This is a genomic window from Phycobacter sedimenti, assembly GCF_038148855.1.
Taxonomy (GTDB): Bacteria; Pseudomonadota; Alphaproteobacteria; order Rhodobacterales; family Rhodobacteraceae; genus Phycobacter; species Phycobacter sedimenti.
Map to the genome: position 1 here is coordinate 115344 of NZ_JBBVGR010000007.1, position 56359 is coordinate 171702.

At 63.9% G+C, this 56359-nt stretch carries 54 protein-coding genes (2 of these 54 only partly in view); 29 read left to right on the forward strand and 25 right to left on the reverse strand.

The window, feature by feature from the left end:
* The 3 genes from AADA15_RS13515 to AADA15_RS13525 all read left to right on the forward strand — a co-directional run.
* On the forward strand, window positions 1-517 hold the 3' portion of the coding sequence (locus tag AADA15_RS13515; RefSeq protein ID WP_341642081.1) for a biotin/lipoate--protein ligase family protein. Its footprint begins 200 nt before the window's first position; the window shows 517 of its 717 coding nt (coding positions 201-717); its start codon lies beyond the left edge, outside the window; the stop codon is at window positions 515-517.
* Complete coding sequence (locus AADA15_RS13520; protein ID WP_341642082.1) at window positions 517-996, forward strand: DUF6505 family protein; 480 nt, start codon at window positions 517-519, stop codon at window positions 994-996. Before AADA15_RS13515 ends, AADA15_RS13520 begins: the two co-directional genes overlap by 1 nt.
* A gap of 282 nt (window positions 997-1278) precedes the next feature.
* Entirely contained in the window at window positions 1279-1827 is a 549-nt protein-coding gene (locus AADA15_RS13525; RefSeq protein ID WP_341642083.1) for a hypothetical protein, read from the forward strand.
* Between the two features lie 174 nt (window positions 1828-2001).
* Here the strand turns inward: AADA15_RS13525 and AADA15_RS13530 are convergent, their stop codons facing one another.
* The 5 genes from AADA15_RS13530 to phnC form a co-directional block, all read right to left on the reverse strand.
* The gene (locus AADA15_RS13530) at window positions 2002-2616 is read right to left on the reverse strand and encodes an LbetaH domain-containing protein (protein ID WP_341642084.1); all 615 of its coding nucleotides are present in this window, start codon (window positions 2614-2616) and stop codon (window positions 2002-2004) included.
* A gap of 32 nt (window positions 2617-2648) precedes the next feature.
* Window positions 2649-4058, reverse strand: a complete 1410-nt coding sequence (phnE, locus tag AADA15_RS13535) for a phosphonate ABC transporter, permease protein PhnE (RefSeq protein ID WP_341642085.1) — start codon at window positions 4056-4058, stop codon at window positions 2649-2651.
* Window positions 4055-4936, reverse strand: a complete 882-nt coding sequence (gene phnE / locus AADA15_RS13540) for a phosphonate ABC transporter, permease protein PhnE (protein ID WP_341642086.1) — start codon at window positions 4934-4936, stop codon at window positions 4055-4057. The genes phnE (AADA15_RS13535) and phnE (AADA15_RS13540) overlap by 4 nt, the downstream gene beginning before the upstream one ends.
* Before the next feature lie 122 nt (window positions 4937-5058).
* Window positions 5059-5961 carry a phosphonate ABC transporter substrate-binding protein gene (phnD, locus tag AADA15_RS13545; RefSeq protein ID WP_341642087.1) on the reverse strand — a complete coding sequence of 301 codons (903 nt, stop codon included), beginning with the start codon at window positions 5959-5961 and terminating at the stop codon, window positions 5059-5061.
* A gap of 65 nt (window positions 5962-6026) precedes the next feature.
* Window positions 6027-6851 (reverse strand): phosphonate ABC transporter ATP-binding protein, encoded by an 825-nt coding sequence (phnC, locus tag AADA15_RS13550; protein WP_341642088.1) that lies wholly within the window; start codon window positions 6849-6851, stop codon window positions 6027-6029.
* A 249-nt stretch (window positions 6852-7100) separates the two neighbouring features.
* Here phnC and rpe point away from each other — a divergent pair, with 249 nt between their 5' ends.
* Entirely contained in the window at window positions 7101-7790 is a 690-nt protein-coding gene (rpe, locus tag AADA15_RS13555; RefSeq protein ID WP_341642089.1) for a ribulose-phosphate 3-epimerase, read from the forward strand.
* Window positions 7791-8092: 302 nt separating this feature from the next.
* Here rpe and AADA15_RS13560 read toward each other — a convergent pair whose 3' ends face one another.
* The 12 genes from AADA15_RS13560 to AADA15_RS13615 all read right to left on the reverse strand — a co-directional run bounded on the left by AADA15_RS13560 (window position 8093) and on the right by AADA15_RS13615 (window position 22712).
* Window positions 8093-9586 (reverse strand): class I adenylate-forming enzyme family protein, encoded by a 1494-nt coding sequence (locus AADA15_RS13560; protein WP_341642090.1) that lies wholly within the window; start codon window positions 9584-9586, stop codon window positions 8093-8095.
* Window positions 9587-9632: 46 nt separating this feature from the next.
* On the reverse strand, window positions 9633-10412 hold the full coding sequence (locus AADA15_RS13565) for an oxepin-CoA hydrolase, alternative type (protein WP_341642091.1): 780 nt from the start codon (window positions 10410-10412) through the stop codon (window positions 9633-9635).
* Window positions 10409-10831 (reverse strand): PaaI family thioesterase, encoded by a 423-nt coding sequence (locus AADA15_RS13570; protein WP_437343197.1) that lies wholly within the window; start codon window positions 10829-10831, stop codon window positions 10409-10411. Before AADA15_RS13570 ends, AADA15_RS13565 begins: the two co-directional genes overlap by 4 nt.
* Window positions 10812-11945, reverse strand: a complete 1134-nt coding sequence (locus AADA15_RS13575) for an acyl-CoA dehydrogenase family protein (RefSeq protein ID WP_341642092.1) — start codon at window positions 11943-11945, stop codon at window positions 10812-10814. Before AADA15_RS13575 ends, AADA15_RS13570 begins: the two co-directional genes overlap by 20 nt.
* Window positions 11942-13141 (reverse strand): acyl-CoA dehydrogenase family protein, encoded by a 1200-nt coding sequence (locus tag AADA15_RS13580; protein WP_341642093.1) that lies wholly within the window; start codon window positions 13139-13141, stop codon window positions 11942-11944. The genes AADA15_RS13575 and AADA15_RS13580 overlap by 4 nt, the downstream gene beginning before the upstream one ends.
* Window positions 13142-13260: 119 nt before the next feature.
* The gene (locus AADA15_RS13585) at window positions 13261-14436 is read right to left on the reverse strand and encodes an acetyl-CoA C-acyltransferase (RefSeq protein ID WP_341642094.1); all 1176 of its coding nucleotides are present in this window, start codon (window positions 14434-14436) and stop codon (window positions 13261-13263) included.
* A 1-nt stretch (window position 14437) separates the two neighbouring features.
* Complete coding sequence (locus tag AADA15_RS13590; protein ID WP_341642095.1) at window positions 14438-16531, reverse strand: 3-hydroxyacyl-CoA dehydrogenase NAD-binding domain-containing protein; 2094 nt, start codon at window positions 16529-16531, stop codon at window positions 14438-14440.
* A 389-nt stretch (window positions 16532-16920) separates the two neighbouring features.
* Window positions 16921-18153 carry a Tm-1-like ATP-binding domain-containing protein gene (locus AADA15_RS13595; protein ID WP_341642096.1) on the reverse strand — a complete coding sequence of 411 codons (1233 nt, stop codon included), beginning with the start codon at window positions 18151-18153 and terminating at the stop codon, window positions 16921-16923.
* Between the two features lie 14 nt (window positions 18154-18167).
* The gene (locus tag AADA15_RS13600; RefSeq protein WP_341642285.1) at window positions 18168-19610 is read right to left on the reverse strand and encodes an aldehyde dehydrogenase family protein; all 1443 of its coding nucleotides are present in this window, start codon (window positions 19608-19610) and stop codon (window positions 18168-18170) included.
* Window positions 19517-21136, reverse strand: a complete 1620-nt coding sequence (locus tag AADA15_RS13605; protein ID WP_341642097.1) for a tripartite tricarboxylate transporter permease — start codon at window positions 21134-21136, stop codon at window positions 19517-19519. The genes AADA15_RS13600 and AADA15_RS13605 overlap by 94 nt, the downstream gene beginning before the upstream one ends.
* Window positions 21137-21160: 24 nt before the next feature.
* The gene (locus AADA15_RS13610; protein WP_341642098.1) at window positions 21161-21691 is read right to left on the reverse strand and encodes a tripartite tricarboxylate transporter TctB family protein; all 531 of its coding nucleotides are present in this window, start codon (window positions 21689-21691) and stop codon (window positions 21161-21163) included.
* 76 nt (window positions 21692-21767) lie between these two features.
* Window positions 21768-22712, reverse strand: a complete 945-nt coding sequence (locus AADA15_RS13615; protein WP_341642099.1) for a tripartite tricarboxylate transporter substrate binding protein — start codon at window positions 22710-22712, stop codon at window positions 21768-21770.
* A gap of 178 nt (window positions 22713-22890) precedes the next feature.
* Here AADA15_RS13615 and AADA15_RS13620 point away from each other — a divergent pair, with 178 nt between their 5' ends.
* Window positions 22891-23670 carry an IclR family transcriptional regulator gene (locus AADA15_RS13620; RefSeq protein ID WP_341642100.1) on the forward strand — a complete coding sequence of 260 codons (780 nt, stop codon included), beginning with the start codon at window positions 22891-22893 and terminating at the stop codon, window positions 23668-23670.
* Window positions 23671-23749: 79 nt separating this feature from the next.
* Complete coding sequence (locus tag AADA15_RS13625) at window positions 23750-25105, forward strand: aspartate aminotransferase family protein (protein ID WP_341642101.1); 1356 nt, start codon at window positions 23750-23752, stop codon at window positions 25103-25105.
* Window positions 25106-25339: 234 nt separating this feature from the next.
* Here the strand turns inward: AADA15_RS13625 and AADA15_RS13630 are convergent, their stop codons facing one another.
* A complete protein-coding gene (locus AADA15_RS13630; protein ID WP_341642102.1) occupies window positions 25340-26629 on the reverse strand; it encodes a type I glutamate--ammonia ligase in 1290 nt (429 codons plus the stop codon).
* 188 nt (window positions 26630-26817) lie between these two features.
* Window positions 26818-28077: a cytochrome P450 gene (locus AADA15_RS13635; RefSeq protein WP_341642103.1), complete on the reverse strand. Its 1260-nt coding sequence runs from the start codon at window positions 28075-28077 to the stop codon at window positions 26818-26820.
* A 97-nt stretch (window positions 28078-28174) separates the two neighbouring features.
* Here AADA15_RS13635 and AADA15_RS13640 point away from each other — a divergent pair, with 97 nt between their 5' ends.
* Window positions 28175-28864: a type 1 glutamine amidotransferase gene (locus AADA15_RS13640; protein WP_341642104.1), complete on the forward strand. Its 690-nt coding sequence runs from the start codon at window positions 28175-28177 to the stop codon at window positions 28862-28864.
* A gap of 3 nt (window positions 28865-28867) precedes the next feature.
* Here AADA15_RS13640 and AADA15_RS13645 read toward each other — a convergent pair whose 3' ends face one another.
* Window positions 28868-29518: a GntR family transcriptional regulator gene (locus AADA15_RS13645; RefSeq protein WP_341642105.1), complete on the reverse strand. Its 651-nt coding sequence runs from the start codon at window positions 29516-29518 to the stop codon at window positions 28868-28870.
* Between the two features lie 384 nt (window positions 29519-29902).
* Here AADA15_RS13645 and AADA15_RS13650 point away from each other — a divergent pair, with 384 nt between their 5' ends.
* Entirely contained in the window at window positions 29903-30472 is a 570-nt protein-coding gene (locus tag AADA15_RS13650) for a GNAT family N-acetyltransferase (RefSeq protein WP_341642106.1), read from the forward strand.
* Here the strand turns inward: AADA15_RS13650 and AADA15_RS13655 are convergent.
* From AADA15_RS13655 to AADA15_RS13670, 4 genes are all read right to left on the reverse strand, one after another.
* Window positions 30451-31593, reverse strand: coding sequence for a nitronate monooxygenase (locus tag AADA15_RS13655; protein WP_341642107.1), 1143 nt, complete (start codon window positions 31591-31593; stop codon window positions 30451-30453). The genes AADA15_RS13650 and AADA15_RS13655 overlap by 22 nt on opposite strands.
* A complete protein-coding gene (locus tag AADA15_RS13660) occupies window positions 31590-33560 on the reverse strand; it encodes an acetyl/propionyl/methylcrotonyl-CoA carboxylase subunit alpha (RefSeq protein WP_341642108.1) in 1971 nt (656 codons plus the stop codon). Before AADA15_RS13660 ends, AADA15_RS13655 begins: the two co-directional genes overlap by 4 nt.
* Before the next feature lie 15 nt (window positions 33561-33575).
* Window positions 33576-35192, reverse strand: a complete 1617-nt coding sequence (locus tag AADA15_RS13665; protein ID WP_341642109.1) for an acyl-CoA carboxylase subunit beta — start codon at window positions 35190-35192, stop codon at window positions 33576-33578.
* A gap of 77 nt (window positions 35193-35269) precedes the next feature.
* The gene (locus AADA15_RS13670) at window positions 35270-37060 is read right to left on the reverse strand and encodes an acyclic terpene utilization AtuA family protein (RefSeq protein WP_341642110.1); all 1791 of its coding nucleotides are present in this window, start codon (window positions 37058-37060) and stop codon (window positions 35270-35272) included.
* Between the two features lie 272 nt (window positions 37061-37332).
* Between AADA15_RS13670 and pcaF the strand changes: the two genes are divergently transcribed.
* The 21 genes from pcaF (at window position 37333) to AADA15_RS13775 (ending at window position 55804) form a co-directional block, all read left to right on the forward strand.
* A complete protein-coding gene (gene pcaF, locus AADA15_RS13675; protein ID WP_341642111.1) occupies window positions 37333-38535 on the forward strand; it encodes a 3-oxoadipyl-CoA thiolase in 1203 nt (400 codons plus the stop codon).
* Window positions 38536-38550: 15 nt separating this feature from the next.
* On the forward strand, window positions 38551-39528 hold the full coding sequence (gene paaA, locus AADA15_RS13680) for a 1,2-phenylacetyl-CoA epoxidase subunit PaaA (protein ID WP_341642112.1): 978 nt from the start codon (window positions 38551-38553) through the stop codon (window positions 39526-39528).
* Between the two features lie 82 nt (window positions 39529-39610).
* Window positions 39611-39895: a 1,2-phenylacetyl-CoA epoxidase subunit PaaB gene (gene paaB, locus AADA15_RS13685; protein WP_341642113.1), complete on the forward strand. Its 285-nt coding sequence runs from the start codon at window positions 39611-39613 to the stop codon at window positions 39893-39895.
* The gene (gene paaC, locus AADA15_RS13690) at window positions 39895-40656 is read left to right on the forward strand and encodes a 1,2-phenylacetyl-CoA epoxidase subunit PaaC (RefSeq protein ID WP_341642114.1); all 762 of its coding nucleotides are present in this window, start codon (window positions 39895-39897) and stop codon (window positions 40654-40656) included. The genes paaB and paaC overlap by 1 nt, the downstream gene beginning before the upstream one ends.
* Window positions 40657-40781: 125 nt before the next feature.
* On the forward strand, window positions 40782-41255 hold the full coding sequence (gene paaD, locus AADA15_RS13695; RefSeq protein ID WP_341642115.1) for a 1,2-phenylacetyl-CoA epoxidase subunit PaaD: 474 nt from the start codon (window positions 40782-40784) through the stop codon (window positions 41253-41255).
* 10 nt (window positions 41256-41265) lie between these two features.
* The gene (gene paaE / locus AADA15_RS13700; protein WP_341642116.1) at window positions 41266-42339 is read left to right on the forward strand and encodes a 1,2-phenylacetyl-CoA epoxidase subunit PaaE; all 1074 of its coding nucleotides are present in this window, start codon (window positions 41266-41268) and stop codon (window positions 42337-42339) included.
* A gap of 83 nt (window positions 42340-42422) precedes the next feature.
* Window positions 42423-43184 (forward strand): Phenylacetic acid catabolic protein, encoded by a 762-nt coding sequence (locus AADA15_RS13705; protein ID WP_341642117.1) that lies wholly within the window; start codon window positions 42423-42425, stop codon window positions 43182-43184.
* Window positions 43185-43480: 296 nt separating this feature from the next.
* A complete protein-coding gene (locus tag AADA15_RS13710; RefSeq protein ID WP_341642118.1) occupies window positions 43481-44344 on the forward strand; it encodes a branched-chain amino acid aminotransferase in 864 nt (287 codons plus the stop codon).
* The gene (locus AADA15_RS13715; protein WP_341642119.1) at window positions 44337-45407 is read left to right on the forward strand and encodes an AbrB family transcriptional regulator; all 1071 of its coding nucleotides are present in this window, start codon (window positions 44337-44339) and stop codon (window positions 45405-45407) included. Before AADA15_RS13710 ends, AADA15_RS13715 begins: the two co-directional genes overlap by 8 nt.
* A 21-nt stretch (window positions 45408-45428) precedes the next feature.
* The gene (locus AADA15_RS13720) at window positions 45429-45884 is read left to right on the forward strand and encodes a universal stress protein (RefSeq protein ID WP_341642120.1); all 456 of its coding nucleotides are present in this window, start codon (window positions 45429-45431) and stop codon (window positions 45882-45884) included.
* Between the two features lie 144 nt (window positions 45885-46028).
* Window positions 46029-46592 carry a NifU family protein gene (locus AADA15_RS13725; protein ID WP_341642121.1) on the forward strand — a complete coding sequence of 188 codons (564 nt, stop codon included), beginning with the start codon at window positions 46029-46031 and terminating at the stop codon, window positions 46590-46592.
* A gap of 20 nt (window positions 46593-46612) precedes the next feature.
* Entirely contained in the window at window positions 46613-47209 is a 597-nt protein-coding gene (gene tsaB, locus AADA15_RS13730) for a tRNA (adenosine(37)-N6)-threonylcarbamoyltransferase complex dimerization subunit type 1 TsaB (protein WP_341642122.1), read from the forward strand.
* A complete protein-coding gene (locus AADA15_RS13735; RefSeq protein ID WP_341642123.1) occupies window positions 47202-47627 on the forward strand; it encodes a GNAT family N-acetyltransferase in 426 nt (141 codons plus the stop codon). The genes tsaB and AADA15_RS13735 overlap by 8 nt, the downstream gene beginning before the upstream one ends.
* A gap of 159 nt (window positions 47628-47786) precedes the next feature.
* On the forward strand, window positions 47787-48782 hold the full coding sequence (locus tag AADA15_RS13740) for a BMP family lipoprotein (protein WP_341642124.1): 996 nt from the start codon (window positions 47787-47789) through the stop codon (window positions 48780-48782).
* Between the two features lie 174 nt (window positions 48783-48956).
* On the forward strand, window positions 48957-50486 hold the full coding sequence (locus AADA15_RS13745; RefSeq protein WP_341642125.1) for an ABC transporter ATP-binding protein: 1530 nt from the start codon (window positions 48957-48959) through the stop codon (window positions 50484-50486).
* Window positions 50487-51581, forward strand: coding sequence for an ABC transporter permease (locus AADA15_RS13750; RefSeq protein WP_341642126.1), 1095 nt, complete (start codon window positions 50487-50489; stop codon window positions 51579-51581).
* Window positions 51581-52588, forward strand: coding sequence for an ABC transporter permease (locus AADA15_RS13755; protein WP_341642127.1), 1008 nt, complete (start codon window positions 51581-51583; stop codon window positions 52586-52588). Before AADA15_RS13750 ends, AADA15_RS13755 begins: the two co-directional genes overlap by 1 nt.
* Window positions 52589-52845: 257 nt before the next feature.
* Window positions 52846-53766, forward strand: a complete 921-nt coding sequence (locus AADA15_RS13760; RefSeq protein WP_341642128.1) for a sulfite exporter TauE/SafE family protein — start codon at window positions 52846-52848, stop codon at window positions 53764-53766.
* On the forward strand, window positions 53766-54545 hold the full coding sequence (locus tag AADA15_RS13765; protein ID WP_341642129.1) for a TIGR02186 family protein: 780 nt from the start codon (window positions 53766-53768) through the stop codon (window positions 54543-54545). Before AADA15_RS13760 ends, AADA15_RS13765 begins: the two co-directional genes overlap by 1 nt.
* A 96-nt stretch (window positions 54546-54641) precedes the next feature.
* Window positions 54642-55058, forward strand: coding sequence for a VOC family protein (locus AADA15_RS13770; RefSeq protein WP_341642130.1), 417 nt, complete (start codon window positions 54642-54644; stop codon window positions 55056-55058).
* A gap of 122 nt (window positions 55059-55180) precedes the next feature.
* Window positions 55181-55804, forward strand: a complete 624-nt coding sequence (locus tag AADA15_RS13775; protein ID WP_341642131.1) for an RNA ligase family protein — start codon at window positions 55181-55183, stop codon at window positions 55802-55804.
* 145 nt (window positions 55805-55949) lie between these two features.
* On the opposite strand, the gene AADA15_RS13780 is transcribed toward AADA15_RS13775, so the two are convergent.
* A protein-coding gene (locus AADA15_RS13780) for an SDR family oxidoreductase (RefSeq protein ID WP_341642132.1) crosses the window boundary here: on the reverse strand, window positions 55950-56359 show its 3' portion. The gene runs 331 nt beyond the window's last position; only the last 410 of its 741 coding nucleotides appear in the window; its start codon lies beyond the right edge, outside the window — the gene reads right to left on this strand; its stop codon occupies window positions 55950-55952.

Here is a 56359-nt window from a genome sequence, read left to right on the forward strand (position 1 = left end):
GGCGATGTTGCCGACCTGCGGCGTGGGCTTCCAGAACGCCCTCGGCGCCCTCGCCCCGCCCGAGGTGGCCGTGCACCTGGAATGGGGCGGCGCGATCCGCATCAACGGCGCCCGCTGCGGCACCCTGCGCGCCGCCGCCAGCACGTCGGATCCCGCCGAGGTGCCGGACTGGCTGGTAATCGGGCTTGAGCTGCCGCTCTGGCCCGCGGACGGGGATGGCGGCGAAACCCCCGATCAGACCGCGCTTTATGCCGAAGGCTGCGCCGATGTGGAGGCCCCTGCCCTGATTGAGAGCTGGGCGCGTCATTGCCTGCACTGGATCAACCGCTGGGAGGACGAAGGCGCCAAGCATCTGCATGCGGACTGGCGCGAGCTGGCCCATGGCATTGGCGAGCCGGTGCAGCAGGGCGGGTTCAGCGGCACCTTCCTTGGCATCGACGAAGCCTTCGGCATGCTTTTGCGCGATGACGAAACCACCCACCTTATCCCCCTGACAGAGCTTCTGGAGACCCCGTGATGCACCTGGCCCGCGCCATCCATTTCGACGAGAGCGATCAAAACGTCTTTGCCAGCCCCGCGCGCACCGGGGAGTGGTGCATCTCGGGGGGCTTTGAGTTCTCGAACTGGGGTGAGGCGGATCTCACGGGCAAGCAGCGACAGGCCTTTGCCAATGGCTGGATGGGGCTGGAGACCGGCGGGCGGGTGACCTTTGTCGCGGTGACCAAGATCGAGGAGGCGGAGCTTGAGACGCTGACGGACCTTCTGGCACACCATTTTGTCAGCTACTACGGCGCGCCCGATGTGGCCGCCGCCCGGCCCGTCGCGGCCGAGGAGATCGCCCATATGGCCGAGCTCTGCGCCGATCACGCGCCCAACACGCTGCTGACGGTGATGCGGGAACTCACCGAGGCAGGCGTGCGCGAAAGCTACCGGATGATCGAGGCGCAATCGGCGGGACTGGAGCAATTCGCCATCCACGGCGACATCGAGGGCTGAGGCGGGGTTCTCCCGCCCGTCGCCGGATCATGGGCATGATCCGCTCCCGCTGGGCCCGGCGCCGCTGACGCGGCGCGGGGGCGTTTCAAGCCGTCCGGCCATTCTGGTAGAGTTGATTCTCTGCAGAAACCTCGCTGTGCGGTTTGCCAACCGAAACACCAAGAAAACGAAACCCCGCATTGATTGCCAGGACACCACAGTCGGAATTGCGGAATTGATGCAAGACGGGCCATCAGCATTCAGGACTAGCGCCGCCGACCCCCTTCACCCTATGGTTGCTGCATGACCGAGTATTGCCGACTTATCGAACAGCATGAAACAGAGGTGAACAGGCTCCATGCTGCAGTCCGAGAAACTTACCTACTGAGGAAAAAGTCGCAGCATGCCTGGCGCGATTGGAAGAGAGCAGCAAAATGCTTCCGAGAGTACAGATCCGAGGTCGATGATCTCATTGAGCAATGTATCGTCGAAGGCATCGACAACAACCACGCCTTGCGCACATTCGCTTTCGGCTATCTCAAATCCGATCCCTACTTTTTTCGTTCTGGATATGCCTTGGAACGTTTGCTGCAGCACATCAAAAAGCTGGACCTCACGGCATCCGAAAAGGTTCAGATCCAGGACCTGATCCTGCAACGGATAGACACGAAGGCTTTGAGAAATTTTCGCCACATCTGTCGCCTTGTTCCACTTGTTGACACAGACGACTTCATAAGCAGGATCGAAACGCGCCTGCGGTCAGATGATCCCAATGTCCGCCGTCGCGCGGAATTCGCGACCGCGTATTTTCCGGTTCGTGGTACGGCTCAGGGCGGTTTCCAATTGGCCTAGAGGAGCATCCAAAGCGTCACTTCAGCCTTCAAACCGCCGCCTTTAACTAAGCCTCATCTGTTCACCCGGCCGGATATGTTCCCCCGCGCCGCGCCAGCGGCGCCAAGCCCAACCGGGGCGGCCCTTCTTACAGAAGGGCCAGACACGGGCGGGAGCAGCCCCGCCCTTTCGCACTCAGGCGTATTTCTCGATGAACTCTTCGGCACGCAGCGCACGAAAATCTGGCAGAGCGGCGCGCAATATCGCGTTGTCCCAGTCCCACCAGGCGAGCGCCATCATCGCCTCACTCACCGCCTCCGGGTAGCGGCGGCGGATCGGCTGGGCCGTGTTGCCACCGACGATGGTATAGGGGGCGACGTCCTTGGTCACGACGCTCCCCGACGCCACCACCGCGCCGTGGCCGATGGTGACCTCCGGCTTGATCATCGCGCCGTGGCCGATCCAGGTGTCATGGCCGATATAGGCGGTGCGGCTGGCGCGATGAGCGAACCAGTCGGCGTCTGCCTCCGTATCATCCCAATAGTCGGCTGAGCGGTAGAGGAAATGGTGCAGGGAGGCCTTCTCCATCGGGTGATCGGTCGCCCCGATGCGGGTGAAGCTGGCGATATTGGCAAACTTCCCCACCTCGGCATTGGCGATGTCACAGGTGCGGTCGCAATAGCTGTAGTCGCCAAAGCGGCTGTTCGCGATGCGGCTGCCTGCGCCGATCTCCACATAGGCGCCGAAATGGCTGCCGGTGATCTGGCAATCGGGGTGGATGAAGGGCTGATCTGCCTGAAGGCGGGCCATGGTCTGTCTTCCTGTTCCGGTGTGATACGCGCTCAGGGCAGCACGAAGGGCATGTTCATTTTCCCGGCCTTCTTAGCCTTGCCACGGCGTGGCGTGCCGGGGTCGCCCTGGATCAGGCGGCGGCGCAGCATCCCCGATAACCAGTCCATCAGCATCACCATCACGATGATCAGCACGATGTAATAGGCGACTTCCTCCCAGTCCTTTTGGGTGATGATCGCCTGCGTCAACAACAGGCCGATACCGCCACCGGTGATCGCACCAATGATGGTGGCGCTTCGGGTGTTGGATTCAAGGAAATAGAGAAGCTGCGACAACAGAACCGGGGTCACCTGCGGGATCACCCCGAAACGGTAGCGCTGGATCGGTTTGGCGCCGGTGGAGGTAATGCCCTCGATCTGTTTCTCGTCCACGTTTTCGAGTGCCTCGGAGAACATTTTGCCGAAGGTGCCGGTGTCCGTCACCAGGATCGCCAGCGCGCCGGTCAGCGGACCGGGGCCAAAGGCGCGCGCCAGAACCACGGTCCAGATCAGGCTGTCCACCCCGCGCACAAAGTCGAACAGGCGGCGGGTGGCGAACCTCAGCGTGCGGATCGGCATGAAGTTGCGGGTCGCGAGGAAGGCCAGCGGCAGCGCCACGAGCCCTGCCCCGATGGTGCCGAGGAAGGCCATCAGTAGCGTTTCCCCGATGGCCCAGGCCACGTCCTGATGGCGCCACATCTTGTTGGTCCAGAAATCGTTCAGGATCGCGCCCGCCTCGCCGCGGAAGGCTTTTTCCAAGAGGGCAACCGGACCAAGCCCGTGATAGGGGCTGTCGAGGGTGAAGAAGAACAGCTCCCAGCCCATGAAATAGCGGAACACCTCGGCGCGGTTGCGTGTCACGGTCAGACGGCCTGCCTCGGTCTTGATCGCCAGACGGTTCTTGGATGCGCTGATCCAGTCCGGCACATCGCCCGCGGGCAGTTCGACCTGCACACCGGCGCTGCGCGACGGAGTGGCCCGCACGGTGCCATAGCCGGGGATGTCGTATTCCACCGTCTCGGGGCCAAAGCGCACGATGTGACCGTTCTCCAGATCGATCACGGTGGTGTCTGCGGGGGTCTCACCCAAGGATACCCATTCGGGTGCCTCGCCTTCGGGGTAGCTGCCCTTGCGTTCCCCTTCGATGGCGACCGAGACCGAGGCATCGCGATTGTCGCGGGTCACATGGGTCTTGTAGCTGTAGCTGTCGCTGACCAGGGTGCGCGCATTGTCCAGGCTGGCGCGGTCGTAAAGGCCCGCGACATCAAAGGCAAAGAAGACGTAGACCATATAGGCCAGCACGATGAGCGGCGCGGCGAAGGCCATCAGCTTTTTCGCGCGGAACAGTTTGGCCATATCCTGCTTCAGCGCGGCGGCGTCACGGGGCATGCCTGCGGAGGGGTTCACATCAAGGGTCGTCATTGTTTCGCTCCGTTGATCAGCCGGTCACGCAGCTTGCCAGAGATCTGGTCGACCACGACGATTGTGACAAAAAGCAGGATGAAGATGGCGGCGGCCTCGTCATAGCGGCCCTTGCCCCAGGACATTGCGTTCTTCAGCTCGTAACCGATGCCGCCCGCGCCCACGAAGCCAAGGATGGCGGAGGCGCGAATGTTGATTTCAAACCGCAGCAGCGCGTAGCTGACGTAGTTCGGCCCCACCTGCGGGATCACCCCCAGCCACATGCGCTGCGCCCAGGTCGCCCCCACGGATGACAGCCCTTCGATCGGTTTCAGAGAGGCATTCTCGTTCACCTCGGAAAACAGCTTGCCCAGGGCGCCCGCCGTATGGATTGCAATGGCGATCATCGCGGGCACCGGCCCGCCCCCCAGAAGGAAGATCAGCACCAGGGCGATCACGATTTCCGGGATGGCCCGGCAGATATCCATCACCCGGCGGAAGACCGGGATCAGCGACGGCCACAGCGCCATGCCCCGCGTCGCCAGAAGAGAGAAAAGCGTGCCGAAGATCGCTCCGATCAGGGTCGAGGCGGCCGCGATATTCAGCGTCTCGACCAAGGCCGGAAAGAAATGCACCACATGGCCGGGCAGCTGCGCGGCCTTCTCGACCGCTTCGCTCAGCACCTCGGCCGGGTAGTCGAAAATCCGCGTGAACCCGTCCGCGAAGGATCCCGCGTTCCGGTCATCGGCAGTCCGGAACCCCGCCACCATCATGGCGACGAAGACAATCAGAAGGATCGATCCGTAAAGGCGCTTGCGACGGGTAAGCTCTACATATTCGGCGCGGATCGCCTCGGTCGGAGAGGCGCCGGAAGGCGGGGCCGCTGTCAGATCTGCCATGGGGATGTCCTGATGTTCGGATGGGGCTTTGACGGTTCGGGCGAAACGGCACAACGCCTGCCTGCGTCAGAGGAAAACGGGGCCCGGCACGATGACCGGACCCCGCCGTTTTGGTTCTGAAATCAGTTGGACTTCAATTTGCGTGCTTCGATGATCACTTCGTAGGCGTCGTGGGTGATCGGCATGAAGCCTTTGGCATCGCCCTGCAGCACACCATAGGCGCAGTCTTCGTCCATGGATTTCAGCGAGGCCAGCAGACCGGTCATCTTGATCTTGACGTCAGCCGGCAGGGATTTGCGCAGAACCATCGGGCCTTCCGGGATCGGCTTGGAGCGCCAGATCTGCACCAAGTCGTTCATGTCGACGAGGCCGGCATCAACCGCCTTGCGCAGCGCGCCGGAGTTGTAGCCGTCTTCCCAGTTGCCCAGACCGTCGGCCCAGGTCACACCGGCGTCGATGTCGCCGTTTGCAACCGCGACGATGGTCTGCTCGTGACCGCCGGTGAACTTGACCTCGCCAAAGTAGGCACCGGACTCCATGGTCGAGCCGGTCGTCTGCGGGATCTCGATCGAGGGGATCAGGTAGCCGGAGGTGGAGTTCGGATCGCCAAAGCCGAAGACCTTGCCCTTGACGTCTTCGAGCGCGGCGATGCCGCTGTCCTTGCGCGCAAAGCCGATCGAATAGTAGCCATAGCCGCCATCGGTGTTCACCTTGACCAGAACCGGCTCGACCGCTTCGGGGTCGGACAGATAGGTCTTGGCATAGCCGGAGGCGCCCAGCCAGGCCATGTCGATGGTGCCGCCCAGAAGGCCCTGGATCACGCCGTTATAGTCGGCGGGGGCGAACAGCTTGGTTTCGACGCCCAGCAGCTCTTCGGTCTTGGCACGCAGGCATTCGTTCGAGTTCAGACGGTCCTGGGCGTTTTCGCCGCCAAGGATGCCAATGCGGAATTCCTGAATGTCCTCGGCCATGACCGGGGTGGTCAGGGCTGTTGTCATCAGGGCGGCAGCAATCAGTTTTTTCATCTCTAGGTCACTCCGGTTTGGTTGGCCCAAAGCGTCGTGCTTTGGGGGGATGAAAAGGGTAAAATTCACAGCGCGGCGGCTTCGGCCTCGCGGAGCGGTGTTTGGGTGCGCTCCAGCGTCTCGATCTCGGTTGAGGTGGCCGCTTCGGAGAAATCGGCGCCCGCGCCATAGATCTCGCGGGCAACGCCGGTGGTCAGCTGCTCGGGCAGCCCGTCAAAGACGATGCGTCCGTCGCGCATGCCCACCACCCGGTCGCAATAGCGGCGCGCGGTGTCGAGCGTGTGCAGGTTGGCAATGACGGTGCGCCCGTCTTCCTCGTGGATGCGGCGCAGGGCCTCCATCACGGTCTGCGCGTTCATCGGGTCGAGCGAGGCAATGGGTTCGTCCGCCAGGATGATCTTGGGGTCCTGCATCAGGGCGCGGGCGATGGCCACACGCTGCTGTTGACCGCCCGACAGGGCCTCGGCCCGCTTGGCGGCATGTTCCGCAATGCCCAGACGGTCGAGGATATCGATCGCCCGGTGGATATCCTCCATCGGGTAGAGGTTGAACATGGTCGCCAGCGCCGAACGGCGGTTGAGCGTGCCATGCAGCACGTTCGACACCACATCCATGCGCGGCACCAGGTTGAACTGCTGGAAGATCATCGCGCAATCGGACTGCCAGGCGCGCTTCTCGCGCCCTTTGAGCTTTGTCACATCGCGCCCTTCGAACAGGATCCGGCCTTCGCTGGCATCGCCCAGCCGGTTGATCATGCGCAGCAGCGTCGACTTGCCCGCCCCCGAGCGGCCGATGATGCCGATCATGCAGGGCTTGTCGATGTCCAGCGTGGCGGTATCGACCGCGATTTTGTCGCCAAAGCGTTTGGTGAGTTTGTCTATGCGCAGCACAATCGGCCCCCGTTCGTTTCCGGGACTGCCTAATGACCATGATCAAACCATTTGTGTAAGAGTCGTGAATTATTTGTAACGCAAGGCAGGCCAGCCGCTCATGTCCGTCACAATCCGGTCATGCTGAGGTGGCCAGGATTTGCGCGCATCCGTTCTGCGTGAAAACCGCCAAGAGACAATCTGCCCCTGTGCAGAAGGATAAAGCCGGTTTATACGGCCCTCAAACCCCTATCCTGAAGGAAGCCACCGATGTCCTTTGACCGCAGCGTGAAGATCGCGCCCTCCATCCTCTCTGCCGATTTCGCCAACTTCGGCGCCGAAATCCGGGCCATCGAGGCCGAAGGCGCAGACTGGGTGCATGTGGATGTGATGGACGGCCACTTCGTCCCCAACCTCACCTTCGGTCCGATGGCGGTGAAGGCCTTCCGTCCGCATGTGAAGACGGTGATGGACGTGCACCTGATGATCGCGCCGGTGGATCCTTACATCGAGGCCTACGCCGATGCGGGCGCCGATGTGCTGACCGCCCATATCGAGGCAGGCCCGCATATTCACCGCACCCTGCAGGCCATTCGTGGCGCAGGCATGAAGGCGGGCGTGGCCTTGAACCCCGGCACCCCGGCCGAGGCTGTGGCGCATCTTCTGGATCTGACCGACCTCATCTGCGTGATGACGGTGAACCCCGGTTTCGGCGGGCAGAAGTTCATCGACATGACGGGCAAGATCGCGGCCCTGCGCCAGATGATCGGCGACCGCCCCGTGCATATCGAGATTGACGGCGGCGTCGATCCCACAACCGCGCCCAAGGTGCGCGCGGCGGGCGCCGATGTGCTGGTGGCGGGATCGGCGGTCTTCAAGGGCGGTTCGGTCGACAATCCGGGCGTCTACGGCACCAATATCCGCGCCATCCGCGAGGCAGCTGAAGGCAGCTGGACCTAAGCCAACCAAGGCCTCCCTCCCGTTGGGCCGCGCAGCGCGCCAATGGCGCGCTGCTACATCTCAAGTACCGCAACCCTGTTTTGGGGAGATTCGGGTCAAGGGCCGCACAGCGGCCGCGCCAAAGGCGCGGTTTACCCTTGAGGCGACTCTCCCCTTTTTAAAACTTGCAAACGCGCTTTCAGGGCAGACCTGCCCCTGAAACGCTTCTCAGCAAACCCTTCGCGCCGCGCAGCGGCGCAACGCCCAACGCCGAACAAGGCCTGCGCTGCAGGCCGCCATTCGGCGGCGGGAGATCCCCGCCGTCAGTCCAGTCGATCCGCGAAGGTGCTCAGCAGCTTGTTTTTCAAAATTTTACCCGTCGGCGCTGCAGGCAGTGACTCTACCGCGATGATCCGGGCCGGGCATTTGTATCCCGCAAGCTGGCCGCGCACGAAATCCCCCAGTTCCGCCAGATCCGGCGTATCGCCTGGGGCCACCTGAACAAAGGCCAGCACCTCTTCGTCGCCGCTGACCCGGCGCCCCACCACAGCAGACTGAACCACCTGCGGATGGGCATTGAGCGCGGCCTCAACCTCCGGCGGGAAGACATTGAACCCCCCGTGGATGATCAGCTCCTTCGAGCGCCCTTCGATATGCAGGAACCCGCGCGCATCCAGGCGCCCCATATCGCCTGTATGCATCCAGCCCTCGGCGTCCAGCACCTTGGCGGTCTCTTCGGGATTGCGATAGTAACCCAGCATGATGTTCGGCCCGCGTGCCAGAACTTCACCCAGCCCATCGCCGCCCCCTGGCACGGTCTCATCGATGCGCACCTCAACCTCCGGCAGTGCCGGACCGGTGGATGTATCGGGATCGCCAAGCTGGCTGTTCTTGGTGGCGCAGACGCCAGCCGTCGTCTCGGTCATGCCATAGCCGTTCTGCAGCGCCACGCCATAGAAAGCTTCAGCCTTGCGCTTCCACTCGGGATCCAGCGGCGCCGCGCCAGAGGAAACATATTGCAACACCTCGCTGCCGAGGCGGTCGAGCCCCTGCTCCTTGGCATATTGCATCACCAGCGCGTGCATCTGCGGCACGGCCGACAGGCGCGTCACCCCGGCCCGCAGCGCCTCATAGAGTTTCGCCGCCGAGAACCGCGCCTCAAGGCGCACGGCTGCCCCGGCAAAAAGCGCCGCGGTCATCACCGAGGCCAGACCAAAAACATGGGTCAAGGGCAGAACGCCGTAGATGATATCCCCCGGCCCCATATCGCGCAGCTCTGCCGAAGACTTGCCACCAAACAGCACATTGCCATGGGTCAGCATCACGCCCTTGGGATCGCCGGTTGTGCCGGTGGTATAAAGAAGCACCGCAACCTCTTCCGGTGCATCCGGGTCAGACGGATAGGGCGCTGCGATGTGCATGCGGCCAAAGGCGCCGGTGATCTCTTCCGCCTCCATGCGCGCGGCATGCGCGTCCGCCTCGGGGGAGATTGCAGAGGTGAACAGCGCCGCCGCCGGGCGGGCGTGGGACAGGATGCGGTCCACCTCGCCCGCGCTCATGCGGGCATTGACGGGCACGGCAATGGCGCCAAGGATCGAGGCCCCAAGCATGGCCGCGACTGCAGCGCAGCAGTTTTCCGAGAGAACCATGACCCGGTCGCGCGACTGCACGCCGGATGCCTTCAGATGCCTGGCCACGTCCTCCACCGCCATGGACAGATCGGCAAAGCTCCAGTCTGCACCGCCGCTATCGGAAAAGGCCGGAGCGCCCGGTCGCAGCCTGACCTGTTCGGCCAGTAAATCGTGCCAGTAGTCCATCGCCTTCTCCTCCCAAATCCGGCGCGCCTATGTCATGTGGGCCGCATCAGTCGCTGAACTGGGGCGCCCGTTTTTCGAGGAAGGCCGCAATCCCCTCGCCTGCCTCGCGTCCGCCCGCGGCGCGGGCCATGGCGGCGCATTCATCGTCAAGCTGCGCCGCTTCGCTAGCGTCATAGGCATTGGAGACCAGGTGGCGGATCGTGCCTTGTGCCTCGCGCGGGCCCTGCGCCAGCGCATCTGCCAGAACATGAGCCGTGCTCAGGACCCGCTGCGGGGCCACCACCTGATTGACCGCGCCCAATGCCGCCAGACGCCCCGCCGTGACCGGACGCCCCAAAAGGCACATTTCCATCGCCAGCGGGCGCGGCAGCATCCGCGCGAGCGAGGCGGTCAGCCCGCCATCGGGCACCAGTCCCGCCTTCACATAGGCCGCCGTGAACTTTGCCCCGTAAGAAGCCACGATGAGATCCGCGGCCAGCGCCAGGGAGACACCCGCCCCCGCCGCGCCGCCCTCGACCGCGGCGATCACTGGCACCGGGCAATCGCGGATGCCACGGATCAGATCATGCAGGTTGTTGACCTTGGCGCGGCGTTCTTCCTCGCTCAGGGAACGCCGGTCAATGATCACGTTGAGATCCCCGCCCGCGCAGAAAAAACCACCCTCCGAGGTCAGCAGCACGGCACGAATGCGCGACTGTTTTGCCAGCTCAAGCGCAGCTCCGATGGCGTCATAGAGATCCTGCGACAGGGCGCCCCGGCGCGTCGGGTTCATGTTCACGACCACCGCGCGGTCGCCCAGATCGTCCATCCGTGCAAGTTGGCTCATTTGCGTATCCTCTTGAAAATCCCGTTGGCCGTGGCCAGAAGCCGACCTTCGTCATCAAACAATTCGCCCTGGATATAGGCGATGGATTTGCCGCCCCCCGTGGGCCGCGCGCGGGCCGTGATCGTTCCGCCCCCCACTGCTGCCACATAGGACAGGTTCAAAGACACGGTCACCAGATCGGCGTGGTTTTCAGGATCAAAGAACTGCGACGCCGTATTGCCGCAAACCACATCCAAAACCGTGGCCACCATCCCGCCATGAAGAATGCCATGGCGGTTGAGGTGTTTTGGCTCCAGCTCCAGGGTCACGGTGCAGGAGCCATCCGCCCGGTCGATCTCGGTCCGGTAGCCAACCATCTGCTGGCAACCGGGATCTTCGATCAGGCGGATCTCGCCGGTATCACGCGGCGCTGAGGTCAAGGAAACGCTCCAGCTGGGTGTCCGCATCCCCAAAGCGGTGCTCGGCCATGACGATCCGCTTGGCGATATGGGCCAGTTCGTATTCCTGCGTCATGGCAATGCCGCCATGCATCTGGATCGAATCCTCGGCCACAAGACGCCCTGCCCGGCCAATGAGGTTGCGCGCCGCCGCGATGTTGAGATCGCGCAGGCGGGCGTCGCCCTCAAGATGGCCCGCCGCGTTGATCACAGCAGAGCGCGCCTGCTCAATCTCGATCAGCAGATCCGCCATCCGGTGCTGAAGCGCCTGGAAAGTCCCGATCGGGCGGCCGAACTGGCTGCGGGTCAGCAGGTACTGGCGAGTGAGTTCGGTCGCGGTTTCCATCGCGCCCAGGGTTTCGGCGGCCAAAGCCACTTCGGAGCGGGCGATGACACCGGCGATCGCATCCCAGGCGGTTCCGGCGGCGCCCAGCCGCGCAGCGGCAGGCAGGCGTACCCCGTCCAGATCCACCTCGGCAGCGCGACCACCCGCCAAGAGCGCATAGCCGCGCAGCGACAGCCCCGCCGCATCGCGCGGCACCAGGAAGAGCGAGATGCCATCGGTGGCGTCCACAGCGCCGCTTTCGCGGGCCGACACGAGCAGATGATCTGCCGCTTCGGCATTGACCACGACCGCCTTGCGGCCTCTCAGCACGATGTCCCCGCCGTCCACGCTCGCGGTGGTTTCGACGCGGGTGAGATCATAACGGCTGGCCGGCTCGCCATGGGCGAAGGCCAGTTGCACGCCGCCGCCGATCACCTCTTCCACCAGGGCCTTTTGGTCGCCATTTCCAAGGGCCGCGATCAGACCGCCACCCAGCAGCGCCGTGTCCAGAAGCGGCTCGACCACGCCCGCGCGGCCCAGTTCCTCGAAGACGGTGGAGATATCGAACCCCGCGCCGCCAAATCCGCCGTCCTCTTCGGAGAACAGCGCGCCCACGACGCCCAGTTCGGCCAGCTGGCCCCAGATGTCAGCGGAAAAGCCGGTGTCGCTTTCCAGAATGTCGTTGCGCACGGATGTCGTGTAGCGGTCAGACAGGAAGCGGCGCAGGCTGTCCTGCAGCATCTGCCGCTCTTCGGTCAGGTCGAAATTCATGCCCGGCCTCCCATTTTCACTTTTGCGATGATGTTCTTCTGGATCTCATTCGAGCCGCCAAAGATCGACAGCTTGCGATTGTTGAAATACTGCGCGGCAACCGGCCCGGTGCCTTCTGGGCCGACGGGCGGCTCGTTGCCACCCTCGACCGCTTCGGAGGCAAAGGGCATCGCGTAAACGCCAGCCGCACGGCGGGCCAGATCGTTGATCTCCTGACGGATCTCGGTGCCTTTCACCTTCAGCATCGAGCTTTCGACACCCGGCGCCTGCCCCGAGGCCGCGGCCGAGATGATGCGCAGGTTGGTGGTGGACATGGCCATCAGATCGATTTCCGCCTGCGCCACGCGGGCGGCGAAATGGGGGTTTTCGATCAGCGGGCGCCCCTTGTGCATCTGGCTGCGCGCAAGGCGTTTCACGGTCTCAAGCCCCGCCTGGCTGAAGCCGACACCAGCGATGTTGGTGCGCTCATGGGTCAAGAGGTACTTGGCGTAGGTCCAGCCCTTGTTTTCCTCACCCACCAGGTTTTCGACCGGTACCTTGACGTCGGTGAACCAGACCTCGTTCACCTCGTGGGTGCCGTCCAGCAGGATGATCGGGCGCACTTCGATACCCGGCGTGTCCATGTCGATCAGAAGGAAAGAGATGCCCTCCTGCTGCTTGGCCTCCGGGTCGGTGCGCACCAGGCAGAAGATCCAGTTGGCGTATTGGCCAAGGGTGGTCCAGGTCTTCTGACCGTTGACGATATAGTGATCGCCGTCGCGCACGGCCTTGGTCTTGAGGCTGGCCAGGTCAGAGCCCGCGCCCGGCTCGGAATAGCCCTGGCACCACCAGTGCTCGCCGTTCAGGATCTTCGGCAGATAATAGTCCTGCTGCTCTTTGGAGCCGAACTTCTGCAGAACCGGGGCCAGCATCGAGAGGCCAAAGGGAACGATGCGCGGCGCGTGGGCGCGGCAACATTCTTCCTCAAAGATGTGGCGCTGGACGGCATTCCAGCCGCAGCCGCCAAATTCCTGCGGCCAGTTCGGGGCCAGCCAGCCCTGGTCGTTCAGGATGGCATGCCAGCGGTCATGCCCTTCCTTACCAAGGCCACGCCCCTCGCGCACGGCATCGGACATTTCTTTTGGCAGTTTTTCATCCAGAAAGCTGCGGACCTCCTGGCGAAAGGCCTGCTCTTCTGCGGTGTAGCTCAGATCCATTTCTCTCTCCTCGCGGCCCATCTGCAGGGGGCCCTTGTGTACGGCCCCCCTTGGGGCCGGACAGCGTCCGGTGGTCCCTCGATGGGGCCGCCGGGCGCCGCCTGTTTTCAGGTTGCGGTTCAGTAGATCTCGAAGAGACCCGCCGCGCCCATGCCGCCACCGACGCACATGGTCACAACGCCCAGCTTGGCGCCGCGGCGCTTGCCTTCGCGCAGGATGTGGCCGGTCATGCGGGCGCCGGTCATGCCAAAGGGATGACCGATGGCGATCGAGCCACCGTTGACGTTGCATTTCTCGTCATCGATGCCGAGGCGATCGCGACAATAGAGAGCCTGGCTGGCAAAAGCCTCGTTCAGCTCCCACAGGTCGATGTCATCAACCGTCAACCCGTGACGCTCCAGAAGACGCGGCACCGCAAAGACCGGGCCGATGCCCATCTCGTCGGGCTCGCAGCCGGCAACGCAGAAGCCCTTGAAGGCGCCCATGGCCTCAAGACCGCGCTTTTCGGCCTCCTTGGCCTCCATCAGCACCACGGCGGCAGCGCCATCGGACAGCTGGCTGGCGTTGCCTGCGGTGATGTAGTTGCCATCGCCGCGCACCGGTGCAAGGCTCGCCAGACCATCCAGCGTGGTGGAGGGGCGGTTGCATTCGTCCCGGTCGACGACGACCTCTTTCATCGAAATCTCGCCGCTCTCCTTGTCCTTCACCGCCATGGTGGTGGTGACGGGGATGATCTCATCCGCGAACAGACCGGCTTCCTGCGCGGCGGCGATACGCTGCTGGCTGCGCAGACCGTAGGCGTCCTGATCCTCGCGGCTGATGCCATAGCGTTCGGCCACGATATCGGCGGTTTCGATCATGGTCATGTAGACGGCAGGCTTGTGCTCTTTCAGCCAGGCCTCATGCGCGGGGCGCACCTTGGGCTGCACCATCGAGATGCTTTCGACACCGCCCGCGACCATCGGACCGGCCCCTTCGCAGATGATCTGCTGCGCGGCCAGCGCGATGGTCTGCAAACCGGACGAGCAGAACCGGTTCACGGTCATGCCCGAGGCGGTCACCGGCAGGCCCGCGCGCAGGGCGATCTGTCGCGCGATATTGGCGCCGGTTTCCCCTTCGGGGGCGCCGCAGCCCATGATGCAGTCTTCCACTTCCGCGCCTTCGATCCCGGCGCGGGCCATGGCGGCCTCGACGGCCGCGCCGCCCATGGTCGCGCCATGGGTCATGTTAAAGGATCCCCTGAAGGATTTGGCCAGCCCGGTGCGGGCGGCGGAGACGATAACGACTTCTTTCATATCAGCTGTTTTCCTTGTTCAGATCGTCGAATGTGCGCCCTTCGGCAACCAGCTGCTCCAGCAGAGGCGCGGGCTGCCAGAAGAAGTCGTCTTCCTCGGCGTAGGATTTGATGTTGGCCAGAAGCGTGTCCAGCCCCTGCATGTCGGCCCATTTCAGCGGTCCGCCGCGATAGCGCGGGAAGCCGTAACCAAAGAGCAGCGTCATATCGACGTCCAGCGGTCGGCGCGCGATGCCTTCGCCCACCACCTTGGCGGCCTCGTTGACCATGGCCGCCATATAGCGGGTCACGATTTCCTCGTCGGTGAACTCTTTCGGGGTGATGCCCTTCTCGGCGCGCTCGGCCTCGATCAGCGCAGTCACCTCGGGGTTCGGGGTGCCGCCGCGCTTGCCTGCCTCGTAGACGTAGTAGCCCTTGCCGGTCTTCTGGCCAAAGTTGCCCGCCTCGCAGATCTTGTCCATGTAGCTGCTGTCGCGCTCCCGCGGGTCCATGCCTTCGGCGCGCTTGCGCTTGCGCACCGCCCAGCCGATGTCGAGCCCTGCAAGGTCGGCCACCGCAAAGGGGCCCATGGCAAAACCGAAATCCGTGAGCGCCTTGTCGATCTGATAGGGCGATGCCCCGTCCAGCACCATATGATCGGCCGCCTTGCGATAGGTCGCAAGGATCCGGTTGCCGATGAACCCGTCACAGACACCAGCCCGGACCGAGATCTTCTTCAGCCGCTGACCCAGCGCAAAGCCGGTGGCAACCACGTCCAGCGCGGTCTTGTCGGCCACGACGACCTCCAGCAGCTTCATCACATGCGCCGGAGAGAAGAAGTGCAGCCCGATCACATCCTCGGGGCGCGAAGTGCAGGCGGCGATTTCGTTCACATCCAGGTACGAGGTGTTGGAAGCCAGGATCGCGCCCTTCTTGCAGACTGCATCCAGTTTGCCGAACACCACCTTCTTGACGCTCATGTCCTCGAACACGGCCTCGATCACCAGATCCACATCGCTGAGCGCATCGTAATCGGTGGCCAGCGTCAGCGCCTCACCGGTCAGGTGGTCGAACTTCTCCTGGCTGATCTTGCCGCGCTTCAGCGCGCCTTGCAGGTTTCCCGAAATACGGCCCTTGGCGGCTTCGGCGGCCTCGGGGGTCATCTCCAGCATCACAACCGGCAGGCCCGACAACAGAGCGGCGGTGGCGATCCCCGCCCCCATGGTGCCGCCGCCGATAACGCCAAGGCTGTTCACCGCGCGCGGTTCGACGCCTTTCAGTTCCGGCAGTTTGCTGACCGCCCGCTCCGAGAAGAAGGCATGGATCATGCCCTGACGCTGATCGGTGCCCATCAGTTCCATGAAGAGTTCGCGCTCGCGCTTCATGCCCTCGTCAAAGGGCAGCTCGCAGCAGGCCTGGATGCCGCGCACCGCGACCGCAGGCGCCAGCAGGCCGCGGCCCTTCTTCAGAACTGTCTCGTAAAGCGCATCGAAATCAACCGCTTCCGGGGCAGGCATTTCGCTGATGGCGCGGCGGGTCGCGCCACTGTCCAAAAGCTCTTGCGTGTAGGCCAGTCCGATCTCGCGCGGCTCGCCCTCTTCGATACGATCCAGAATGCCAAGGCTCAGCGCTTCCTTGGCGCCGACCTGACGGCCCGAGGTGATGACGTCCACCGAGGCGTCAATCCCAATCAGGCGCGGCAGACGCTGGGTGCCACCGGCGCCCGGCATCACGCCGATCAGAACTTCGGGCAGGCCCACACGGGCCGAGGGCACCGCGATGCGGTAATGCGATCCCAGCGCGATCTCCAGACCGCCGCCCAGCGCGGTGCCATGCAGGGCAGAGACAACCAGAAGCGGCGAGGCTTCGATTCGGGTGCAGACATCGGGCAGGAACGGACCCTGCGGCGGCCTGCCGAATTCGCGGATATCAGCGCCTGCAAAATAGGTGCGGCCCTCTCCGTAAATCAGCACCGCCTTGGCGCCTTCCGACTCGGCGCGCTTGATGCCGTCCACCAGCCCCTGGCGCACATCCAGGCCCAGCGCGTTCACCGGCGGATTCTGCGCCTTGAGGATCGCAATATCCCCGACGCGTTCATATCCAATGGCTTGTGTCATTCGTTTTTCCTCTCCTTGGCGGGGCTTTGGGACGCGGCCCGCAAAGCTCCCTTTTCCCGTGGGGATCTAGCCATGCTCCCCCCACCTGCGCCAAGACCTCCCTTCACAACTCATGCGAAAACCCGGCGTCATTTTCGGAGCCAAGATGTTCGGCTCCGGGGGTGGGAGTCAATCCCTGTTTTACTATGCGGAACTAAGTTCCACTAAATTTGACAGCACCCTAGGCCCGCACCTCCGCCTTGGCAAGCAATATCATTGCGCATGGCAGGGGCGGAGGGCATGAAAATACCGCCACGACCAGAATGGTCGCCCCATATGTAACAAGGGCGCCCGCAACAGCAAGCACCCCGTAACACATCAAGCAGTATCTTGCGGCAGCAGCCGTTCCGTCAGCCTTTTGGAACCACCCCTTCCGCCACCCAGACATCGAACAGCTCCAGCACCTTGTCCGAAAATTCCGGATCGTTGATGTGGCACTCAAGCCTGTGCAGCCGGGCGGTTTGGGGACAGGCCGAGATCATCTCTTCGCAAAAGGCGGCCAGTCCTTCGGCATCATGAAGGTCCGCGCCGGGGCGGTCCCATTCGTTGCACCCGCCCGTGGGCAGCAGCACCGCCACCGGAGCCTTGGCCTGACCCAGCTTGTCGCAGATGGTACGGGCCACAAGGCGGCGTTCGCCCGCCTCCAGCACAGCCGAGGTCAGCAGCCGGTTGTGCGCATGGGCCGGGCGGCCCTTGAGCTGCGTCGGCGTCTCCTGCCAGCCGACGAAATCCACCAGATCATAGCAGCCCGGCGCCACCATTTGGGGCGTGCCTGCGGCGCCTGCGTTGGTCATCCGGTCCGCCCCGGCCGACAGTCCGCCAAACAGATGATTCGAGACCTCCTGCGGGGCAAAGTCCATCACGGCGGCAAAAGCGCCTTCGGCGGCAAGGCTTTCGAAGGCCCGCCCCCCCATGCCGGTGGCGTGGAACACGGCGACCTCATAGCCGCGTTCCTCCAGCGCCGGTTTCAGGCTCACCATATACCGCAGCACCGTTTTCCCGAAGGAGGTCATGCCAATCAGCGGCCGGTCGCGCTTGGGCGGTTCGACCGCCCTCGCCGCCCCAAGGACCGCGCCTGCGGCCTGGCTCAGCGCCGCCTTGCAGACCGAGTTCAGGCCATAAAGCCCCCCGGCCCAGAGGATCATCTGCACATCCGCAGCAATCCGTTCAGGCGGCATCAGGGGCGAGAAGGATACGGTGGAAACGATGTATTTCGGCACGCCTACCGGCAACGCCCCGCAAAGGTCCAGCGCCAGATCCGTGCCCATGGTGCCGCCCAGCACGATCACCCCGTCGATGGTACCGGCCCGGTACAGCTCCAGCGCCTTGGCGGCGGCTCCTCGTGCCATGATCTGCATCGCGGTGTTCTCATCGCCGCTGTCGATCGCGACCTGGATGGAGCTACCGCCTGCCTCGGCCACCTGATGCTTGCTTACGTCGGTGGGCTGGCTCGGGTCACCCAGAACGCTCACGTCCATGGTCAGAACGCCGCCGCCCTGCCCGCGGATCACATCGGCAAGATAGGCAAGCTCGGCATCCTTGGTGTCATAGGTGCCTGCAATCAGGATGGTCTTGTCGGTCATGGGCGTTCCTTCCGTCAGAGCTGGATCCAGGCGGTTTTCAGATCCACGTATTTATCAAGCGCATGAAGCGATTTGTCATGGCCGTTGCCGGATTGGCCGACCCCGCCAAGGGGCACGGTATTGTCGGCGCCGCCATAGGTGTTCACATGGACCACGCCGGCGCGGATGCCCGCCACCATGCGATGCGCGCGGGAGAGGTTCGCGCTCCAGACGCCCGAGGCAAGGCCAAACTCGGTGGCATTGGCAAGGCCCAGCGCCTCTTCTTCCGTCTTGAAAGACGTGACTGACAGGACCGGACCAAAGACCTCTTTCTGGAACAGGCTGTGACCTTGGGCGACGTTTGTGACGATGGTGGGCGCCATATAGGTACCGCCGGTCTCTTCTAGGATGCGGTTGCCGCCCGTCACGATCTCTCCGCCCTCAGTGCGGGCCGTCTCCATGAACATGAGGTTCCGGCGCAGCTGATCTTCGGAGTTCACCGCGCCGATGGTGTTGCTGAGGTCAAGAGGATCGCCGACGCGCAGCGCCTCGGCCTCTTCCACCAGCATGGCCACGAACTCATCGTGGATGGCGTCTTCCACCAACAGACGCGAGCCTGCCACGCAGACCTGCCCCGAATTGCGGAAGATCCCGGCGGCCGAGACCTTGGCCGCGTGGCGCAGATCGGGGGCATCGGCAAAGACGATATTGGGGGATTTACCGCCCAGCTCCAGATAGCAGCGTTTGAGGTTGGAGCGCGCCGAGGCCTCCAGCAATTTGCGCCCCGTCGCGCCCGATCCGGTAAAGGCCAGAACATCGACGCCCATCGACTCGGCCAGCGCAGCGCCGGTTTCAGCGCCCGCGCCGGTGACGACGGACAGCACCCCATCGGGCAGGCCGCATTCGGCGCATATTTCAGCCAGGCGCAGCAGGGACAGCGAGGCGGTTTCCGCTGGCTTCAGCACCACCGAATTGCCCATCGCCAGCGCGGGCGCCAGTTTCCAGGCGCCGATCATCAGCGGGAAGTTCCACGGCACGATGGCGCCGACGACGCCCACCGGCATCCGGTGCACAAGCCCCAGCACATCGGGGGCGGTGGGGGCGACCTCTCCGGCGAGTTTGTCCAGCGCCTCGGCGTAGTAGCGGAAGGTGCCCGCCGCCGATCCCGGCTCTGCCTTCAGGGCCATGCCCATCTCGGTGCCATTGTCACGCACACCAAGAACAGCCAGCGGCAGCGCCTCTGCCTCGATCCGGTCCGCGATCCTGTGCAGCACCTTCTTGCGCGCGGCAGGGGCCAGACGCGACCAGCGGCCATCCTCGAACGCCGCGCGAGCCGAGGCCACGGCGCGTTCCACATCCGTCTTTGACGCCCCTTCAAGGGTGGTCAGAACAGATCCGTCAATCGGCGAAGTAACTTGGCATGGCGTGCCCGTACCTGCTTGCCACGATCCTTCAAGAAAGAGTTTTTGCGGCGCCACATCAGCCCGCCGAAGCTCATTGATGAGGTTTTGGTCTGCCATTCGGCCTCCTTCAGCTCCTTGCGGTCGCGCAGAATGCGGACGGTGTGCATCACAAGGACCAGTATGATGATAGAAAACAGGATGAACGCCACGGGGCGGTCGATGAAATCAAAGGGGGTTTTGACCCGCGCCATTGCGGCGCGCAGCTTCACCTCCATGATGCCGCCCAGAACCATGCCAAGGATGATCGGCACCGCGGGCAGCGACAGGCGTTTCAGGATATAGCCCACCAGCCCGAATGCCGCCGCCATCACGCAATCGGTGGCCGAATTGCGCAGGGAGTAGACCCCCACGAAGCTGAGCGTCAGGATACAGACGCCAAGGAAGCGGTTGGGGATCTTCACCACCTGAATGAGGCTGCGGGTTGCGAACAGGAGGAACAGCAGCACCAGCACGTTGAGGATCAAGAGCGCCAGATACAGCGCCACGACAAAATCCATGTCGTTCTGGAACAGCCCCGGCCCCGGCACCACGTTGTGGACGTAAAAGACGCTGAGCATCATTGCCGTCAGCGCCTCGCCCGGAATGCCAAGCGCCAGAAGCGGCACCATGGCAGCGGCGGGCACGGCGTTATTGGCTGTCTCGGCCGCGATCAGCCCTTCGGAAGATCCGCGCCCGAAATCCTGCGGCCGCTTCGAGGTCTTCTGCGCGTAGGTATATGACATGAACTGGGCGGTGAATTCGCCGACGCCGGGGATCATCCCCATCAAGACGCCAAAGCCTGCCGACACCGACGCGACACGGGGATGGCGGGACAGCTCTCGCAGCCCCTGGAACATGCCGCCGCGCAAGCGGGTGAGACGGATCTTCTCATCCTCATCCGTCAGCAGCACAAAAGCCTGGGAAATGGCGAACAACCCCAGCACGACAACGATCAGATTGATGCCGCCGCCGAGGAAATCCTGCCCGAAGGTGTAACGCTGGGTGTATTTCACCGGCTCCATGCCGATGGTGTTGAGAAAGATCCCGAAACAGGCCAGCGCCCCGGCGATCAGCGCCTGCCCGCGATGGGCGACCACGACAAGGATCAACCCCAAGAGCGCTGCGAGGAAGATCTCGCGGCTGCCGAACATCGGCGCGACCTTGGCCAGCACCGGCGCGAACAGGATCAGACAGATGACCGAAAACACGCCGCCAAAGAAACTGGCGGAATAGGCAAGGCTGAGGGCCCGGCGGGGTTCCCCCCGGGCGGTCATCGGGTAGCCGTCATAGGTGGTCAGCGCATTGACGGCGGTGCCGGGCGTGTTGATCAGGATCGCCGGTATCGCGCCGCCATACATCGACGAGCCGTAGATCCCCAAAAGGACAGTCAGCCCCACGATGGGATCCATCGAGAATGTCGCGGGCAATAGGATCGCGATCGCCACCGCCGGGCCGACGCCGGGAATGGCGCCGATCAGAACGCCACCCACCGATCCGGCCAGAAGGGCCAACGCCACGTCCCAGCGCATCAGGATCTCGATTGCAGAAAGGATAAGGTCCATCGGGGATCCCGTTAAACTGAAGGCCTAGAGGTAGAGAATGGCGAAACTGCGCAACGGACCCGGCAGGTATTCATACAGAAGCGCGCCGGGAATGCGCACGGACAGAAGCCCCTTGAACACGAGCACCACCGCGATGGCGAAACCGGCACTGATCCACATCATGCGCGGGCTGCGATAGCCCATGCGCCGGGTGAGCAATGGCACAAAGACCAGCGTCACCGGCAGATAGCCAATGATCGGCACCAACAGCACATACCCCATGAACCACAGGACAAATTCCAGCGCCTGCCCCCAGCGGCGTGTCTCGCTGCAGTCAAACCGCGTCACGCGCCGCCACGGCATCCGGTAAAGGTGCAAGCCACCCATCATGACCATGCCGCCAAGCGCGACCGCAGGCCAGAACCGAGGCTGGGCAAAGAACTTGGTCTTTTTAGCCCAGGCCGTCTGCTCGCCGATGAGCGCCAGCAGCAGCGCCGCAAGCGCCACAAAGGCCAGCGCAAAGATCAGCTGTCCGCGCCGGGGTCCTGGGAAACGGCGTTCGCGTTCTGTGGTCATGGGAGGGGATCTTTTTGTCGCGCAAATAGAGAGGCACCGGGACGCCTCAAAAGGCGCCCCGACACGGGAGGAGGCCTTATTCGAGGATGGAGCCGATCCGGTCCATCGTCTCGATGTCGTTGGCCACGCGGGCGGCACTGTCATCGGCACCTTGCCAGTAGACCAGCGCGCCGGTTTCCTTGGCCACCGCCTGCGCGCGCGCGCTCATCACGGTTTTCTCGGCCACGGCGATGATCTTGTCGCGCACGTCCTGCGGCGTGTCCTTGGTGACGAAAAGACCGTTCCAGAGCGCGATGTTGAGGCTCTCGTCCAGCTCGCCAATCGCGGGCGCATCGGGCACCAGCGGGATGCGCTCATCGGTGATGGAGACCAGCACCTTCACGTCATCCAGGCAAGGCAGGATCAGCTGCAGCGTGGTGTTGATCACATCCGCATCGCCCGAGGCCAGCGTGTTGCAGTCCAGCGCATCGAATGCCGCATCGGAGCCCCATTCAAACCCGGCGTTCTTGGCGAAAGCCTTGGTCACCTGCGTCGGGGTCAGCACATCGCCGAAATGGCCCAGCGCCACCTCGTTCTCCTTGGCATAGGCGGCCAGTTCCTCCATCGAGGAATAGGGCGCATCGCCCGAGGTTGCGATCACAAAGGGATAGGTCAAGAAGATGCCGAGCGGGTCGAACTTGGCCGGGGTCAGCGGCGGGATGTCGATCTGGTGGCCGACAACCGGCACGCCGATCACGAAAGAGCCGATGGTGTAGCCATCGGCGGGCGCATTGGCGACCTCGATCGCACCGGGGAAGGGACCGCCGCCACCACCCGGCTTGTTAACCACCGCAGCCGCGACGCCATATTCCTTCTGGAAGTCCTCCGCGATCATCCGCGTCAGCACATCCTCCAGATCGCCCGGAGGCCAGGGCACGATGAAGTTCACCGGCTTTTCCGGATACTCGGCCTGCGCCGCAACGGCGCTGAGGCCAAGGGCGGCGGCTGCCGCTGCGCCTTTGACGATGGTGGTCAGTTTCATTGCAAGTCTCCCGGTTGCTGTCAGTTGGGGTCGGCTTATTATCGGTTCATTATTTGAACCATTGGTTTGAATTTAGATTGACAGCCTCCCCGCTTATCTGTCAACAAATTTGAAGGGCCGAGGCGGAAATTCCTTTGCCTTGCCTGATCAAACAGCATTCACAGGATCGCCGCGCCACATGGGTACAGTCTCCAAAGCCTTGTCATTGCTGACATATTTCAACCATGGCCGGACCGAGATCGGGCTTAGCGACCTCACGCGCCTGTCGGGGATGAACAAGGCGACCGTTTATCGCCTGATGGGTGAATTGCAGGACTCAGGCTTTGTCGAACAGGCCGATGGCGACCGGTCCTACCGGCTGGGGCCCCAGGTTCTGCGCCTTGCCGCCCTGCGGGAGGCGGCTGTTCCGATCCTGTCGGTATCGCGCCGAGTGCTCAAGGATCTGAGCGAGGAAACCGGCGAGACCACGCACCTGTCGCTGGTGCAGGGCAGTCAGCTCAACTCGCTCAGCCACGCCTATTCGCCGCGCCACGCCACCCGCGTGATGATGGAGGACGCCGAGGTTCTGACCTATCATGGCACCGCCTCCGGCCTTGCCGTGCTGGCCTTTGCCGAGCCCGCATTTGTCGACGCCATCCTGTCCGGTCCTCTGCACAGCCACACCGCCGCCACCGTCACCGATCCGCAGACGATCCGCGCCCATCTGCGCCAAGTGCGAAAAGTCGGCATGGCGCAATCGGTCGGCGGCTTCGAGGCCGAGGTGCATTCCCACGCGGTGCCGGTCTTTGGCCCCGACGCAAAGGTCATCGGCGCACTGGCCGTGGCTGCGCCGGTGTCGCGTATGACAAAAGACCAGGCCGCGCTGATCCCCGAAGCCCTGCGCCGCGCGGGCCAGACCCTGACCCACCGCATCGGAGGCGCCGCGCCAGCCGATTACCCCAGCGAGGCCGCCGCATGAGCCTGCCAAAGCCGACACCCGTTTTTCGCCCTTCCCCCCTTGCCCGCCTTCCATGGCGCCGCAGTCAGGAGCTGATTTCATGAAAGATTCCAACTACCTCAAGGAACATAACGCCAAATCCCTCTGGCACCCCATGGCGCATCCCGCCGACAGCCTCGCCAATCCGCCCACTATCGTGACAGGCGCTTCTGGCGTGCGCATTCGTGATGTGGACGGGCATGAGGTCGTCGATGCGGTCGGCGGCCTGTGGAACGTGAACCTCGGCTTTTCCTGCCAGCCGGTGAAGGACGCCATCGCGGCGCAGCTGGACACCCTGCCCTATTACTCGACCTTCCGCGGCACCACCAACGATCAGGTGATCCAGCTGGCCGAAGAGCTGAAGGACTTCTTTGCGCCCGATGGCCTGTCCCGTGCGTTCTTCACCTCGGGCGGTTCGGATTCGGTGGAAACCGCCCTGCGCCTGGCACGCCAGTACCACAAGATCCGCGGGCAGGAGGGGCGCAGCAAATTCCTCAGCCTCAAGAAGGGCTATCATGGCACCCATATGGGCGGCGCCTCGGTCAACGGGAATGCCAATTTCCGCACCCAGTACGAGCCGCTCCTGCCCGGCTGCCACCACATCCCGGCCCCCTATACCTATCGCAACCCGTTCAATGAGACCAACCCCGAGCGCCTTGCCCAGCTCTGCCTGCAGGCGCTGGAGGATGAGATCGCCTTTCAGGGGGCGGGCACCATCGCCGCGTTCATCATGGAGCCGATCCTGGGAGCGGGCGGTGTGATCCCGCCGCATGAAAGCTTCATGCCCGGCGTGCGCAAGATCTGTTCGAAACACGGGATCCTCCTGATCGCGGATGAGGTGATCACCGCCTTCGGGCGCACCGGATCCTGGACCGGATCGCGCCATTGGGGCGTCCAGCCCGACCTGATGTGTACCGCCAAGGCGATCACCAATGGCTATTTCCCCTTTGGCGCGGTGATGATTTCAGACGCGGTTGCCGAGGTGTTCGAAGGAGATGAGACAGGCAAGGCGGCCATCGGCCATGGCTACACCTACTCCGGCCACCCGGTGGGCGCGGCTGCGGCGCTCGCCTGCCTTGCGGAGACCAAGCGCCTCAATGTGCCGGGAAACGCGGCCGCGCGCGGGGCGGAGCTGCATCAGGGGCTCTTGGCGTTGAAGGACAAGTATGGCCTCATCGGTGATGTGCGCGGCGGCCACGGGCTGATGTGTGCGCTGGAGCTGGTCGGCGATCACGTCAGCAAGACCCCGATCGACAAGAAAACCATCGGCGCACTGCAGGAGGTCACCTATCGCGAAGGGGCCATGGTCAGGGTCTCCGGCCCCAACATCATCCTCTCCCCGCCGCTGGTGCTGGAAACTGCGGATGTGCAGGTGATCCTCTCGGCGCTCGCTGCAGGATTTGCGGCGGTCAGCTAAGTCCTCGATGGTGCGCGGGCGCCTCTGCAGGGCCCTTGGCCCTGCAGAGGCCACCAGATACCATGGCGGGCCCGAAGCGCATGCGCTTCGGGCCCGCGCCTTTCGGCGGCGCCGCTGACGCGGCGCGGCATCGCGATACGGCACCACCAGACGCTATCGCAGCAACACTACGCAACATCAGGCAAATAAGTGTATTGAGACACCTTCGATCGCCGCTGCCCGAAAGCCCCTCAGTCAGACGAAGTGCACGTAGAAGTCCCGCATCCCGTCGCCCTCCAGATCGCGGGTCTTGCGCACTTCCTTGCGCTTCATGAAGACGTGGTTGGCGACCAGCTCGGCCCCGACCGCCTCGGCCAGAATCCTGTCACGCTCCAGATCCGCGACGGCGCCTTTCAGATCGATCGCCGTGCCCTCTCGCGCGTCGGTGCGGTCAAAACCATCGCCCGTTTCAATCGGTGGCAGGGCATAGCCTTTCTCTACCCCCAGCAAAGACGCCTGCAGAACCGCCGCCACCGCCGTGTAGGGATTGGAGGAGGCATCGGCCATACGGTGCTCCAGCCGCGCCTTGGCGCCGCCTTCAGAGCTGATCCTTGTGGTGACGTTGCGATGATCGCCGCCCCAGTTCTGCCAGTAGCCTGAAAGGCTCCCGGGCTGCAGCCGCATGTAACTGTTGGCAGTGGGCGCGATCAGCCCCGCCAGCCCCTTGTGGTGGTGCAAGACGCCCGCAAGGCAGCCGCGCGCCAGATCATTCATGTGTTCGGGGCCGCCACACGGGCCAGAGGACAAAGCATTGCCGCCCGCCTCATCCACGAAGGAATAGTTGATATGCATGCCCGATCCGCCCGCCTCGGCGATGGGTTTGGGCATGAAGGTCAGCACGATCCCGTATTCCAGCGCGATCTCCCGCGCCATCAGGCGGAAGAGGACAATATCGTCCACCGCCTTTACCGCATCGTCGAAGGTCAGGGTATATTCGAACTGCGGACTGTCGAATTCGGCGGTGATCATATCCAGGCTAAAGCCCATCTCATCCGCCATGGCCCAGATCCGGTCGTTGAAGCGCAGGGGATCGGCAAAGGGGCCGGTGCCATAGACCACGCCGCCGGGGGCATCATAGGGCACAAGGCGGCCATTTTCATCGGCCTGCAGGGCAAAGGCTTCGAGCTCGATTCCAACCTTGGGCTGCAACCCCTTGGCCGCCCAGGCCGCCACCGCCCGTTTCAGCGCGCCGCGCGGGCACAGGGAAAGGGGCTGCCCCTCGTCATCATAGAGATCACCCAGAACCACCTTGGTGGAGGCATGCCAGCTGTCGCGGATATCGTCGTGCAGCCATTTCAGCTCCATATCCGGCAGGCCCTGCTTGACCATGGATCCCGGCGCATCGAGCAGATCCTTGTCGTAATGGGTGCCAAAGACAGAGCGGCAGAAGCGCGTTGAATCGTCACCGATCTTGGAGTTGGGGAGGTATTTTCCCCGCATGATGCTGAGGTGGTCGCAGAACATCGCGCGCAGGCGGGTCTTCATGGGTAGTCCTTTCCTGTTGGACGGATCTCTTTGTGGTAACGCGACAACTTTCATGTGCCGCTTGCCCCCATCATTCCAGACACCAACAAGAGGACAGCGCCCGACCTCGGGTGGGTGCGCAAGCGCCCTCCCACGGGGGAGGTCGGGCGCTGTCCGGGCTGCGCCCGGACCCTACATGTCAGTTCAGCCTATGCCGCCTCGACCCGTACCGGCAATTCCTTGATGCCGCCGACAAAGTTCGAACGCAGGAATTTGTGCGGCCCCGCCGCCTCGATATGGCTGATCCGTTTCGCCAGCTCCTGAAACAGCACGGTCACTTCCAGCCGGGCCAGCCACATGCCAAGGCAGACATGCGGGCCAAATTGCCCGAAAGAGAGATGCCGGTTGGGGCTGCGCATCAGGTTGACGCGGAAGGGATCGTCGAAATAGCTCTCGTCCCGATTGGCCGAGATGAACCAGTAAAGCACCTTGTCGCCTGCGCGGATCGTCTTGCCGTGCATCTCCACATCCCGCGTTGCGGTACGGCGGAAGTAGAGCGCGGGCGTCGCCCAGCGGATGATCTCATCCGCGGCGGTTTCCCACACGTCCCCGCCTGCCTGCATCTGCGCGAGCAGCTCCGGCTGGTGGCACAAGGCCTGAATGCCGGCCGCGATGGAATAGCGCGTAGTATCATTGCCCGCCGCCACCAGCAGGCAGAAGAAATTGCGGAACTCGGTCTCGGTGATGGTCGATCCATCCTTGGCCGGTTCCAGGATCAGGTTCAACACACCGGAAGTGTCGCCCTTCTTCGTCTTCGCCTCCATCAGCTCCTTGGCATAGACATAAAGCTCGGCCCCCGCAGGCGAATTGAAGGGCATCATGCGGAACTCATCCGTGTCCATCTTGTCGAGGACGTGCGTGGTGAAATCGGGGTCGGTATTGGCAATCAGGGCATCGCCCTTTTCCACCAGCCAGGGCAGATCCTCCTCAGGCAGGCCCACCACGCGCCCCAGCATCCGCATCGGCAATTGCCGGGCGATCTCCTTGGTCGCGTCAAAGCTGCCCTTTGCGAGCGCCTGATCGAGGATCTCGGCACATAAGGACCGAATGTCCTCTTCGTATTGCGCCATGGTGGTCTTTGAAAACGCCCTCAGCAGCTTCATGCGCACCTTGGAGTGTTCCGGCGGGTCGGTCTCCTGAAAGGTGCGGCGGGCGAGGTATTCCTCGTAGGACTGATCCTCCATCCGGATCCCGCGGGCGGATGAGAACACTTCTGTGTTCTTGTTCATCGCCGTGATGTCCTCGTAGCGGGTCACCGACCAGTAGTTTTCACCGCCCGCGTAATCGGTCCAGTGCAGGGGATCCTCGCGGCGCAGCCGGGCAAAGGTGTTATGCGGCGCGCCTGCTGCAAATGTGTCGTGGCTGCTGAGATCGGCAAAGCCGTCGTCCTGCGGTGTCCAGATCGTCATGAGGGGCTTCCCGAATGGTTGCTTTGTGTATATTATTGGACCTCATAAATATGTAAACGAAAATCTTGCGAGGCAGATCATGCACTTGGCCATTCTGATGACCAACACAGACGAGAGCGACTTTGCCGCGCGCCACCCCAAGGACGGGAAGAAATTCACCGATCTCATCCACATGGCCCGCCCCGGCTGGCAGGTCTCGGTCTTTTCGGTGAAGGATGGCGCGTTCCCATCGGACATCGCCACCTTTGATGGCGCGTTGATCACCGGCAGCCCGGCCTCGGTCCGCGATGATCTGCCGTGGATCCCGCCGCTGATGGAGCTGGTCCGGGATATGCACGCCCGCAAGCAGCCCCTGTTCGGGGCCTGTTTCGGTCATCAGGCGGTGGCGCTGGCCCTTGGTGGCGCGCTCGGGGACAATCCATGCGGCTGGGTACAGGGGCTGACGCTCAATGCCTTGCAGAACACGCCCGCCTGGGCGCGCGAGTTGCCAAACCCGTTGCGCCTTTATGGCTCGCACAAGGAATGCGTCACAGCCCTGCCGCAGGTCGCCGTGCCGACGGCCCGCAGCAACGGGATGATCGCGGGCTTTACCGTCGGTCGCCACATCTGGACCACCCAGCATCACCCGGAGATGAGCCACGGCTTCATCACCGCGCTGACCAAAGAGATGCAGGGGATTCTGCCGAAAGAGGTCTATGCGCAGGCTATGGAGAGCCTTGCGGAAACATCCGATCAGGCGCGGTTTGCCGAAGCGCTGGTCCGGTTCTTTGAACAGGGCACCCGCTGAGGGTCAGCCCAAGGCCGCCAGAAGATCCATCACCGTCACCTGATCGAACTGCACGTGGGCGGCCATTTCTGCCTCGGCGGCTGCGCTGTCGTGGACCAGGATCAACCCCGCCAGCCTGCGGTGATCGCGGGCAGAGGCGGCAATGGAACCGGGGTAGCGGTAGCGCGCCCTGTAATAGGCCATCAGCTTGCGCGCGTTGGTCTTGATCATCTCCACCAGGAAGGGATTGCCGGACCCCAGCGCGATCACCTCGTGAAAGCGCAGATTGAGCTGGTAATAGCCATCGGGATCTGCGTCACCCTTTTCCGCAGCATGCGCCTCGCAGGCGGCCACGATACGCTCCAGGTCCTCGGCTTGCGCCGGTGTCATGCGGCGCGCGGCAAGGCCGGCGGCCTGCCCTTCCAGCTTGGCATGGACTTCGAGGATGGCGAGGAACTCTTCCAGCGTCGGCTTGAACAGCACCGCGCCCTTGCGCGGCAGGCGGCGGATCAGACCCGCGGTTTCCAACTGGATCAGCACCTCCCGCACGGGCGTGCGCGAGACGTTGTGACGGCTGACAAGTCCCGCCTCGTCCAGCACGTCACCGGGATTGAGGCGCCCCTCGTCGATATCGCTGAAGATCGCGTTGAGTAGCTGCTCACTCTGCCCGGCCATGCCTGTCCTGTTGTCACTGCTTCGATTGCCTTGCAGCGCAGGATAGGCGGGGCACCGGCCCAACGCAACGTCAGGGGTGAACCCGAACGACGACCGCGCATTGCATCCCATCGCGGCGGGGCTCCCGCGCCCGCAGGACCACCGGCCAAGGCCGGTTGGACCTTGGCGGCCTTGGGCATGGCACCGTGCCACGCACGGTGCAGCGCCGCGCGCCGCGCGGCGCCGGACCCAACGGGCACGTGCCCATTTTCAAATGGGCCAAGCCGGGCGGGAGCACCGCGTTGCAATCTGCACACAGGCGATCAGATTGCACGCTGTCCCATTCCTCGACCGACCCCACCATGCTCTTACTGTCCGCTCCACCCAACTCCCGGAACAAAGACCATGCCAAAGCCCCGCGCCGCCAATAGAACGCTCAACCTGCGCCCCGCGAAGTCAGCCGATTGCGCAGCGCTTGCGGCGCTGTCGATCGAGGTGTGGACGGGAACCTACCTACGCGAAGGCGTGAACGGGACCTTCGCCTCCTTCGTTCTGGACGCCTTTACCCCAGGCCGCTTTGCGGCCCTGCTGAGCGATCCCGAAGAGACCATCATCGTCTCCCAGAACCGGGTCGGGATCGACGGCTATATCCGTATCACGCAAAACCGCCCGTCACCCGTGGGCGGGTGCATGACCGAGATTTCCACCCTCTACGTGCAGCCGCGTCATCATGGCGGCGGCATCGGGCAGGCGCTTCTAAAGGCCGGGCTGGAGCATTGCGACGCCCACGGGCTGGGCGAGCCGTGGCTCATGACCAATTCAGAAAACACCCCCGCCATCGGATTTTATCACCGGCAGGGATTTGCAACCGTGGGTGACACCATGTTCGAGATCGACGGGATCGGCTATCCCAACACCTTGCTACACTACGAAGGCGCCCTGAAGGATCCGGTTCATCCTTCCAGCGCCGTCTGAAGACGTTCATAGCCGCGCAGGAAATCCTCCTTGAAGGCCTGCACGACCGCACCCGCCGACATGGTCTGGGTCATAAGGCCCACGCCCTGCCCCACCCAGTAGGTGGCCAGATCCTGCGCATCCACATCTCCCGCCTGGCTCAACTGATCGATCCGCGCCAGCGCCGGTTCGGAGACCAGCGTCTGCAAGGGCATCGGCAGTGGTTTGGGGGCGTTTTTGCCCTCCCAGGCTTCGGTCCAGCCGCTGACCAGCTGGCGGGACGGCTTGCCGGTGCGTGAGCGCGCCCGCACCGTATCGGCGCTGCTGGCCGCCAGCATCTTTTCCTTCACCACCGGGTTTGTCTCGGCCTCCGCCGTGGTCAGCCAGACCGAACCACACCAGGCCCCGGCCGCGCCCATGGCCATTGCCCCCGCCATCTGCGCGCCGCTGGCGATGCCACCCGCCGCCAGCACCGGGACAGAGGCACCCATCGCCTCCACCGCCTGTACCACCTCGGGCACCAGCACCATGGTTGCAACCTCGCCGGTGTGCCCGCCGGCCTCTCCGCCTGCTGCAACGATGATGTCCACCCCGGCCGCAACCTGCGCCCGGGCATGTGCAGCGGTGCCAACCAGCGCCGCAACGGCGACCCCATTTGCCTTGCCCATCTCCAGCATATCGGCGGGCGGCACGCCCAGCGCATTTGCGATGAGTGCGATGGGGTGGCGAAAGGCCACTTCCAGACTGCGCCGTGCGCCTGTCGCGCTGATATTGTCGCGAAAGACCAATAGCTCCTGCCGCCGCGCATCCAGATCGCCGGGATCCAGCCCCTTGCCCCGCAGCACGGATGCGGCAAAGTCCTTGTGGCCTTCGGGAACCATGGCAAGGATCTGTTCGGCCGGGATGTCCTGCCCCTTGGCCTCGAACTTGTTCGGCACGATCAGATCGACGCCATAGGGGCGCCCGTCCACGTGATCGTCGATCCAGGAGAGTTCCTCTTCCAACTGCTCGGGGCTCATCATCGCGGCCCCAAAGACGCCCATGCCGCCTGCATTGGTTACTGCGGCCACCACGTCGCGGCAATGCGAGAAGGCAAAGAGCGGAAATTCGATTCCAAGCCGTCTGCACAGGTCCGAGTTCATGCTTCACCTCCATCCACGTCAATAGAAACCAGAAGTTCGCCCGCCTTGACCTGAGCGCCCGCGGTGACCGGCACGTCTGTCACTGTGCCAGCAGCCCCTGCCAGAATTTCATGCTGCATCTTCATTGCCTCGAGCACCGCCAGACGCGTGCCCGCTTCAACACGGTCGCCCGCCGCAACGCAGACCTCCAAAAGCGCGCCATGCATGGGCGCGGTGATCTGGCCACCGGCGCCGCCCGCTGCAGACGTGGCGCCCGCCCGCAGGCGCGTGACCTCGAATATGCGCCCGCCACTGGCAATGAACAGCCTCTCGCCCTCCATCAGAACATGCCTCAGATCGGCGCGGATGCCATCGAGGCGCAGATCCGTGCCCTGCCCGGTCACCTGATGCGACCAATCCCCGTGAGTAACGGTCAAAATATCGCCCGCTTCGCTCAGCCGCAGATCATGCTCTGCCTCCCCGGTGGCGATCTTCAGCCGCGCTTGCAGAACGCCTTGTGCCGACCAGCCCAATAGCTCGGGCGCAACGCCGCTGGCCTTGGCCGATGCGTCCTGGTCGGCGCGGTAGATCAGAGCCGCTGCCAGTGCGATCTCCTTTGTACTCAGGGGCACCGCCAGATCAGAAGGCAGGTGATCGGCAATGAAGCCGGTGGTCGCCTGTCCGGCGGCAAACTCGGGGTGGCACAGCACCTGCAGGAGGAAATCGCGATTGCAGGACACACCGAAGAGGACGAGATCCTTCAGCGCAGCGGTCAATCGCCCCAGCGCCTCGGCCCGGGTTGCGCCATGGGCGATGAGTTTGGCCAGCATCGGATCGTAATAGGGAGAAACCTCCTGCCCGCTGACAATCCCCGCATCCACGCGGATGCCTACACCACTCGGCGCCTGCCACAGGGCAATGCGCCCGGCCTGCGGCAGGAAATCCTGTGCGGGGTCTTCTGCATAAAGGCGCACCTCGATGGCGTGACCTTTCAGCGTGACATCCTCTTGCGCAATGCCAAGGGGCTGCCCTTCGGCCACGCGGATCTGCAGCGCCACCAGATCAAGGCCCGTCACAGCCTCCGTCACCGGGTGTTCCACCTGCAGGCGCGTGTTCATCTCCAGGAAAAAGAAAGCGCCGCTGTCGTCCAGCAGAAACTCCACCGTGCCTGCCCCGACATACCCGATGGCGCGGGCAGCCTCCACGGCGGCAGCGCCCATGCGGGCGCGCAGGTCGTCGCCCAGCGCGGGGCTCGGTGCCTCCTCCACCACCTTCTGATGGCGGCGCTGGACCGAGCAGTCCCGCTCTGCCAGATGGATGGTGTTGCCATCCCTGTCGGCAAAGACCTGGATTTCCACGTGGCGCGGGCGGATCACGGCCTTTTCAAGGATCACCTCGTCTGATCCGAAGGCGGACAAGGCCTCGCTTTGCGCCAGCCCAAGCGCGCCCGAGAAGTCCTCTGGCCGCTCCACCAGACGCATGCCGCGCCCACCGCCGCCAGCGGCGGCCTTGATCATCACCGGAAAGCCGATCCGCGCAGCCTCTGCCGCCAGTACATCCGCCGACTGGTCTTCGCCCTCGTATCCCGGCACGCAGGGCACGCCCGCCGTAATCATGCGCCGTTTTGCGGCGGCCTTGTTGCCCATCAGTGCAATCGCCTCGGCGCCGGGGCCGATGAAGATGAGGCCTGCCTCTGTGCAGGCGCTTGCGAATTCGGCGCTTTCCGACAGGAACCCATAGCCCGGATGCACAGCCTCCGCGCCTGTCTCCTGCGCCGCCGCGATCAGTTTCTCTGCAGACAAGTAACTGTCGCCCACTGACCCCGCGCCAATGCAGATGGAGCGGTCGGCATAGGCCACATGGGGGCTGCCCGCGTCCGCTTCGGTGTGCACGGCGATGCAGGTAATGCCCATGGCGCGGGCGGTTTTCATGATGCGCAGGGCGATCTCGCCCCGGTTCGCCACAAGGAGTGAAGTGATCTGTGTCATGTCCGTCTCCCCCCTTCAGGCCCGCGCCACGCCAAAGGCATTGGGCCGCAGATCGCGGGCGCGGGCCTCCACGCAGGTGGCAAGGCAGAAGCCGATCACCCGGCGGCTGTCGCGCGGGTCGATCATCCCCATGTCGAGCATATGGCCGGAGGTATAAAAGGCATGAGACTGCCGGTCGAAATGCGCGGTGATCTTGGCCCGCTGGGCAGCAAGGCGTTCCTCATCCACCGGGAGGCCCTTGCGCTCGGCGGTGCGGCGGGCGACCTGCTCCATGGTCAGGGCCGCCTGCTCTCCGCCCATCACGCCGGTCATGGCATTTGGCCAGGTGAACAGGAAATCGGCGCCAAAGGCATGACCGCACATGCCGTAATTTCCGGCCCCGAAACTGGCCCCCACGTAAAGCGAAATCTTGGGCACCCGCAGGTTGGTCACCGCCTGGATCATCTTGGAGCCATGTTTAATCATGCCGCCGCGCTCATATTCGGTACCGACCATATAGCCGGTGGTGTTACCCAGAAAGACAACCGGCGTGCCCGCCTGATCCATCGCCTGCAGGAAATGGGTCGCCTTGGTGGCGCCGTCCGGGTCGATGGGGCCGTTGTTGGCAAGGATCCCAACAGGCTGCCCCATGATGCGCGCCTGCAGGCAGAGCGTTGCAGGCCCGTAGCCCGGTTTGAAGTCCAAAAGATCCGATCCATCGACGATCCGCGCCGCGACCTCGCGCATGTCATAGGGTTTGCGGTAATCGACCGGCACCACACCTGCCAGTTCATCAGGGTCGTGTTGCGGCGCGTCATAGTCTGGAATCGGCGCAGCACCTGAGGGCCAGCCCAGCCCCGCGACCACCTCGCGGGCGATCTCGATCCCGTGGGCGTCATCTTCGGCAAGGTATTCCACCAGCCCCGTTACCTCGGCGTGCATCTCGGCGCCGCCCAGATCGGCGTCCTTTGCCACCTCTCCGGTGGCGGCCTGCACCAGCGCGGCACCCGCCAGCATTGCCATGCCATTGCCCTTGACCCCGATCACATAGTCCGACAGCCCCGGCTGATAGGCCCCGCCTGCGGTGGAGGCGCCATGCAGCACCGTGATCACCGGAATGCCCGCTGCAGAAAGCCGCGCAAGCCCTGCGAACATGCCGCCACCATGGGCCCAAAGCTCCACCGTGTAGCGCATCAGATCGGCGCCGGCGCTTTCGACAAGGTGAATGAACGGCAGCTTCTGGCGATGCGCGATTCCCAGCGCGCCCAGCGCCTTGTCCACCGACTTGCCGGTCATCGCCCCCGCATTGATCCCCGCATCATCGGCAAAGACCAGACAGCGTACGCCGGAGACATAGCCGATCCCGGTGATGATCGAGGCGCCGGGAATGGAGGTCTCCGGGTCGGGGTCGTCCACCAGATAGGACGCCATGTTGTAAAGCTCGACAAAGGGCATGCCGGGATCCAGCAGCGCCGAGATCCGCTCACGCGGGGAAAGCTGGCCGCGCTTGTCGAACACCGGGCGGCGCTCTTCGGATTTGGCCGCCGCGCGGGTTTCGAGTTCGCGCATGCGCTCCACCAGCGCCAGCATCTCGGCGCGGTTGGTCTGAAAGGCATCGCTGGCCGGGCTGATCCGGCTTTGAAAAGCTGTCATGTCACGGCTCCCTTTATCATCTTGCCTTGTCCCGCCCGGCCAACAGGCCGGACAGCGCCCGTCTGGCTGACACCTCGTTATTCATCCCACCCCCCCAGCAGATCCGCATCCACCGGCACCGGTGCGGCCAGCAGCAGCTGGGCGTATCCCTTGGCCTGCGGATCATTGCGCAGGGAGGACGTGCCACCCCCGCCCAGCGCGCCGTGCAAAAGGATATTCATCGACGCACTCCCCGGCAGGTAGAAGCGTTCGATTCGGCCTTTGGTGAAATGACCAAAGACGCGGCTCAGGTGATCCGCGTCCAGCGCGGCCCAGATCCAGGGCATAAACTCGGGGCGACGGGCAAGAATACCGATATTGGCAATGTCGCCCTTGTCACCGCTGCGCCCATAGGCGAGGCGCACGAGCGGCACCTCGACCACCCTATTCGCTGTCGGAGCAACCGGAAGCGCAGGGCGCCTGGGCGGATCGGCGGGCTGCGGTTCAGCGGCCGGGATATCGACCTCCCCCGCCTCATCCCTCAGCGTCACCGCCACCTGATCCTTTGGCGTGAGGTAGGAAAACAGCGCCAGCACCGGGCTGGGCCTTGGCCGCGTGCCCGCAAATCCCGACAGGCCCGGCGGGGTGGCAAGGCCCAGCCCGGTGGCCTCTTTCATGAAAAGACCCACGGCGCGCGCGTCCACGTGACGCACGGCGATCTTGGCGGCGACCTCGCGCGCCGGGGGGCTTTGGCGCATCGCACCGAACTGGCTTTCGGCGCCGATCAGCTCAACGCTCACATCGGTGAAATCGGGTGCATTCATGGCTTTGAGCTGCGCCCGCGTGCGCGTCGAAGCCGCATCGGCAAAGGCCTGGGCCTTCTCTTCGGCCTCCAAGCCATAAAAGGTGAAGATATGCCCGGCGCGGTAGCCATCGGCATGGGTGAGGCAGGTCTTGTAGTCCCCCGGCACGCCAAGGCCCCTGGCCCCGGCCACATGCACGCGGTCCGGGCCGGTCTGTTCCAGTGTGACGCTTGAGAAATCGCAGATGACATCCGGCAGGATGTACGCCTGAGGATCGCCGATCTCATAAAGCATCTGCTCTCCGACCGTGCCGCGCGAGACCAGCCCGCCGGTGCCTTCGGGCTTCACCACATCGAAACTGCCATCGGGATGAACCTCGGCAATGGGGTAGCCGATGGTGTCCAGCCCCTCCACCACATCGCGCCAGTCGGTAAAGTTCCCGCCCGTGGCCTGCGGCCCGCATTCCAGGATATGCCCGGCGAGGGCGCCTCCCGCGAGCCGGTCCAGGTCCTGCGGGGCCCAACCGAAATGATGGATGCAGGCGCCAAGCGTAACGGCGCTGTCGACGCAGCGCCCGGTGATGACGATATCCGCGCCCCGATCCAAAGCGGCAGCAATGGGAAAGGCGCCAAGGTAGGCGTTGATACTGGCGATCCTGTCCTTGGGCGGAAAGGGCGCGCCGGTGAACATCTCTGTCGGAGCGTTGGCGGCAATCTCTTCGATCCCAGCCGTCAGGTCATCTCCTTCAATGACCGCGACCTTCAAGCTTAGCCCCTGCCGCACGATCTCTTCGCGCAGGGCCGCGGCGCAGGCGCCGGGATTGACCCCGCCTGCATTGGAGATGATCCGCACGCCCTGCGCGGCGATCTCCGCAAGGTTCGGCGCCATGGCAGCACTGACGAAATCACTGGCATATCCTGCGCCGGAATCCTTGGCGCGGGCGCGGGCCATGATGGCCATCGTGATCTCGGCCAGATAGTCATAGACGATGAAATCCAGCCCGCCCGCCGCCAAAAGCTGCGGGGTTGCGAGGGCTGCATCGCCCCAAAAGCCGCTGGCACCACCGACGCGCAGACTCCTCACCATGTCTCCTCCCTCGATGCGATACCTTCTGCAGGGTCCTCCACCCCACAACAGACCGATCGTTCTGTTTTAGCCTGCCTGAAACCCGACCTCCCCCGCAACAGAAATTCGGAGACCCACGAGAAGGACGTGAGGTCACTCTGCTGGATGATACGTTACACGATTCACCAGAATTAGGATTTTGCGTTACATTTTACTTGCCGCGAATCGATGCTTTAATGTACACCGACTACACGGTCGGCTAATTTTTGACCCAACAGGAGACATGAAGCCCCATGGATGCATTCATCTGCGATGCCACCCGGACCCCGATTGGCCGCTACGGCGGCGCCCTTTCCCAGGTCCGCACCGACGATCTGGCGGCAGCGCCCATTGCCGCTCTTGTCGCGCGCAACCCGAATGTGGACTGGGCCAGCATCGATGACGTGATCTTTGGCGATGCCAACCAAGCCGGCGAAAGCAACCGCAACGTGGCCCGCATGGCGGCCCTGCTGGCGGGTCTGCCGGTGGACGTGCCCGGCACCACCGTCAACCGTCTCTGTGCATCCGGCATGGATGCGGTGGGCATGGCCAGCCGCGGGATCCGTGCGGGCGACTATGACATGGCCATTGCAGGCGGCGTCGAAAGCATGAGCCGCGCGCCCTTCGTGATGCCCAAGGCAACCTCGGCCTTCACCCGCGCCAACGCGGTCTATGACACCACCATCGGCTGGCGCTTCGTGAACAAGAAGATGCACGAGATGTACGGCACCGATTCCATGCCGCAGACCGCTGACAACGTGGCCGAAGACTATGCCATCTCCCGCGCAGATCAGGACGCCTTTGCCGCGCGCAGCCAGGCCCGCTGGGCCGCCGCGCATGAGGCGGGCGTCTTTGCCGAGGAGATCACCCCGGTCACCATCCCCCAGCGCAAGGGCGATCCGCTGGTCGTGGACACCGACGAACACCCCCGCCCCGGCACCGATGCTGAAAAGCTGGCCAAGCTGAAGGGCGTCAACGGCCCCGACAAGACCGTGACCGCAGGCAACGCCTCGGGTGTCAACGACGGCGCCGCCGCCATCCTGATGGCGAACGAGGCCGCTGCAGCGAAGAACGGGTTGAAACCCATGGCGCGCATCGTCGGCATGGCCGCCGCAGGGGTCGAGCCCCGCGTGATGGGCATCGGCCCGGTGCCCGCGACGCAAAAGGTTCTGGCCCGCACCGGCCTTACCATCGACCAGATGGATGTGATCGAGCTGAACGAGGCCTTTGCCTCGCAGGGGCTTGCCACCCTGCGCGCCCTTGGCGTGGCGGATGATGCCCCCCATGTGAACCCCAATGGCGGCGCGATCGCCATTGGCCATCCGCTTGGCATGTCGGGCGCACGGCTTGTGCTGACGGCGGCCTATCAGTTGCAACGCACCGGCGGGCGCTATGCGCTCTGCACCATGTGCGTTGGTGTCGGACAGGGCACCGCCCTGATCCTGGAACGAGTTTAACGGAGGAGACGCGCTATGTATGCTCAGATGGTAAAATCCGAGGCAACGCAGGACGATCCCGAAAAGCTGGCCGCCTTTCAGGCGCGCATTGATCGGGGCGAAAAGATCGAGCCGAAGGACTGGATGCCCGAAGGCTACCGCAAGACACTGATCCGCCAGATCGGCCAGCACGCGCATTCGGAAATCGTCGGCCAGCTGCCCGAGGGCAACTGGATCACCCGCGCCCCCACGCTGGAGCGCAAGGCGATCCTGCTGGCCAAGGTGCAGGACGAAGCGGGCCATGGTCTGTATCTTTACTGCGCGGCGGAAACGCTGGGTGTCTCGCGCGACGAGCTGACCGAGATGCTGCTGGATGGCCGCATGAAGTATTCCTCGATCTTCAACTACCCGACGCTGAACTGGGCCGATATCGGCGCGGTCGGCTGGCTGGTGGATGGCGCTGCGATCATGAACCAGGTGCCGCTGCAGCGGACCTCCTTTGGTCCCTATTCCCGCGCCATGATCCGCGTCTGCAAGGAAGAAAGCTTTCACCAGCGTCAGGGCTATGACGCCATCCGCAAGATGGCCGAAGGCACGCCCGAGCAGAAGAAAATGGCGCAGGACGCGCTGAACCGCCTCTGGTTCCCCTCGCTGATGATGTTCGGCCCCTCGGACAAGGAGTCCGTCCACTCAGAACAGTCCATGGCCTGGAAGATCAAGATGAACACCAATGACGAACTGCGTCAGAAATTCGTCGACCAGACCGTGCCGCAGATCGAATTCCTTGGCCTCGACCTGCCCGATCCGAACATCAAGTGGAACGAGGAACGTGGTCACTACGATTACACCGATCCCGACTGGTCGGAGTTCTTCGACGTGATCAAGGGCAACGGCCCCTGCAACACCGACCGTCTGGCGGCCCGCAACACCGCCTGGAAAGACGGTGCATGGGTGCGCGACGGTCTTCTGGCCCATGCCCAGAAAAAGGCCGCGCGCAAGCACGCAGCCGAATAAGCGATCCAAGCCTTATCCGCCCCCTGCCCGCGCCCGATCCTGATGCGCGGCAGGGTGGCCCCTCAGCCAGGAGGAACACCCCATGAAAAACGAATGGCCCCTTTGGGAAGTCTTCATCCGCGGTCAGCACGGCATGAGCCACCGCCACGTCGGCTCTCTGCATGCGCCCGACGCCGAAATGGCGATCAAGAATGCCCGCGACGTCTACACCCGCCGCAACGAGGGCGTGTCGATCTGGGTTGTCGAAGCCAACCACATCGCGGCCTCCTCCCCCGGCGACAAGGGCCCGCTTTACGAGCCCTCTGAATCCAAGGTCTACCGTCACCCGACCTTCTTTGACATCCCCGAAGAAGTGGGGGCAATGTAATGACCCGTGATGAGGCGTTTACCCAGTTCCTTTTGCGGATGGGCGACAACACCCTGATCCTGGGCCACCGCGTCAGCGAATGGTGCGGCCATGCCCCGGTTCTGGAGGAAGACATCGCGCTGGCCAATACCGCGCTGGATCTGATCGGTCAGACCCAGATGTGGCTTGGCCTTGCGGGCGAAGTGCAGGGTGAGGGCAAGAGCGCCGACGACCTCGCCTTCCTGCGTGATGTCTGGGATTTCCGCAACGTGCTGCTGGTCGAAGTGCCGAACGGCGACTTTGGCCGCACCCTGATGCGCCAGTGCCTGTTCGATGCCTGGCACTCGATCCAGCTGGGCCACCTGATGAAATCCAGCGACGAACGGGTCGCCGCGATTGCCGCCAAGACCAGCAAGGAAGTCGCCTATCACCTGGAACGCTCGGCCGATACGGTTGTGGGTCTGGGCGATGGCACCGAGGAAAGCCACCGCCGCATGCAGGAGGCGCTGGACTATCTCTGGCCCTATGTGGGCGAGATGTTCCAGTCCGACGAGGTGGACGCCGAGATGGTCAAGGCGGGCATCGCGCCCGATCCGGCCTCTTTGCGCGCTGACTTCGATGCGCTGATCGGCCGGATCATGGGCGAGGCGACGCTGACCATCCCGGACAGCGCCTTTGGCCACAAGGGCGGGCGCACCGGCAAGATGCACACCGAGCACCTGGGCCATTTGCTGACGCAGATGCAGTGGCTGCAGCGCGCCTATCCCGGCGCCAAGTGGTAACACCCACCGGGGGCAAAGGCTCCCTTGGCTGGGGCCAAGGCCCCGGCCATCGCAGCGGACGGGCCTTGCCCGACCGATAGTGCTGCCAGGCTAGAACATCCGGTCCAGAACATGAGGACACCCACATGAGCCAAACAACAGACAAGCCAAGCGTGGAACAGATCTGGGAATGGCTGGATGCCGTGCCCGATCCGGAAATCCCGGTGATCTCACTGGTGGATCTCGGGATCATCCGCGGGGTCGCTTGGGATGGCGATACGCTGGAGGTTGCCGTCACGCCCACCTATTCGGGCTGCCCGGCAACGGCGGTGATCAACATGGATATCGAAACCGCCCTGCGTGATCACGGGCTCGACAACATCCGCCTCAAGACCCAGATCGCGCCGCCCTGGACCACCGACTGGATGTCCGAAAAGGGCCGCGCGAAACTGGAAGACTACGGGATCGCCCCGCCGCAAGCCGCAGGTGGCCCCGAGAAATGCCCGCATTGCGGCAGCAAGAACGTCACATTGGTCAGCCAGTTCGGCTCGACCCCGTGCAAGGCACACTGGCGCTGCCAGGACTGCCTCGAACCCTTTGATTATTTCAAGTGCATCTGAGGAGACCTCCATGGCGCGCTTCCACGATCTAGAAGTCACCGATGTCCGCAAGACGATCCGCGATGCGGTTGTCGTCTCTTTGAAGCCAGTCAATGGCGCGGCAGCGGAATTCGATTTCACCCAGGGCCAGTACCTGACCTTCCGCCGCGATTTCGATGGCGAGGAGCTGCGCCGCAGCTACTCGATCTGCGCCGGCAAGGACGAAGGCATCCTGCAGGTGGGCATCAAGCGCGTCGACGGCGGCGCCTTTTCGACCTGGGCCAACACCGAGCTGAAGGCGGGCGACACCCTGCAGGCGATGGCCCCCATGGGCACCTTCTTCACGCCGCTCGATGCGGCGGCGGAGAAATCCTACCTCGGCTTTGCCGGCGGATCCGGCATCACCCCGGTGCTGTCGATCCTGAAAACCACGCTGGCGGCAGAGCCGAACTCCACCTTCACGCTGGTCTATGCCAACAAGGGTGTGAACACGATCATGTTCCGCGAGGAGCTTGAGGATCTGAAGAACCTCTACATGGGCCGCTTCAACGTGATCCATATCCTGGAAAGCGACGCCCAGGAGATTGACCTTTTCACCGGCCTTGTGACCGAGGAGAAATGCGCCCAGCTGTTTGAACACTGGATCGATATCAAGAACGTGGACACCGCCTTTATCTGCGGGCCGGAGCCGATGATGCTGGGCATTGCCGCCGCCCTGCGCACCGCAGGCCTCACGGATGATCAGATCAAGTTCGAGCTGTTCGCAAGCGCCCAGCCGGGCCGCGCGAAACGCAAGGCGAGCGCGGCGGATGCGGCCAGCGGCGCCAATCAGACTTCAGCGGCGATCACGCTGGACGGTGCGACCCAGACCATCCAGATGGGCAAGGACACCACGATCCTGGATGCGGCCTTGGAGAACGCCATGGACGCGCCCTATGCCTGCAAGGCCGGGGTCTGCTCCACCTGCCGCTGCAAGGTGCTGGAGGGCGAGGTGGAAATGGTCACCAACCACGCGCTTGAGGATTACGAGGTCGAAAAGGGCTATGTGCTGTCCTGTCAGGCCTATCCGGTCACCGACAAGGTGGTCGTGGATTACGATCAGTAACAGATTTCACGGCGCGCCCTTCGGGGCGCGTCTTTTGTTTTGCGGCCCGGGGTGCATGGGCCGATTTTGAGGGAGGACGACCCATGGCCGAGGACATGAGCATCACCAGCTATCTTGCGCAGGGCGGCAAGCTGACCAACCCATCCAACGTGCCGCCGCGCTACCGCGCCGAGCTTTTGAAACTGATGGCGACCTTCGTGGACAGCGAACTGGCCGGGGCGGCGGGATTTGCCGATATCATCAACGAAGGCCCCGGCATCAAGGCGCGCATCGCCGCTGCCAAGATCGTGCTGGAAAAGACCGACAACGCCGACAAGGTGCTGCGGATCATGGGAGACTTTGGCGCCGATACAGAGGCCTACGCGGACCATCACCCCTGGACCGCACGACTGGAGCGCGATGCCGACATCGGCCAGAGCCGCAGCAAGCACGACATGCGCCTTGCGGTCTTCAACTACCCGCTGGAAGGCTGGACGGATGCGGTGGTGATGAACCTCCTGATGGGCCGCGCGGTGGTGGTACAGCTTGGCGAGCTGTCCCGCGTGTCCTACCAGCCTCTGGCCGAAGCGTTTCGCGCCATCGGGCCCATCGAGACGCGCCACGCGGAACTGGCCGAAGAGGGGCTGGCCCAGCTGGTGCAGCATGGCGAAGGGCCGCAGGCGCAGGAAGCGGTCGCCTACTGGTGGCCGCGCGTTGCAGCCTCTTTTGGCGCCGAGGACTCGGACAAGTTCGACGGCCTCTGCGCCATGGGCCTGCGCCAGACCCCGAACGCCGGTCTGCGCAGCCAGTGGGAACAGGACGCAGGCGCGATCCTCAAGAAACTTGGCCTCGCGACCCCAATCTGAGCGAAAACGCTGAACGAAAACAAGGCGCGGGCTCCCGCCTGGACTTGGGCGCATCACAGATGCCCCGCGCCCAGTTGGGCCGGGCGCGCCGTGCGGCGCGCGTGTCGCTCTGGCACAGCAAACGAGCCGCGATGTTTCGCGCGCGAAACAGGTTGCTGAGGCATTGCAGCGGCGCGCGGCAAACGGGCAACCTCGGCGCACAGCACTGCACCCACGGGAGAGGCAGAGGGGTACTGGACGTTGCCGGTGCAGGCTTTTAGGGTCCGGCCCAAGGCATATTCCGAAAGGCGCACCCCATGGCAGCAAGCGACACCATCCACACCTATTTCAACGGCCAATGGCACCAGGGCGATGTGCCGATCATGACCGCCGCCGATCATGCGGCCTGGCTTGGCTCCTCGATCTTTGACGGCGCACGCCTGTTTGACGGGGTGACACCGGATCTTGATCTGCACTGCGCCCGCGCCAATGCCTCTGCCGAGGCCCTGTTGATGAAGCCCACCGTGACGGTCGAGGACATGGTCGAGATCACCCGCGAGGGGCTGAAACGCTTTGCCCCCGGCGCGGCGGTCTACATCCGCCCGATGTACTGGGCCACCGACGGCGATGCGACCATGATCGCGCCCGAATCGGAAAGCACCCGGTTTGCCCTGTGCCTTGAAGAGATCCCGATGGCCCCGGCCGAGGCCAGCGCCACCCTGACCCGCACCCGGTTCCGCCGCCCGGTGCTGGAAAGCGCGGTGGTCAACGCCAAGGCCGGCTGCCTGTACCCCAACAACGCCCGCATGCTGCGCGAGGCCCGCGCCAAGGGCTTCACCAACGCACTTGTGCAGGACGCGATGGGCAATGTGGCGGAAACCGCGACCGCCAATATCTTCATGGTGCGCGATGGCGAAGTGTTCACGCCGATCGCAAACGGCACCTTCCTGGCCGGGATCACCCGCGCCCGCCACATCAAAAACCTCAAGGCAGACGGGGTAGCGGTGCATGAAACCGTCCTGACGTTCCAGGACTTCGAGGAGGCCGACGAGGTCTTCATGTCCGGCAACATGAGCAAGGTCACGCCTGTGACCGCCTTTGACGACCGGCAGTATCAGATCGGCCCCGTGGCCCGGCGCGTGCGCGAGATGTATTGGGACTGGGCCGCCACGCATGGATGAGGCGCGGCGCAGCCTCCTGACCCTAGCCGTCGGCGGGGTCGGAGCGCTGCTCGCATCCCTGATCCATATGCCCATGGCCCTGCTCGCAGGGCCTGCAATTGCCGTATCGGTTGCAAGCCTCTGGGGCGCGCCGATGAGCATCGCACCGCGCCTGCGCAACGGAGGTTTCCTGGTGATGGGGCTCAGCATCGGCTCCATGGTCAGCCCCGACAGTTTCGATGCCGTGATGCGCTGGCCGGTGGCCTTTGGACTGCTGGCCCTGCTCACGATCATCACGCCCATTGCAGGGCGCAGCCTGGTGCCGCGCCTCCTCCCGTTCGAGCGGCACGAGTCCTTTCTGGCGGCGGCTCCGGGACACCTGAGCCTGGTGATCGCCCTCGCCGACAGCCTGTCCCTGTCGCTGACGCGGCCAGTGGTTCTGGCCTCGATCCGGCTGATGGCCCTGACACTGCTGGTTCCGGTGGGGGCCGCCATGGCGGGACTGGAGATCGGCATGGGATTGCCAAGCAGCTCTGTCGTAGCTCCGTGGATCTGGATCGCAGCGCAAATCGCACTCGCCGTGACCATATCACCCTTTCTGGCCCTGATGAAACTGCCCGCCCCGACGCTGATCGCCGGGATCACGGTTGCGGCCGGCGCGCATCTTGGCGGCTGGACCGAGGGCGGTCTGCCGAGCTGGGGCGCCCAGGGCGCGCTGATCCTGATGGGGAGCCTGATCGGCACGCGGTTTACCGGCATGACATGGGGAGAGCTGCGCGACAGCCTGCTGGCGGGCGGCGTGATCGTGCTGCTGACCTGCGGATTGGCGGCGGTAGCAGCGTTTCCGGCGGCATACCTTTCGGGCTTGCCTCTGTTGGATGTCTTGCTTGGTTTTTCGCCCGGCGGGCTGGAGACAATGATCATCCTGGGTGCCGCCCTTGGCGCCGATCCGACCTTTGTGGCAGCGGCGCACCTCTTTCGCCTGTTGGTACTGGCGGTGGTGCTGATGCTTTATGCAACCCGCGTCGCCAAACGGATGCAGCGGAAAAGCGATGGACAGGGCGCGGCCCCTCGGGCAGATTGATCGGGAGTGTGGAGGGACGTGATGCGCAAATTCCTGGTTGTGCTGGATGACAGTCGCGAATGCCTGAACGCCATGCGCTTTGCCGCCATGCGGGCCGCAAGCACCGGCGGCGGCGTGGCGATCCTGTCGATTATCCCGCCCGATGAGTTCAATCACTGGATCGGCGTCGGCGAGGTCATGCGTGAAGAGGCCCGCGAACGCATCCACGCCCATTTCGAGGTCTTCGCCAAGTGGATGCGCGACCGGCAGGGCATCGACCCCGAACTGGTCATCCGCGAAGGCGAAGCCGTGCCCGAGATCCTGGCCCAGATCGATGCCGACCCCGAAATCGGCGTTCTGGTGCTGGGCGCTGGCACCGATCGCAAGGGGCCGGGACCGCTGGTCAACCAGCTCAGCAAGACTTCGGGCAGCCTGCCCGTGCCGATCACCATCGTCCCTGGCGATCTGTCCAAGGACCGGCTGGAAGCCATCACCTGAGAACACCACCCGGCGATTTCGCGGACTGGCATCCGATGTTCTGTTTTCTTGCGCAGACGGGCTTTGCGCATTTTAGAACCATTCCAAACCTTGACTTGTCTGCGCCCCGCGCGCATATCTTTCGCAGACCAACGGAGGCCTCAGATGTTCATCCAGACCGAATCCACGCCGAACCCGGCGACGCTGAAATTCCTTCCGGGACAGACCGTTCTGGAAGCAGGCACGGCCGATTTCGCAAGCCCCGAAGCGGCTGAGACCTCCCCCCTGGCCGCCCGTATCTTTGCGGTGAAGGGCGTGAGTGGCGTCTTTTTCGGCAATGACTTCGTGACCGTCACCAAGGCGGACGATGTCGAGTGGGATCACATCAAGCCTGCGATCCTGGGCGCCGTGATGGAGCATTACCAGTCCGGCCAGCCGGTCATCAACGCAGGCGGCGAACAAGCATCCGGCCACGCAGAACACACCGGCGAAGATGGCGAAATTGTGAGCCAGATCAAGGATCTGCTCGACAGCCGCGTACGCCCTGCCGTGGCGCAGGACGGCGGCGACATCACCTTCCATGGCTTTGACCGCGGCGTGGTTTACCTGCACATGCAGGGCGCCTGCGCAGGCTGCCCCTCTTCGACGCTGACCCTGAAGATGGGGATCGAGAACCTGCTGCGCCACTACATCCCCGAAGTGACCGAGGTCCGTCCCGTCGCCGTCTGAGCGACACGAAAGGATACGAGATGACCGCCGAACCGCTGGTTCTGGGTTTCGACACATCGGCCGCGCATTGCGCGGCCGCTTTGCTGCGGGGTGACACCGTTGTGGCAGAAGCGCTGGAGCCGATGACACGCGGCCAGGCAGAACGGCTGATGCCGCTTCTGGAAGAGCTTTTGGCGCAAGGCGGCGTCACATGGGCGGATCTGGACGCCATCGGCGTCGGTGTCGGCCCCGGCAATTTCACCGGCATCCGCATCGCCGTCTCCGCCGCACGCGGGCTGGCGCTGGGGCTGGAAATTCCCGCCATCGGCATCGACGGGTTCGAGGCGCGCGCCAAGCAGGGAACCCTGCCCGCAATCCCTGCCCCGCGTGATCAGGTCTATGCTGCGCTGCCGGATCAGGCACCGCGTCTGATGCCCCGCCAGGAGGCCGAAGACGCCGCGCGCGGTGCCCGGCTGACCTTTGCGCCAGAGGCCTCCCCCGCGGGGATGGCCGCAGCCATTGCGCGCATTGCAGCGGCGCGCAAGGACGAAAAGCCAGTTCCCCCGGCGCCGCTTTATCTGCGCGCGGCGGATGCAGCCCCCTCACGCGATGTACCGCCACAGCTGATCGATGGCTGATGCGCCGACACCGGAAGAGATGGCCGCCACCCATGCGGCGGCCTTTACCCAGTCGCGCCCCTGGAGCGCCGAGGAATTCGCTGCCCTGCTGGACAGCTCTCTGACCTTTGCCGCAGGCGATGCGCGATGCTTCGCGCTGGTGCGCGTCGTGGCCGATGAGGCCGAGCTCCTGACCATCGCCACCGATCCCGCCCACCAGCGTCAGGGCCTCGCCCGCCGGGCCATGGACACCTGGCAGCACGCGGCCGCAGCGCGCGGCGCAAGCGAAGCCTTTCTGGAGGTGGCAGCCGACAACATGCCCGCACAGGCCCTGTACCAGAGCTGTGGATTCGCGCACTGCGGCCGCCGGGCCGGATATTACGCGCGCAAAGACGCGCCCGCAGTGGATGCCGTGCTGATGCGGCGCAGCTTACGTTAGGCCATCTGCCCGGATTTCCACCGATTGGTCAAAAAGCGGTTGACCCTGTCCTAGCCCTGCGGGCTAAATTGCCGCACCTAGACCCTGTTCCCGGACAACCTATATGCCGGGTGGCCGGGCACCGGCCTTAACAATTAAAAACAACTTGGGAGTATCCACATGAGCCTGATGAAATCCCTGATGGGCGCATCGGCGGCACTGGCACTGACCGCAGGCGCGGCGCTGGCCGAACCGGCGCTGATCTTTGACCTTGGCGGCAAGTTCGACAAATCCTTCAACGAAGCGGCCTTCAACGGGGCAAAACGCTGGGCCGAGGAAACCGGAAACAGCTTCCGCGAAATCGAACTGCAGTCCGAAGCCCAGCGCGAGCAGGCCCTGCGCCGCTTTGCCGAAGCAGGCTCGAACCCGATCGTGATGGCAGGCTTTGCCTTTGCCGACGCACTGGGCCAGGTCGCTGCCGACTACCCGGACACCAAATTCACCATCATCGACATGGTCGTCGACCAGCCCAACGTGCGCTCGGTCGTCTTCAACGAGCATGAAGGCTCCTACCTCGTCGGCATGATGGCAGCCGAGGCGTCGAAATCCGGCACCGTCGGCTTCATCGGCGGCATGGACATTCCGCTCATCCGCAAATTCGCCTGCGGCTATGCGCAGGGCGTGATGGCGGCCAACCCCGACGCCAAGGTCATCGCCAATATGACCGGCACCACCCCGGCGGCCTGGAACGACCCGGTGAAGGGCTCCGAGCTGACCAAGGCGCAGATCAGCCAGGGCGCTGACGTGGTCTATGCGGCTGCGGGCGGCACCGGTGTTGGCGTTCTTCAGACCGCCGCAGACGAGGACATCCTGTCGATCGGTGTGGACAGCAACCAGAATCACCTGCACCCAGGCAAGGTGCTGACCTCGATGATGAAACGCGTGGACAACGCGGTCTACGAGGCCTTCAGCGATGGCCCCGACATGGAGACCGGTTTCTCGGTCATGGGTCTGGCCAATGGCGGTGTCGGCTATGCGCTGGACGACAACAACGCACCGCTGGTCTCGGCTGAAATGCAGGCCATGGTGGACGATGCTGCGGCCAAGATCGCCTCGGGTGAGTTGAAAGTGCATGACTACATGTCCGACGACAGCTGCCCGGCGCTGACGTTCTGATCAGTTCGCGCTCCGGCCCCGCGCACTGCGCGGGATCGGGGCCAGTTCTGCCCGGAGGCTGCCCTGAACGCCGCCTCCGGGTTTGGTTTTTATGACCCTTTCGGCAAAGCGCTCTGCCGATACCGTGGATCTCTGGCCCACCGGGGCACTCCACGAGACTGTTGAGGAGCCAGAATGACGGCACCAGCGATTGAACTCAAAGGCATCTCCAAAGCCTTTGGCCCGGTCCAGGCAAACAAGGACATCTCCATCAGCGTCGCCCCCGGCACGATCCACGGGATCATCGGTGAAAACGGCGCAGGCAAATCCACGCTGATGAGCATTCTTTACGGGTTCTACAAAGCCGACCGCGGCGAGATCTGGATCAACGGCCAACGGACCGAGATCCCCGACAGCCAGGCCGCCATCGCTGCAGGCATCGGCATGGTGTTCCAGCATTTCAAGCTGGTGGAGAATTTCACGGTGCTGGAAAACATCGTCCTTGGCGCCGAGGACAGCGGGCTTCTGATGCCCTCGCTGCGCCGCGCCCGCAAGGAGCTGAAGGCGCTGGAAGAGGAATACGAGCTGTTCGTGGATCCGGACAAGCGCATCGACGAGATCGGTGTCGGCATGCAGCAGCGGGTCGAGATCCTCAAAGCGCTATACCGCAAGGCCGAGATCCTGATCCTGGATGAACCCACCGGCGTTCTGACCCCGGCCGAGGCCGACCAGCTGTTCCGCATCCTCGACCGGCTGCGCGCCGAAGGAAAAACCATCATCCTGATCACCCACAAGCTGCGCGAGATCATGGAAGCCACGGATACCGTCAGCGTCATGCGCCGCGGCGAGATGACCGCAACCGTCAAGACCTCCGAGACCAACCCCGAACATCTGGCCGAGCTGATGGTGGGTCGAAAGGTGCTCTTGCGCGTCGATAAGGTGCCCGCCCAGCCCGGCAAGCCGATCCTGGAGGTGGAGAACCTGCGCGTCGTCGACGAGGCAGGCGTGGAGCGCGTCAAAGGCATCGACCTCTCCGTGCGCGCCGGAGAGATCCTCGGCATTGCGGGCGTTGCGGGCAACGGTCAGTCCGAACTCCTTGAGGTGCTGGGCGGCATGCGCCCCGGCACCGGCAGCATTCGCCTGAATGGCCAGCCCCTGCCCCTGTCTGGCGCGGGATCGGACGGGCGCGCACGCCGCGCCGCCCATGTGGCCCATGTCCCCGAGGACCGCCAGCGCGAGGGCCTGATCATGGACTTCCACGCTTGGGAAAACGTCGCCTTCGGCTATCACCACGCGCCGGAATACCAGCGCGGCCTGTTGATGGACAACGCCGCCCTGCGCGCCGACACTGCCGCCAAGATGGAAAAATTCGACGTCCGCCCACCAGATCCCTGGCTTGCCGCCAAGAATTTCTCGGGCGGCAACCAGCAGAAGATCGTCGTGGCCCGCGAGATCGAGCGCAACCCGGATCTGTTGCTGATCGGCCAACCGACGCGCGGCGTCGACATTGGCGCCATCGAATTCATTCACAAGCAGATCGTTGCCTTGCGCGATCAGGGCAAGGCGATCCTGCTGGTTTCGGTCGAGCTGGAAGAGATCCTGTCCCTCTCGGACCGGGTTGCGGTGATGTTTGACGGCATGATCATGGGCGAGCGCGCCGCAGATCAGACCGACGAGAAGGAACTGGGCCTTCTGATGGCCGGTGTCGCGGGGGAGGCCGCGTAAATGGACAAGATGCCGAAATGGGCCGATGTGGTCCTGATCCCTCTGATCAGCCTGCTGCTGGCGGCGATCCTTTCTGCCCTTGTGATCCTGGCCATCGGCGAAGACCCGGTTGCCGCGGTCAAGATGATGGTGACGGGTGCCCTGGGGTCCACCTATGGCTGGGGCTATACGCTGTATTACGCGACTAATTTCCTGTTCACCGGCCTTGCCGTTGCGGTGGCCTTCCATGCCCGCATGTTCAACATCGGCGGCGAAGGTCAGGCCATGCTGGGGGGGCTTGGTGTTGCCCTTGTCTGCCTTTACATCCCCTGGCCGCACTGGTCGATCGCGCTGGTCTTTGCCACCCTCGGCGCGGCCATCTTTGGCGCGGCCTGGGCCGCGATTCCGGCCTATCTGCAGGCCAAGCGCGGCAGCCATATCGTGATCACCACCATCATGTTCAACTTCATCGCCGCTGCGGTGCTGAACTACGTGCTGGTCAATGTATTGAAGCCCGCTGGCGCCATGGATCCGGCCACCGCCCGATTTGCCGAGGCGGTGCACCTGCCCAGCCTGCATGAACTGCTGGCACCCTTCGGGATCAATTTCTCCAAATCCGCACCCGCCAACGTCAGTCTTCTGGTGGCCGTGGCCGCCTGTTTCGCCGTCTGGCTGCTGATCTGGCGCACGCGTCTGGGGTATGAGATCCGCGCCTATGGCCATTCGGAACCCGGCGCGCTTTATGCCGGGATTTCGCCCGTGAAGATCACCATGATCGCCATGCTGATCTCGGGCGGTCTTGCCGGCATGATGGCGATCAACAACGTGATGGGAGAGGCCGAGCGTCTGGTGCTGAACTCCACCGAGGGCGCCGGGTTCATCGGCATCGCCGTGGCGCTGATGGGCCGCAGCCATCCCTTTGGCGTGTTCCTTGCCGCAATCCTGTTCGGGTTCCTCTATCAGGGCGGGGCGGAACTTGCGCTCTGGACCTCGATCCCGCGCGAATTGATCGTTGTGATCCAGGCGCTTGTGATCCTCTTTACCGGCGCGCTCGACAACATGGTGCGGATGCCGCTTGAAAAACTCTTCCTTGCCTTTCGGAAGGAGAAAGCCTGATGGATGCCCTGACAATCATCCAGGTGCTGGACAGCACCATCCGTCTGGCGACACCGCTCCTGCTCGCCTGTCTGGCCGGGCTTTATTCGGAACGCGCGGGCGTCTTCGACATCGGCCTTGAGGGCAAGATGCTGATGGCGGCCTTCTTTTCCGCCGCCGTCGCTGCAATGACCGGCAACGTCTGGCTGGGACTGCTCTCGGGCATCGCCTCCTCGCTGGTGCTGGCGGGCTTGCACGGGGTGGCCTCGATCACCTTCCGTGGCAATCAGCTGATCTCGGGCGTTGCCATCAACTTCCTGGCCGCCGGCATGACCGTTCTGATCGCGCAGGACTGGTTCCAGCAGGGCGGGCGCACGCCCTCGCTGCTGGCCGAGGGACGCTTTGGCGGGATCGAGCTGCCCTTTGCCATCGGTCCCAGCGATGCGGCTGAGGCGGGACGCCCCCTGTCCGAGCTGATCGCCGAGGCTGGCATGATCCAGCAGATCTACTCCGAACTGCTATCGGGCCATTCGATCCTGGTCTATGCGGCCTTCCTCTGCGTACCGCTCACCTGGTGGGTGCTGTTCCGCACCCGCTTCGGCCTGCGCCTGCGCGCCGTGGGGGAGAACCCGGCGGCCGTGGATACCGCCGGTGTGTCCGTGGTGGGGCTGCGCTTTGCGGCCGTCGCGATCTGCGGGTTGTTGTGCGGCATCGCGGGCGCCTATCTGGCAACGGCCCTGCAGGCCGGTTTCGTCAAGGACATGACGGCGGGGCGCGGCTTCATCGCGCTGGCCGCGCTGATCTTTGCCAAATGGCGCCCCTGGCATGCGATGGGGGCCTGCCTCCTGTTCGGCCTTTTGCAGGCGGTGGCGCTACGGTTCCAGAACATCGAACTTGGCAGCATCACCATTCCGGTGCAGGCGATGGACGCCCTTCCTTATATCCTGACCGTGGTGATCCTTGCCGGTTTTGTCGGCAAGGCGATCCCGCCCCGTGCGGGTGGTGAGCCTTACGTGAAAGAGCGCTGAAGCTGCCCTTTTTCCGTTCTGACGATGAAACCGCCCGGTGCCGCACCGGGCGGTTTTGCTATGGCGCTGCCGCGCTGCGCCTCGGCGCAGCGCCACGCCCAAGGCCGCCAAGGGGGCTCTGGCGCAGCCAGACCACCTGCGGGCGCGGGAGCGCCCCCATCGCGGATAAGTCCAGATCGGATCGGAATATCGGTCCTGAATGCTGCGGGGCGGCATAGCCAGTTGATTTTGCCCCGGCAAAGCGCTCTAACTGATTCATGCAGATCTACCTTCCCATCGCCGAGGTCTCGGTCAACGCCTTCCTTCTTCTGGGCCTCGGAGGAATAGTGGGTATTCTGTCCGGCATGTTCGGCGTGGGCGGCGGCTTTTTGATGACGCCGCTTCTGTTTTTCATCGGCATTCCCCCGGCGGTGGCCGTTGCAACCGAAGCGAACCAGATCGTCGCCTCGTCCTTTTCCGGCGTCCTCGCCCATTTCCGAAGGCGCACCGTCGACATAAAGATGGGACTTGTCTTGCAGGCCGGCGGCCTGATTGGTGCCGCCCTGGGTGTCGTCGTCTTCAACCACCTCAAACAGCTCGGCCAGGTCGATCTGCTGGTCAAGCTCTGCTATGTCGTCTTTCTTGGCGTCGTGGGCGGGCTGATGTTCGTCGAAAGCCTCAATGCCCTGCGCAAATCCCGCAAGGCGGGCGGCGGCGCGCCGGTGCGGCGCCAACGCGGCTGGGTCCATGCCCTGCCCTTCAAGATGCGCTTCCGCACCTCCGGTCTTTATATCTCGGTGATCCCGCCGGTGCTGGTCGGTGTCGCCGTGGGCATCCTGGCCGCCATCATGGGTGTGGGCGGCGGCTTCATCATGGTGCCTGCGATGATCTATATCCTTGGCATGCCCACCAAGGTCGTGGTCGGCACCTCGCTGTTCCAGATCATCCTTGTGACCGGCTTCACCACCATGCTGCATGCCACCACCAACTACACGGTCGATATCGTACTGGCGGTGCTGCTGCTGGTGGGCGGCGTCATCGGCGCCCAGATCGGCACACGCATCGGCACCTACCTCAAGGCCGAGCAGCTGCGGATCCTTTTGGCGATCATGGTCCTGGCCGTGTGCGGCAAATTGGGCCTCGACCTTCTCATCATGCCGGACGAGCTGTTCTCGCTCGGCGTCGCGGGGGGTCACTGATGCGCCGCCTGCTGCCCCTTCTGCTCTGCGCCCTGCTTGGCGCGACATCCCTCCCCGCCGCCGAAGCGCGCGAAGAGGTCGTTCTCGGCCTCAGCCAGAACCGCGTTGCGATCACCGCCGATTTCGACGGCTCCGAGATCCTGATCTTTGGCGCGGTGAAGCGCGAAACGCCCATCCCCGACACCGACCCGCTGGAGGTGATCGTCACTGTCTCAGGTCCTTCTTCTCCGGTCGTGGTGCGCCGCAAGGAGAAAAAGCTCGGCATCTGGGTCAACGCCGACAGCGTCCTGGTCGACTCCGCCCCCAGTTTCTACGCCGTGGCCACCAGCGGCCCGTTCGGGGCCGTGCTCAGCGATACAGAGGATCTGCGCCACCGCGTTTCGGTCGAACGCGCCATCTTCTCGGTCGGGGCGGCGATGAACATCCGCGGTGCCCAGGAGTTCGCCGATGCCGTGGTACGGATCCGCCAGGAGGACGGGCTCTATTCCCTGCGCCCCAATACGGTTGCCGTCGATCAACAGACCCTGTTCCGCACCGCCATCAACATGCCCGCGAACCTCACCGAAGGTGCCTACACGACCCGCGTCCTCCTGACCCGTGGCGGGCAGGTGGTCTCGTCCTTCGAGACCGAAATCGACGTGCGCAAGGTGGGGCTTGAGCGGTTCCTCTATGCGCTCTCGCGCGAACAGCCCTTCATCTACGGGATCATGTCGCTGGTGATCGCCGTCCTCGCAGGCTGGGGCGCCTCGGCAGCCTTCCAGCTGCTGCGGGACCGGTAGGCGGACGGTGCCGTACCTGCATGTCGGGTCTCATTCCGGACCCCCCTTGAGATTTCACCCAAGGACTAAGGTCTATCGCGCAAAGGGACAGATTGCATGATCGCCTATGTGACCGTGGGTGCTGATGACATTCCGCGCGCCAAACAGTTCTATTCCGCCTTCCTGCCCGCCCTTGGCTATGTGCTGTCGGAAGGGTCCGAGGGCCTAAGCTATGCCTTGCCGGTGCAGCCCGGCCAGCGGCCCACTCTGCCTGATTTCTACGTCAAACCTCCCTTCAATGGCGAAGCGGCCTCGCCCGGAAACGGGGCGATGGTCGCCTTCGAGGCGCGCAGCCAAGGCCAGGTCCGCAGGCTCCATGCCGCCGCGCTGGCGGCAGGCGGCTCTGACGAAGGACAACCGGGCTTTCGCGCCGCCTATGGCCCCCGGTTCTTTGTCGGCTACCTGCGCGACCCGCAAGGCAACAAGATCGCCTTGTTTTCGAGTAACCCGGACGAGCCGGGGCGGGATGACTGACCCTTGCCAGCAGGGCTGCAACACCCCCTTCATCCGTCTGCCAATGGTCGTTACGCTGGGCTAAAGGCGGTCCATCGCCCCCCCCATTGGTCATTCACCGATTTTGCAAAGGCGCTCTTTTCATGTCCACGAAATACGGTCGCACCTTTCACCTGCCCAGCTCTCCCGGTGCCACGTCTGACGACAAGATCATGACAGATCTGTCGCAGCTACTGGCGTCGCCAGAGGTCGTGGCAACCGAGAAAATGGATGGCGAGAACACCACCATCCATTCCGGCGGCTGTCACCCGCGCAGCCCGGACGCCAGATACCATCCCTCCCGCGATTGGATGAAGGCTTTTGCCGCAGGTATCTCGCCGCAACTGGCCAAGGATGAGCGGATCGTCGGAGAATACCTCTACGCACGTCATTCCATCGCCTATGACGCCCTGCCCACCTACTTCATGGGCTTTGCATGGATTCTCGGAGACGTGGTGCAGAGCTGGGAGGATACCCAAGCCCGATTTGCCGAACTCGGTATCACCAGCGTCCCACCAGTTTACCGAGGTCCGTTTTCAATCCCTCTGATCGACCAGCTGGTCGCGCAAATGGACTTTGACCGGCAAGAGGGCTTTGTCATCCGAACGACCGCCCCTTTTTCAGAAGCTCAGATGGCCGCCCGCCTTGGCAAATACGTGCGCGCAGACCACGTGCAAAGTGACATCCACTGGATGAAAGCCGAGCTTGTGAAGAACGGCCTCGCATGATCAAGGCCTGACAGCCCTCAAAACTCTCTGTGTGCCCGAAACCTCTCCACACCCGCACCGCGCGCCCCGCGCGGTGCCGGGCCCAACGGGATGAGGGCTGCGCAAGCAGCTTGAAGACGGGCGGGAGTGCCCCGCCCTGCCGTTCTCAGCCGCGGCCGATATAGGGCATCTTGGTCGCCATCACGGTCATGAACTGAACATTCGCTTCCAGCGGCAGCTCGGCCATGTGCAGGACCGAGCGCGCCGCGTCCTCTACCGCGAAGGTCTGCATCGCCTCGCCTTCGGGGTTGGCCATGGAATGACGATGGCTCAGATCCTCCACCATGGGCGTGCGCGCATTGCCGATATCGATCTGGCCGCAGGCGATGTCAAAGGGGCGGCCGTCCAGCGACAGGCTGCGCGTCAGGCCGGTGATCGCCGCCTTGGTCGCCGAATAGGGCACCGAACCGGGGCGCGGCACATGGGCGGCGATGGAGCCGTTGTTGATGATCCGCCCGCCCTGCGGCGCCTGGTGGCGCATCTGCCGGAAGGCCGCCCGAGCGGCGAGGAACATGC

Excerpts from the sequence above, each read along its gene's own strand:
- AADA15_RS13520 (WP_341642082.1), top strand. The coding sequence starts at position 517 with ATGCACCTGGCCCGCGCCATCCATTTCGACGAGAGCGATCAAAACGTC.
- AADA15_RS13525 (WP_341642083.1), top strand. The coding sequence starts at position 1,279 with ATGACCGAGTATTGCCGACTTATCGAACAGCATGAAACAGAGGTGAAC.
- AADA15_RS13530 (WP_341642084.1), bottom strand. The coding sequence starts at position 2,616 with ATGGCCCGCCTTCAGGCAGATCAGCCCTTCATCCACCCCGATTGCCAG.
- phnE (WP_341642085.1), bottom strand. The coding sequence starts at position 4,058 with ATGACGACCCTTGATGTGAACCCCTCCGCAGGCATGCCCCGTGACGCC.
- phnE (WP_341642086.1), bottom strand. The coding sequence starts at position 4,936 with ATGGCAGATCTGACAGCGGCCCCGCCTTCCGGCGCCTCTCCGACCGAG.
- phnD (WP_341642087.1), bottom strand. The coding sequence starts at position 5,961 with ATGAAAAAACTGATTGCTGCCGCCCTGATGACAACAGCCCTGACCACC.
- rpe (WP_341642089.1), top strand. The coding sequence starts at position 7,101 with ATGTCCTTTGACCGCAGCGTGAAGATCGCGCCCTCCATCCTCTCTGCC.
- AADA15_RS13560 (WP_341642090.1), bottom strand. The coding sequence starts at position 9,586 with ATGGACTACTGGCACGATTTACTGGCCGAACAGGTCAGGCTGCGACCG.
- AADA15_RS13565 (WP_341642091.1), bottom strand. The coding sequence starts at position 10,412 with ATGAGCCAACTTGCACGGATGGACGATCTGGGCGACCGCGCGGTGGTC.
- AADA15_RS13575 (WP_341642092.1), bottom strand. The coding sequence starts at position 11,945 with ATGAATTTCGACCTGACCGAAGAGCGGCAGATGCTGCAGGACAGCCTG.
- AADA15_RS13580 (WP_341642093.1), bottom strand. The coding sequence starts at position 13,141 with ATGGATCTGAGCTACACCGCAGAAGAGCAGGCCTTTCGCCAGGAGGTC.
- AADA15_RS13585 (WP_341642094.1), bottom strand. The coding sequence starts at position 14,436 with ATGAAAGAAGTCGTTATCGTCTCCGCCGCCCGCACCGGGCTGGCCAAA.
- AADA15_RS13590 (WP_341642095.1), bottom strand. The coding sequence starts at position 16,531 with ATGACACAAGCCATTGGATATGAACGCGTCGGGGATATTGCGATCCTC.
- AADA15_RS13595 (WP_341642096.1), bottom strand. The coding sequence starts at position 18,153 with ATGACCGACAAGACCATCCTGATTGCAGGCACCTATGACACCAAGGAT.
- AADA15_RS13605 (WP_341642097.1), bottom strand. The coding sequence starts at position 21,136 with ATGGACCTTATCCTTTCTGCAATCGAGATCCTGATGCGCTGGGACGTG.
- AADA15_RS13610 (WP_341642098.1), bottom strand. The coding sequence starts at position 21,691 with ATGACCACAGAACGCGAACGCCGTTTCCCAGGACCCCGGCGCGGACAG.
- AADA15_RS13615 (WP_341642099.1), bottom strand. The coding sequence starts at position 22,712 with ATGAAACTGACCACCATCGTCAAAGGCGCAGCGGCAGCCGCCGCCCTT.
- AADA15_RS13620 (WP_341642100.1), top strand. The coding sequence starts at position 22,891 with ATGGGTACAGTCTCCAAAGCCTTGTCATTGCTGACATATTTCAACCAT.
- AADA15_RS13625 (WP_341642101.1), top strand. The coding sequence starts at position 23,750 with ATGAAAGATTCCAACTACCTCAAGGAACATAACGCCAAATCCCTCTGG.
- AADA15_RS13630 (WP_341642102.1), bottom strand. The coding sequence starts at position 26,629 with ATGAAGACCCGCCTGCGCGCGATGTTCTGCGACCACCTCAGCATCATG.
- AADA15_RS13635 (WP_341642103.1), bottom strand. The coding sequence starts at position 28,077 with ATGACGATCTGGACACCGCAGGACGACGGCTTTGCCGATCTCAGCAGC.
- AADA15_RS13640 (WP_341642104.1), top strand. The coding sequence starts at position 28,175 with ATGACCAACACAGACGAGAGCGACTTTGCCGCGCGCCACCCCAAGGAC.
- AADA15_RS13645 (WP_341642105.1), bottom strand. The coding sequence starts at position 29,518 with ATGGCCGGGCAGAGTGAGCAGCTACTCAACGCGATCTTCAGCGATATC.
- AADA15_RS13650 (WP_341642106.1), top strand. The coding sequence starts at position 29,903 with ATGCCAAAGCCCCGCGCCGCCAATAGAACGCTCAACCTGCGCCCCGCG.
- AADA15_RS13655 (WP_341642107.1), bottom strand. The coding sequence starts at position 31,593 with ATGAACTCGGACCTGTGCAGACGGCTTGGAATCGAATTTCCGCTCTTT.
- AADA15_RS13660 (WP_341642108.1), bottom strand. The coding sequence starts at position 33,560 with ATGACACAGATCACTTCACTCCTTGTGGCGAACCGGGGCGAGATCGCC.
- AADA15_RS13665 (WP_341642109.1), bottom strand. The coding sequence starts at position 35,192 with ATGACAGCTTTTCAAAGCCGGATCAGCCCGGCCAGCGATGCCTTTCAG.
- AADA15_RS13670 (WP_341642110.1), bottom strand. The coding sequence starts at position 37,060 with ATGGTGAGGAGTCTGCGCGTCGGTGGTGCCAGCGGCTTTTGGGGCGAT.
- pcaF (WP_341642111.1), top strand. The coding sequence starts at position 37,333 with ATGGATGCATTCATCTGCGATGCCACCCGGACCCCGATTGGCCGCTAC.
- paaA (WP_341642112.1), top strand. The coding sequence starts at position 38,551 with ATGTATGCTCAGATGGTAAAATCCGAGGCAACGCAGGACGATCCCGAA.
- paaB (WP_341642113.1), top strand. The coding sequence starts at position 39,611 with ATGAAAAACGAATGGCCCCTTTGGGAAGTCTTCATCCGCGGTCAGCAC.
- paaC (WP_341642114.1), top strand. The coding sequence starts at position 39,895 with ATGACCCGTGATGAGGCGTTTACCCAGTTCCTTTTGCGGATGGGCGAC.
- paaD (WP_341642115.1), top strand. The coding sequence starts at position 40,782 with ATGAGCCAAACAACAGACAAGCCAAGCGTGGAACAGATCTGGGAATGG.
- paaE (WP_341642116.1), top strand. The coding sequence starts at position 41,266 with ATGGCGCGCTTCCACGATCTAGAAGTCACCGATGTCCGCAAGACGATC.
- AADA15_RS13705 (WP_341642117.1), top strand. The coding sequence starts at position 42,423 with ATGGCCGAGGACATGAGCATCACCAGCTATCTTGCGCAGGGCGGCAAG.
- AADA15_RS13710 (WP_341642118.1), top strand. The coding sequence starts at position 43,481 with ATGGCAGCAAGCGACACCATCCACACCTATTTCAACGGCCAATGGCAC.
- AADA15_RS13715 (WP_341642119.1), top strand. The coding sequence starts at position 44,337 with ATGGATGAGGCGCGGCGCAGCCTCCTGACCCTAGCCGTCGGCGGGGTC.
- AADA15_RS13720 (WP_341642120.1), top strand. The coding sequence starts at position 45,429 with ATGCGCAAATTCCTGGTTGTGCTGGATGACAGTCGCGAATGCCTGAAC.
- AADA15_RS13725 (WP_341642121.1), top strand. The coding sequence starts at position 46,029 with ATGTTCATCCAGACCGAATCCACGCCGAACCCGGCGACGCTGAAATTC.
- tsaB (WP_341642122.1), top strand. The coding sequence starts at position 46,613 with ATGACCGCCGAACCGCTGGTTCTGGGTTTCGACACATCGGCCGCGCAT.
- AADA15_RS13735 (WP_341642123.1), top strand. The coding sequence starts at position 47,202 with ATGGCTGATGCGCCGACACCGGAAGAGATGGCCGCCACCCATGCGGCG.
- AADA15_RS13740 (WP_341642124.1), top strand. The coding sequence starts at position 47,787 with ATGAGCCTGATGAAATCCCTGATGGGCGCATCGGCGGCACTGGCACTG.
- AADA15_RS13745 (WP_341642125.1), top strand. The coding sequence starts at position 48,957 with ATGACGGCACCAGCGATTGAACTCAAAGGCATCTCCAAAGCCTTTGGC.
- AADA15_RS13750 (WP_341642126.1), top strand. The coding sequence starts at position 50,487 with ATGGACAAGATGCCGAAATGGGCCGATGTGGTCCTGATCCCTCTGATC.
- AADA15_RS13755 (WP_341642127.1), top strand. The coding sequence starts at position 51,581 with ATGGATGCCCTGACAATCATCCAGGTGCTGGACAGCACCATCCGTCTG.
- AADA15_RS13760 (WP_341642128.1), top strand. The coding sequence starts at position 52,846 with ATGCAGATCTACCTTCCCATCGCCGAGGTCTCGGTCAACGCCTTCCTT.
- AADA15_RS13765 (WP_341642129.1), top strand. The coding sequence starts at position 53,766 with ATGCGCCGCCTGCTGCCCCTTCTGCTCTGCGCCCTGCTTGGCGCGACA.
- AADA15_RS13770 (WP_341642130.1), top strand. The coding sequence starts at position 54,642 with ATGATCGCCTATGTGACCGTGGGTGCTGATGACATTCCGCGCGCCAAA.
- AADA15_RS13775 (WP_341642131.1), top strand. The coding sequence starts at position 55,181 with ATGTCCACGAAATACGGTCGCACCTTTCACCTGCCCAGCTCTCCCGGT.